Source organism: Streptomyces sp. NPDC102258, assembly GCF_055584685.1.
This window is the reverse complement of the sequence record NZ_JBVJLO010000003.1, coordinates 459378-499748: the sequence shown is the minus strand read 5'-3', so window position 1 is coordinate 499748 and position 40371 is coordinate 459378. Positions and strand designations below refer to the sequence as shown.

The 40371-nt window shown below is 72.4% G+C and carries 43 protein-coding genes and 1 tRNA gene (1 of these 44 cut by a window edge); 27 read left to right on the top strand and 17 right to left on the bottom strand.

From position 1 onward, the window contains the following. Positions 1–175 precede the first annotated feature (175 nt). On the bottom strand, positions 176–1345 hold the full coding sequence (locus tag ACZ6ZT_RS07985; RefSeq protein WP_469716568.1) for a steroid 3-ketoacyl-CoA thiolase: 1170 nt from the start codon (positions 1343–1345) through the stop codon (positions 176–178). Positions 1346–1608: 263 nt separating this feature from the next. Here ACZ6ZT_RS07985 and ACZ6ZT_RS07980 point away from each other — a divergent pair, with 263 nt between their 5' ends. Further along, on the top strand, positions 1609–2853 hold the full coding sequence (locus tag ACZ6ZT_RS07980) for a cytochrome P450 (protein WP_469716566.1): 1245 nt from the start codon (positions 1609–1611) through the stop codon (positions 2851–2853). 160 nt (positions 2854–3013) lie between these two features. Here ACZ6ZT_RS07980 and ACZ6ZT_RS07975 read toward each other — a convergent pair whose 3' ends face one another. Beyond that, positions 3014–5068 (bottom strand): bifunctional glycosyltransferase 87/phosphatase PAP2 family protein, encoded by a 2055-nt coding sequence (locus ACZ6ZT_RS07975; protein WP_469716564.1) that lies wholly within the window; start codon positions 5066–5068, stop codon positions 3014–3016. 120 nt (positions 5069–5188) lie between these two features. On the opposite strand from ACZ6ZT_RS07975, the gene ACZ6ZT_RS07970 reads away from it, so the two are divergent. Further along, complete coding sequence (locus tag ACZ6ZT_RS07970; RefSeq protein WP_469716562.1) at positions 5189–5527, top strand: antibiotic biosynthesis monooxygenase family protein; 339 nt, start codon at positions 5189–5191, stop codon at positions 5525–5527. 164 nt (positions 5528–5691) lie between these two features. Continuing rightward, complete coding sequence (locus ACZ6ZT_RS07965) at positions 5692–6207, top strand: GNAT family N-acetyltransferase (protein WP_469716611.1); 516 nt, start codon at positions 5692–5694, stop codon at positions 6205–6207. Between the two features lie 7 nt (positions 6208–6214). Here the strand turns inward: ACZ6ZT_RS07965 and ACZ6ZT_RS07960 are convergent, their stop codons facing one another. After that, positions 6215–8266: an MDR family MFS transporter gene (locus ACZ6ZT_RS07960; protein ID WP_469716560.1), complete on the bottom strand. Its 2052-nt coding sequence runs from the start codon at positions 8264–8266 to the stop codon at positions 6215–6217. A gap of 1299 nt (positions 8267–9565) precedes the next feature. Between ACZ6ZT_RS07960 and ACZ6ZT_RS07955 the strand changes: the two genes are divergently transcribed. Together ACZ6ZT_RS07955 and ACZ6ZT_RS07950 are read left to right on the top strand one after the other, a co-directional pair. Continuing rightward, positions 9566–10315, top strand: coding sequence for a peptidoglycan-binding domain-containing protein (locus tag ACZ6ZT_RS07955; RefSeq protein ID WP_469716558.1), 750 nt, complete (start codon positions 9566–9568; stop codon positions 10313–10315). 131 nt (positions 10316–10446) lie between these two features. Continuing rightward, positions 10447–11130, top strand: coding sequence for an HAD-IA family hydrolase (locus tag ACZ6ZT_RS07950; protein ID WP_469716556.1), 684 nt, complete (start codon positions 10447–10449; stop codon positions 11128–11130). 919 nt (positions 11131–12049) lie between these two features. Here ACZ6ZT_RS07950 and ACZ6ZT_RS07945 read toward each other — a convergent pair. After that, positions 12050–12571, bottom strand: coding sequence for a DinB family protein (locus ACZ6ZT_RS07945; RefSeq protein ID WP_469716609.1), 522 nt, complete (start codon positions 12569–12571; stop codon positions 12050–12052). 141 nt (positions 12572–12712) lie between these two features. Continuing rightward, a complete protein-coding gene (locus ACZ6ZT_RS07940; protein WP_469716554.1) occupies positions 12713–13294 on the bottom strand; it encodes a TMEM165/GDT1 family protein in 582 nt (193 codons plus the stop codon). 507 nt (positions 13295–13801) lie between these two features. Here ACZ6ZT_RS07940 and ACZ6ZT_RS07935 point away from each other — a divergent pair. From ACZ6ZT_RS07935 to ACZ6ZT_RS07920, 4 genes are all read left to right on the top strand, one after another. Further along, positions 13802–14494 (top strand): HNH endonuclease family protein, encoded by a 693-nt coding sequence (locus tag ACZ6ZT_RS07935; protein ID WP_469716607.1) that lies wholly within the window; start codon positions 13802–13804, stop codon positions 14492–14494. 123 nt (positions 14495–14617) lie between these two features. Beyond that, on the top strand, positions 14618–16282 hold the full coding sequence (locus tag ACZ6ZT_RS07930) for an alkaline phosphatase D family protein (RefSeq protein WP_469716552.1): 1665 nt from the start codon (positions 14618–14620) through the stop codon (positions 16280–16282). A gap of 121 nt (positions 16283–16403) precedes the next feature. Beyond that, complete coding sequence (locus ACZ6ZT_RS07925) at positions 16404–17015, top strand: DedA family protein (protein ID WP_469716551.1); 612 nt, start codon at positions 16404–16406, stop codon at positions 17013–17015. A gap of 183 nt (positions 17016–17198) precedes the next feature. Next, entirely contained in the window at positions 17199–17711 is a 513-nt protein-coding gene (locus ACZ6ZT_RS07920) for a hypothetical protein (protein ID WP_469716549.1), read from the top strand. Positions 17712–17724: 13 nt separating this feature from the next. Here ACZ6ZT_RS07920 and ACZ6ZT_RS07915 read toward each other — a convergent pair whose 3' ends face one another. Further along, on the bottom strand, positions 17725–17955 hold the full coding sequence (locus tag ACZ6ZT_RS07915; protein WP_469716547.1) for a DUF2277 domain-containing protein: 231 nt from the start codon (positions 17953–17955) through the stop codon (positions 17725–17727). 7 nt (positions 17956–17962) lie between these two features. Further along, the gene (locus ACZ6ZT_RS07910; RefSeq protein WP_469716545.1) at positions 17963–18592 is read right to left on the bottom strand and encodes a TRADD-N-associated membrane domain-containing protein; all 630 of its coding nucleotides are present in this window, start codon (positions 18590–18592) and stop codon (positions 17963–17965) included. Positions 18593–18702: 110 nt separating this feature from the next. Between ACZ6ZT_RS07910 and ACZ6ZT_RS07905 the strand changes: the two genes are divergently transcribed. After that, positions 18703–18777: a 50S ribosomal protein bL37 gene (locus tag ACZ6ZT_RS07905; RefSeq protein ID WP_106960698.1), complete on the top strand. Its 75-nt coding sequence runs from the start codon at positions 18703–18705 to the stop codon at positions 18775–18777. A gap of 1674 nt (positions 18778–20451) precedes the next feature. Here the strand turns inward: ACZ6ZT_RS07905 and ACZ6ZT_RS07900 are convergent. Further along, complete coding sequence (locus ACZ6ZT_RS07900; RefSeq protein ID WP_362123637.1) at positions 20452–21144, bottom strand: HAD family hydrolase; 693 nt, start codon at positions 21142–21144, stop codon at positions 20452–20454. After that, positions 21131–21997 (bottom strand): GntR family transcriptional regulator, encoded by an 867-nt coding sequence (locus ACZ6ZT_RS07895; RefSeq protein WP_469716543.1) that lies wholly within the window; start codon positions 21995–21997, stop codon positions 21131–21133. The genes ACZ6ZT_RS07900 and ACZ6ZT_RS07895 overlap by 14 nt, the downstream gene beginning before the upstream one ends. Before the next feature lie 152 nt (positions 21998–22149). On the opposite strand from ACZ6ZT_RS07895, the gene ACZ6ZT_RS07890 reads away from it, so the two are divergent. From ACZ6ZT_RS07890 to ACZ6ZT_RS07830, 13 genes are all read left to right on the top strand, one after another. Next, positions 22150–22479 (top strand): SCO3933 family regulatory protein, encoded by a 330-nt coding sequence (locus ACZ6ZT_RS07890; RefSeq protein ID WP_469716541.1) that lies wholly within the window; start codon positions 22150–22152, stop codon positions 22477–22479. A gap of 2 nt (positions 22480–22481) precedes the next feature. Then, positions 22482–23831: an FtsK/SpoIIIE domain-containing protein gene (locus ACZ6ZT_RS07885; protein WP_469716539.1), complete on the top strand. Its 1350-nt coding sequence runs from the start codon at positions 22482–22484 to the stop codon at positions 23829–23831. An 84-nt stretch (positions 23832–23915) separates the two neighbouring features. After that, complete coding sequence (locus ACZ6ZT_RS07880) at positions 23916–24101, top strand: hypothetical protein (RefSeq protein WP_469716537.1); 186 nt, start codon at positions 23916–23918, stop codon at positions 24099–24101. Between the two features lie 68 nt (positions 24102–24169). Next, positions 24170–24841, top strand: coding sequence for a DUF2637 domain-containing protein (locus ACZ6ZT_RS07875; protein WP_469716535.1), 672 nt, complete (start codon positions 24170–24172; stop codon positions 24839–24841). 20 nt (positions 24842–24861) lie between these two features. Then, a complete protein-coding gene (locus ACZ6ZT_RS07870; RefSeq protein ID WP_362123624.1) occupies positions 24862–25050 on the top strand; it encodes a mobile element transfer protein in 189 nt (62 codons plus the stop codon). 20 nt (positions 25051–25070) lie between these two features. Continuing rightward, positions 25071–25226, top strand: coding sequence for a hypothetical protein (locus ACZ6ZT_RS07865; protein ID WP_362123621.1), 156 nt, complete (start codon positions 25071–25073; stop codon positions 25224–25226). 11 nt (positions 25227–25237) lie between these two features. Further along, on the top strand, positions 25238–25579 hold the full coding sequence (locus tag ACZ6ZT_RS07860; protein ID WP_469716532.1) for a SpdD-like protein: 342 nt from the start codon (positions 25238–25240) through the stop codon (positions 25577–25579). A 5-nt stretch (positions 25580–25584) separates the two neighbouring features. Continuing rightward, positions 25585–26130: a GGDEF domain-containing protein gene (locus ACZ6ZT_RS07855; protein WP_469716530.1), complete on the top strand. Its 546-nt coding sequence runs from the start codon at positions 25585–25587 to the stop codon at positions 26128–26130. An 89-nt stretch (positions 26131–26219) separates the two neighbouring features. Then, positions 26220–26405 (top strand): hypothetical protein, encoded by a 186-nt coding sequence (locus tag ACZ6ZT_RS07850; RefSeq protein WP_362123613.1) that lies wholly within the window; start codon positions 26220–26222, stop codon positions 26403–26405. Positions 26406–26410: 5 nt separating this feature from the next. Continuing rightward, positions 26411–26596 carry a hypothetical protein gene (locus ACZ6ZT_RS07845; protein ID WP_469716529.1) on the top strand — a complete coding sequence of 62 codons (186 nt, stop codon included), beginning with the start codon at positions 26411–26413 and terminating at the stop codon, positions 26594–26596. A gap of 4 nt (positions 26597–26600) precedes the next feature. Continuing rightward, complete coding sequence (repSA, locus tag ACZ6ZT_RS07840; protein WP_469716527.1) at positions 26601–28004, top strand: replication initiator protein RepSA; 1404 nt, start codon at positions 26601–26603, stop codon at positions 28002–28004. Next, positions 28001–28189, top strand: coding sequence for a helix-turn-helix domain-containing protein (locus ACZ6ZT_RS07835; protein ID WP_469716525.1), 189 nt, complete (start codon positions 28001–28003; stop codon positions 28187–28189). The genes repSA and ACZ6ZT_RS07835 overlap by 4 nt, the downstream gene beginning before the upstream one ends. After that, positions 28189–29343: a tyrosine-type recombinase/integrase gene (locus tag ACZ6ZT_RS07830; RefSeq protein WP_469716524.1), complete on the top strand. Its 1155-nt coding sequence runs from the start codon at positions 28189–28191 to the stop codon at positions 29341–29343. The genes ACZ6ZT_RS07835 and ACZ6ZT_RS07830 overlap by 1 nt, the downstream gene beginning before the upstream one ends. A 68-nt stretch (positions 29344–29411) precedes the next feature. Here the strand turns inward: ACZ6ZT_RS07830 and ACZ6ZT_RS07825 are convergent. Further along, positions 29412–29486: transfer RNA gene (locus tag ACZ6ZT_RS07825), tRNA-Val, on the bottom strand. Between the two features lie 105 nt (positions 29487–29591). Between ACZ6ZT_RS07825 and ACZ6ZT_RS07820 the strand changes: the two genes are divergently transcribed. The 3 genes from ACZ6ZT_RS07820 to ACZ6ZT_RS07810 all read left to right on the top strand — a co-directional run bounded on the left by ACZ6ZT_RS07820 (position 29592) and on the right by ACZ6ZT_RS07810 (position 31960). Beyond that, on the top strand, positions 29592–30839 hold the full coding sequence (locus tag ACZ6ZT_RS07820; RefSeq protein WP_469716522.1) for a hypothetical protein: 1248 nt from the start codon (positions 29592–29594) through the stop codon (positions 30837–30839). A gap of 77 nt (positions 30840–30916) precedes the next feature. Then, a complete protein-coding gene (locus ACZ6ZT_RS07815) occupies positions 30917–31672 on the top strand; it encodes a DUF4383 domain-containing protein (protein WP_469716520.1) in 756 nt (251 codons plus the stop codon). 63 nt (positions 31673–31735) lie between these two features. Further along, positions 31736–31960: an FmdB family zinc ribbon protein gene (locus tag ACZ6ZT_RS07810; protein ID WP_469716518.1), complete on the top strand. Its 225-nt coding sequence runs from the start codon at positions 31736–31738 to the stop codon at positions 31958–31960. 25 nt (positions 31961–31985) lie between these two features. Here ACZ6ZT_RS07810 and ACZ6ZT_RS07805 read toward each other — a convergent pair whose 3' ends face one another. Genes ACZ6ZT_RS07805 through ACZ6ZT_RS07790 form a run of 4 tightly spaced genes read right to left on the bottom strand, consistent with a single transcriptional unit; the run spans position 31986 to position 37208 of the window. Beyond that, positions 31986–32645 (bottom strand): O-methyltransferase, encoded by a 660-nt coding sequence (locus ACZ6ZT_RS07805; RefSeq protein ID WP_469716517.1) that lies wholly within the window; start codon positions 32643–32645, stop codon positions 31986–31988. Beyond that, complete coding sequence (locus tag ACZ6ZT_RS07800; RefSeq protein WP_469716515.1) at positions 32642–33463, bottom strand: HAD family hydrolase; 822 nt, start codon at positions 33461–33463, stop codon at positions 32642–32644. Before ACZ6ZT_RS07800 ends, ACZ6ZT_RS07805 begins: the two co-directional genes overlap by 4 nt. Next, positions 33460–35970, bottom strand: coding sequence for a phosphoribosyltransferase (locus ACZ6ZT_RS07795; protein ID WP_469716604.1), 2511 nt, complete (start codon positions 35968–35970; stop codon positions 33460–33462). Before ACZ6ZT_RS07795 ends, ACZ6ZT_RS07800 begins: the two co-directional genes overlap by 4 nt. Positions 35971–36026: 56 nt before the next feature. Further along, positions 36027–37208 (bottom strand): HpcH/HpaI aldolase/citrate lyase family protein, encoded by a 1182-nt coding sequence (locus ACZ6ZT_RS07790; protein ID WP_469716513.1) that lies wholly within the window; start codon positions 37206–37208, stop codon positions 36027–36029. Positions 37209–37403: 195 nt separating this feature from the next. On the opposite strand from ACZ6ZT_RS07790, the gene ACZ6ZT_RS07785 reads away from it, so the two are divergent. Further along, complete coding sequence (locus ACZ6ZT_RS07785) at positions 37404–38219, top strand: TerD family protein (RefSeq protein WP_469716512.1); 816 nt, start codon at positions 37404–37406, stop codon at positions 38217–38219. 49 nt (positions 38220–38268) lie between these two features. Here the strand turns inward: ACZ6ZT_RS07785 and ACZ6ZT_RS07780 are convergent, their stop codons facing one another. The 3 genes from ACZ6ZT_RS07780 to ACZ6ZT_RS07770 all read right to left on the bottom strand — a co-directional run. Then, on the bottom strand, positions 38269–39012 hold the full coding sequence (locus ACZ6ZT_RS07780) for a TerD family protein (protein WP_469716510.1): 744 nt from the start codon (positions 39010–39012) through the stop codon (positions 38269–38271). 124 nt (positions 39013–39136) lie between these two features. Continuing rightward, positions 39137–40276, bottom strand: a complete 1140-nt coding sequence (locus ACZ6ZT_RS07775; protein WP_469716508.1) for a DUF475 domain-containing protein — start codon at positions 40274–40276, stop codon at positions 39137–39139. A gap of 25 nt (positions 40277–40301) precedes the next feature. Next, positions 40302–40371, bottom strand: partial view of a TerD family protein gene (locus ACZ6ZT_RS07770; protein WP_469716507.1) — the end only. The gene runs 506 nt beyond the window's last position; 70 of the gene's 576 nt are visible here — the last part of the coding sequence; the start codon falls outside the window, past its right edge; it ends in the stop codon at positions 40302–40304.

The following is a 40371-nucleotide window of genomic DNA, read 5'->3' as shown; positions in this document are numbered from 1 at the left end:
CCCCGTCGGCGCCTGGAACTTCTGGCAGTCCCACCACTGGTACTAAAACACCGGCGGACGAACGTGCGAAGGCCCCGGTGGCCGGCCTCCCCAGGCCGGCCACCGGGGCCTTCGCTTTCCCATCCCACTGGGTCCTTCCCGGCGCCACCACTCCCGGGAGCGGCGGCCCCGGACGCTAGAGGCGCTGGATGATCGTGCCGGTCGCCAGCGCGCCTCCCGCGCACATGGTGATCAGCGCGAACTCCTTGTCGCGCCGCTCCAGCTCGTGCAGCGCGGTGGTGATCAGCCGGGCGCCGGTGGCGCCGACGGGGTGGCCGAGCGCGATGCCGCCGCCGTTGACGTTCACCTTCTCCAGGTCCTGGTCGAAGACCTGGGCCCAGCTGAGGACGACGGAGGCGAAGGCCTCGTTGATCTCGACCAGGTCGATGTCGCGCAGCGACATCCCGGCCTTGCCCAGCACGGCCCGCGTCGCGTCGATCGGCCCGTCCAGGTGGTAGTGCGGATCGGCGCCGACCAGCGTCTGGGCGACGATCCGGGCGCGCGCCTTGAGCTTGAGGGCGCGGGCCATCTTGCGCGAGGCCCACATCACGGCGGCGGCGCCGTCGGATATCTGGGAGGAGTTCCCGGCGGTGTGCACGGCGGTCGGCATGACCGGCTTGAGCCGGGCCAGGCCCTCCATGCTGGTGTCGCGCAGCCCCTCGTCCCGGTCGACCAGCCGCCACATGCCCTGCCCGGCGGCCTGCTCGGCCTCGGTGGTGGGGACCTGGACGGCGAACGTCTCGCGCTTGAAGCGCTCCTCGGCCCAGGCGGCCGCGGCCCGCTCCTGCGAGAGCACCCCGAGGCGGTCGACGTCCTCGCGGGTCAGCCCCCGGTGCCGGGCGATCCGCTCGGCGGCCTCGAACTGGTTGGGGAGGTCGACGTTCCACTCGTCGGGGAAGGGCTTGCCGGGGCCGTGCTTGGACCCGGAGCCCAGCGGGACCCGGCTCATGGCCTCGACCCCGCAGGCGATGCCGATGTCCATGACCCCGCCGGAGATCATGTTGGCCACCATGTGGTTGGCCTGCTGGGAGCTGCCGCACTGGCAGTCCACCGTCGTCGCGGCGGTCTCGTACGGCAGTCCCATGGCGAGCCAGGCGTTGCGCGCCGGGTTCATGGACTGCTCTCCGGCGTGGGTGACGGTGCCGCCGACGATCTGCTCGACGCAGTCGGGCTGGATCGCGGTACGGGCGAGGAGTTCGCGGTAGGTCTCGCCGAGGAGGTAGGCGGGATGGAGGTTGGCCAGGGCGCCCCCGCGTTTCCCGATGGGGGTGCGTACGGCTTCGACGATGACGGGTTCCGCGGCCATGAGCTCGTCCTCTCCTGCACGTCCGGTACAGCGCCGGCGTGGCGGGCCGTCCCGGCGCCCCGCCCCGAACTAGTACGCGTTCTAGTTCTCCCCCGCAGTCTTATGACCTGGACCCCCCGCACGCAAGGGTCTTGCACGCGGCTTACACGGATTCCACACGCAACAGTTGATGCGGGATCCCTTGTCACTTCTAGAACTCGTTATTACCTTCAAGCCAGCTTCTGATGGGCCGTCAGACCCTCGCCAGACCATGGAGTAGCCCGATGCCCTGTCCCGCGCTGCCCGAAGGCTTCGACGCCACCGACCCCGACCTCCTCCACGACCGGGTCCCCTTGCCCGAGTTCGCGCAGCTCCGGCAGACCGCACCGGTGTGGTGGTGCCCGCAGCGGCGCGGCGTCACCGGCTTCGACGACGAGGGGTACTGGGCCGTCACCCGGCACGCGGACGTCAAATACGTCTCCACGCACCCGGAGTTGTTCTCCTCCACCACCAATACGGCGATCATCCGCTTCAACGAGCACATCCAGCGCGAGCAGATAGATGCCCAGCGTCTGATCATGCTGAACATGGACCCGCCGGAACACACCCGCGTACGCCAGATCGTGCAGCGGGGCTTCACCCCCCGGGCCATCCGCGGCCTGGAGGCGGCCCTGCGCGACCGGGCCCGGCGGATCACCGAGGAGGCCGTGGCCGCCTCGGCCGACGGCAGCTTCGACTTCGTCACGCAGGTGGCGTGCGAGCTCCCGCTCCAGGCCATCGCCGAACTGATCGGCGTTCCGCAGGAGGACCGGTCCCGTATCTTCGACTGGTCGAACAAGATGATCGCCTACGACGACCCCGAGTACGCCATCACCGAAGAGGTCGGCGCCAACGCCGCGATGGAACTCATCGGCTACGCCATGAACCTGGCCGCCGCGCGCAAGGAGTGCCCCGCCAAGGACATCGTCAGCCAGCTCGTGGCGGCCGAGGGGCAGGGCAACCTGGCCTCCGACGAGTTCGGCTTCTTCGTCCTGCTGCTGGCGGTCGCCGGCAACGAGACCACCCGCAACGCCATCAGCCACGGCATGCACGCCTTCCTCACCCACCCCGAGCAGTGGGAGCTGTACAAGGCGACCCGGCCGGCTACGGCCGCGGAGGAGATCGTCCGCTGGGCCACCCCCGTGGTCTCCTTCCAGCGGACCGCCACCCAGGACACCGAACTGGGCGGCCAGAAGATCAAGGTGGGCGACCGGGTCGGCATGTTCTACTCCTCCGCCAACCACGACCCCGAGGTCTTCGAGAACCCCGACGCCTTCGACATCACCCGCGACCCCAACCCCCACCTCGGCTTCGGCGGCGGCGGACCGCACTTCTGTCTCGGCAAGTCCCTGGCCGTCATGGAGATCGACCTGATCTTCAACGCCCTGGCCGACACCCTGCCGGACCTGCGGCTGGCCGCCGACGGGCCGCGGAGGCTGCGGGCGGCCTGGCTGAACGGCATCAAGGAACTCCGGGTCAGCGCCCGCTGACCCGTGACCCAGGGCGGCAGGGGCCGTCCACCTCCCACGCCCCCGGCCCCTGCCGTCCGCTGGTCACTCGGCCCTCGCGCCCGTAGGCCCGGTAAGCCCCGTACTCAGGGCCGCCCCGACCGGGCTGGGGCACGTACGGGCTCCGCCGTGCCCCCGCTGGTCACGCCCGCCCCGACCGGGCTGGGGCCCGTACCGGCTCCCCCGCGTCCCCGGCCGCCGCCGCGCGCGGACCGGGCAGGTCCAGCCGCAGGCGCCGCGGCCCGGACAGTACGTGGACCAGCCCGAGCCCGGCGCCGACGACCACGGCGCCGCCGACCGCGTCGAGCACCCAGTGGTTGGCGGTGGCCACGATCGCGCAGACGGTGATCAGCGGGTGCAGCGCGCCGAGCAGCTTCTGCCACCCCTTCGGCGCGAGCACCACGATCACGGTCCCGCACCACAGCGACCAGCCGAAGTGCAGCGAGGGCATCGCCGCGTACTGGTTGGAGATGGCCGTCATCGCCCCGTACGAGGGGTTCGCGAGGTCCTGCACCCCGTGCACGGTGTCCACGAAGCCGAGGTCCGGCATGAGCCGGGGCGGGGCCAGCGGGTAGAGCCAGAACCCGGCCAGCGCCATGACGGTCGCCAGCCCCAGCGAGGCGCGCGCCCAGCGGTAGTCCGCCGGCCGGCGCCAGTACAGGACGGCCAGGATGGCCAGCGGGACCACGAAGTGGAAGGAGGTGTAGTAGAAGTCGAAGAACGCCTTCAGCCAGGGCGTGTCCACCACGGCCCGGTTCACGGCGCGTTCGATGTCGATGCCGAGCGCCTGCTCGACGGCGTGGATCCGCGCCCCGTTGCCCTCCGCGAGGGAGCGGCTGGTGGGGGCGGCGGCGCGGATGTGCGAGTAGAGGGAGTAGCCGACCCGTATCAGCAGCAGCTCCAGCAGCAGGTTCGGGCGGGACAGCACCCGGCGCCAGGACGGCAGCAGCGGCACGCGCGACCAGCGCGCGGCGGCGGGACGTCCGTAGCGCGTCGGCACGGGCTCGCGCCAGTACGGGGACGAGCGCGGCAGGAACGGCACCGCGCAGGCCGCCGCCACGGCCGCGAGGAGCGGCACGTTGTCCCGTACGGGGGCCAGCGCGGCCAGGTTCGGCAGCAGCACGGCACTCGGCAGGGTCATCGCGAGCACCACGGCCACCGGCCACACCGGCCGGTCGGCGGCCCGCTTCCCCACCTTGCCGGCTACCGCGAGCAGCACCCACAGCAGCTGGTGGCGCCAGCCGGTCGGGGACACGGCGACGGCCACGCAGCCGGTGACGGCGACGGCGAGCAGCAGCTGGCCGTCGCGGGCGTAGCGGGCCGCGCGGCGCAGGCCGGTGAAGACGATCACGGCGGCGAGAGCGAGGTAGAGCAGCACCTCGCCGGGGCCGGTGAGGCCGATCCGCAGCAGGGCGCCGTGCACGGACTGGTTGGCGAGGCCGTCGGGGGCCCCGCCGAGGCCGGTGCCCGCCAGGTGCTCGACCCAGTACGTCCACGAGTCGCGCGGCAGCGCCGCCCAGGACAGCGCGGTGGCGCCGGCGAAGGTCACGGCGGCGGCCCGGGCGGTGGGCCGGCGGCCCGTCAGCCACAGCAGCGGCGCGAACAGCAGCAGCGCGGGCTGGAGGGCGGCGGCGAGCCCGACGAGGAACCCGGCGGGCCGCTCCCCGGGCTCCCCCGGGTCCCCGGGCACCCGGAAGAACGCGAGCAGCACCAGCAGGACGGGCAGGACGGCGGTCTGCCCGGGGGAGGCGGCCTCGCGGACGGGCAGCGACACCATCATCAGCGCGACCAGCACGGGGGCGGCCGACAGCGCGGTGCGCCGGGACAGGGGACCGGGCAGTCCGCGCGCGGCGACCAGCCCGATCGCGGTGACGAACCCCAGGGTCACGCAGGTCCAGGCCACCTCCAGGGAGGGCGCCGCGAGCGCGACCAGGGGCTTGAGGACGAGCCCCGCGAAGGGCGTGGCGGTGAACTGCCCGGCGTCGTAGAGCGAGCCGGGCAGGCTCCCGGGCCCGCCGGGGAGGTGGAAGTCGCCGAGCCACTCGCCCGGCGGTGTCCGGAGCACGGCGGCGGCCTGTCTGACGGCGAGCACGGCCGCCAGCGCCCACAGCACGAACCGTGCCGCTCCGAGTCTGCCGCCACCGCCTATGACACCGGCATGTCCGTTGCCACCGCCGTGCTCCGCCGCGTCAGCCACGCCTCGCCGTCCTCCCGCCCTGCCGACCGCAACCCCGGCTTCGCCTGGCTGCCGCGCACGGTGCACCGGATCATTACCTCGGACGACGATATCCCCCGCGGGATCTCTAGGATGGCGGGCATGAGCATCGTGAAGATCAACGCACTGACCGTGCCCGCCGAGCAGCGGGAGGTCCTGGAACAGCGCTTCGCCTCGCGCGCGGGCTCCGTGGAGGGGTCGGACGGGTTCGAGTGGTTCGAGCTGCTGCGTCCGGTCGAGGGCACCGACCAGTACCTGGTGTACACGCGGTGGCGCTCGGAGGAGGACTTCCAGGCGTGGATGGAGGGGCCGATGAAGGCGGCGCACCAGGGCGGCGGCGGTGGTGGTGCCGGCGGCGGTGAACGGCCGAAGCCGGCGGCGTCCGGGTCCCAGGTGTGGTCGTTCGAGGTCGTGCAGCAGGCGGCGCCGAAGCAGGCGTGAGCGGCGGGTGAGGGGGGTTCCTTCATCCGTACGATTTACACCTTTCCGCATCATCGGCCCGTGCCTGTGGATATTCCACGCGGGAAAGCCGGAGCGCGCTCCACACTGAGGCCATGACGGAAAACCTGACCACGGCGACCACTACTGCGACTGCAACGACGACTATGACGGCGGCCGGGACTGCTGCTCCCCTCTGGAAGGTGACGGTGGAGCCGTTCACCACGGACGACGCCACCGCCCTGCGCCGCGCGTACTACGCGGAGGTCGCGGGCCGGTACTGGAAACGACCGGTCGAGTCGGTCACCGAGGCCGAGATCGACCAGGGCATGCTGGACTTCCCGGCCGACGAGCTGGCACCCCCCTCCGGCCGCTTCGTGGTCGGCCGGCTCGACGGGCGGCCCCTGGCCTGCGGCGGCATACGTCTCCTCGACCCCGCGACCGCCGAACTCACCCGCGTGTACGTCGCCCCGCGCGCCCGCGGCACCGGTGGCGGGGCGGTGCTGCTCGCCGCGCTGGAGGAGGCGGGCCGCGCGCTGGGGGCGGTCCGGGTGCGCCTGGACACCCGCAGCGACCTGGTGGAGGCCCGCGCCCTGTACGCGCGTCACGGGTACCGCGAGATACCCGCGTACAACTCGGGCCCGTACGCGCAGCACTGGTTCGAAAAGCCCCTCACCGCGTAGTGGTCGGTCAGTGAGTGGAGTGGTCCCGGCGCGGGAGGGTGTCGTAGGGCTCCTCGGAGTCGGACCCGCAGAGCTCCCGGTTGAGCTGTTCGACGAGCTTGATCAGGTCGGTGGGCCGCTCGGGGCCCCACCAATCACCGAGCAGTTCGGCGAGGGACTCCTGCCGGGCGTCCGAGAGGCGGCCGGCCGCCTCCCGGCCCCGGTCGGTCAGGACCAGCGAGAGCCCTTGGCGCGCGGCGAGCCCGCGCTCCTCGACCTGGCGTCCGGCGTCGGTGACGACCCGCAGCGGGACACCGGTGCGCTCGGCGAGGAGCGCGGGGTCGGTGGACCCGTACTTCTTGATCCGCAGCAGCATCCAGCTGGCGGCGGGGAGCAGGTCGAAGCCCGCTTTCGCGGTGATCTTCTCGTAGACGTGGCGGCGGCCCTCGCGGGTGCCCAGCACCGACAGGGCGCGGGCGACCTCGTCGTGTGAGGTGCGCTCGACGGGGTTGGAGGCGAGGGTTTCCGTCACGTCGGGTGCGGTGACGGAGGCGCGGAGCTTGTCCTCCTTCAGGAACCAGGAGATCACGAAGGCGAGCAGGACCACGGGCACGGCGTAGAGGAAGACGTCGGTGATGGCCGTGGCGTAGGCGTCGAGCACGGTGGGCCGCAGCCGGGCCGGGAGCGCGGCGATGGCCCTGGGGTCCGCCTCCAGCCGCTCCGGGGTCGCGGCGGGCGGCAGCCGGACGCCGGCGAGGGCGGCGGAGAGCTTGTCGCCGAGCCGGTTGGTGAAGATCGTGCCGAAGATGGCGACGCCGAAGGAGGCGCCGATGGAGCGGAAGAAGGTGGCACCGGAGGTGGCGACGCCGAGGTCGGCGTAACTGACCGCGTTCTGCACGACCAGGACGAGCACCTGCATGACCAGACCGAGCCCGAAGCCGAAGACGAAGAAGTAGACGCTCATCTCCCAGTCGGAGCTGGTGCGTTCCAGCCGGTGCAGGAGGAGCAGGCCGACGGCGGTGATGGCGGTGCCGAGGATCGGGAAGACCTTCCAGCGCCCGGTGCGGCTGACGATCTGGCCGGAGCCGGTGGAGGCGATCAGCAGGCCGAAGACCATCGGGAGCATGTGGACGCCCGACATGGTCGGCGAGACACCCCGTACGACCTGGAGGAAGGTCGGCAGGTAGACCATCGCGCCGAACATCGCGAAGCCGATGATGAAGCTGATCACCGAGCAGAGGGTGAAGGTGCGGATGCGGAACAGCTTGAGCGGCAGGACCGGTTCGGCGGCCCGCCGCTCCACGAGGATGAAGGCGGCGAGGAGCAGCGCGCCGAGGACGGCGAGGCCGATGATCTGGCTCGACCCCCAGGCCCAGGTGGTGCCGCCGAGGGAGGCGACCAGGACGAGGCAGGTGGCGACGGAGGCGATGAGGAAGGTGCCCAGGTAGTCGATGGTGTGCTTCGAGGAACGGGCCGGTATGCGCAGGACCGCCGCGATGACGAGGAGGGCGACGAGACCGATGGGGATGTTGATGTAGAAGACCCACCGCCAGGTGAGGTGGTCCACGAACAGGCCGCCCAGCAGTGGGCCCAGCACGCTCGTGGCACCGAAGACGGCGCCGAAGAGGCCCTGGTACTTGCCGCGTTCGCGCGGCGGGACGATGTCGCCGACGATCGCCATCGAGAGCACCATCAGCCCGCCGCCGCCGAGGCCCTGGAGGGCGCGGAAGCCGATGAGCTGGGGCATGTTCTGGGCGATGCCGCAGAGCGCGGAGCCGATCAGGAACAGCACGATGGCGTACTGGTACAGCTTCTTGCGGCCGTACTGGTCGCCCAGCTTGCCCCACAGGGGGGTGGCCGCGGTGGAGGCGAGCATGTAGGCGGTGACCACCCAGGACAGGTGCTCCATGCCGCCGAGCTCGCTGACGATGGTGGGGAGGGCGGTGGAGACGATGGTCTGGTCGAGGGCGGCGATCAGCAGGCCCAGCAGCAGGGCTCCGATCGAGACGAGCACCTCGCGGGAGGCGTGCTCGGTACCGGGACCGGGTTCCACGGTGGAATCGGTGACATCCTGGGCCATCGGGACCTCCTCAGGCGGGATCGGCACCATCCATCCTGAGCGGTGTGTCCGGTTATGGCCTGTCGGGCGGTTGGGCGAACCCCGCGGGGTCTGCATAATCGCAGGCAGCGGCCCAGGGGAGGGGTAACAGTGAACACGGAGCGCTGTCCGGATTGCGACGCCACCACGCCGTCCTGCCCCCATATCCCACCCCCGTACGACCCCCTCCGCATCCGCCCGTACGCCCCCCTCCCCCAACCCCCGACCCCCACCGCCCCACCCCACCCCGACACACCCCCGCCCCACACGGCCTACCACCGCCCCCCACCCACGGCCCCGCAAACCCCCCTCGACCCCACCCCAGCGGCGACACCCCACCCCACGCACCCGCAGACCACCGCCGACCCACACCCGGACGGGGCGCACCATCCCACCCGGCCGGGGACCCCCGCCGGGCCCGACACGGGCGCGGCACGGTGGCCTCGCCAGCCGGAGGCCCCAGCCGGACCCGACGCACAAGCGGCGCCCCGGCCCGACCGACCGGGCACCGGCAGCCTCGACGCGCACGCCCCGCACCGCCCCGCCCAGCCGCAGAGCACGGCCGGGCCCAGTGCTGACACGGCCCTCCTGCGACCGCCGCCCGAAGCCGAAACCCCCCACCCGCAGACGCACGGCGCCACCGAGGCGCCACTTGGCCTCGCCGCACACGCCGAATACCGGCCTGCCCGCCCGGAAACCACGGCGGGACCTGACGCGGACGCGGCGTACTGGTCACCCCGCCCGGAGGCCGCACCCGCGCCTGGTGCGGATGCGGCGTACCGGCCCGCGCCGCGCGAGACCGCTGCCGAAGGGGTGCGCGGGCCTGCCAGTGACGGCAGCGCGGGCCCGGTGCCTCCCGGCCACGGGCCATATCCGTCTGCGGGCTACCGGACGGGAGTGCCCCACCCCGCCCCGTCGGCAGGCGAAGCGCCGACCGAGCTACTCCCCCCGATCCCGGCCGCCTCCGGCCACACCCCGCCCGCGACTCCCTACGCCGCCCCGCTCCCGTCGGCCTCCCTGCCTGGGGTTCCGTTCGGCTCCGCGCCCCCGCCGGCAGGCGAAGCGCCGACCGAGCTGTTTCCTCCGGTCCCGGCCGCCCCCGGCCACGGGCCGTACGCGGGTCCCCAGGCGGGAGTGCCCCGCTCCGCCCCGCCGCCGGGCGAAGCGCCGACCGAGATGCTTCCTCCGATCCCGGCCGCCCCCGCCCACACCCCGTCCGGGAGTCCCTACGCCGCCGCGTCGCCATCGGCCACCCCGCCCGGGACCCCGTACGCCTCCCAGGTGCCGTCAGCCATCCCGCCCGGGACCCAGTACGCCGCCGTGCCCGCGCCCGGTGCCCCCGGGTACGCGTCGCAGGCAGCGGCGTACGGGGTGGCCGTGCCGACCGCTCGTGCCGAGCAGACGGTGCAGTTGCGGGCCGTGTCCCCGTACCCGCCCCGCGCGGGCTCCGCGCCCCGGCCCCGGCGGCTGGTGCCGCTGATCGCGGGCGGCGGTGTCGTGGTGGCCGTCGTTGCCGTGGCTCTGGCGGTGGGGCTGTTCTCCGGCTCCGGCGACGGTGACGCCGTACTCCTGGACCCCAAACCGTCGGCGCCCGCCCTCACGGCGGCCCCGGTGGGCCCGTCGGACGGGGCCACCGGCCCGACTCCGGCCGGGACCCGGTCCGCGTCGGCCCTGCCCAGCCGGAGCGCGTCGCGTTCGGCCTCCCCTTCGGCGTCGGCCGGCGCCACCGCATCGGCGTCCCGTACCGCCTCCGCGCCCGGGCCCACCCCCTCCGCCGGCCTCACCCGGCCCGCCAGCCCCCCTCCACGGCCGCCCGCCCAGCCCGCCACCCTGCGCCCCGGCGACACCGGCCCCGAGGTCGAGAGGCTCCAGCGCCTGCTGGCGAGCCAGGGTCGCTACCGGGGGCGCGTCGACGGCAGGTACGGGCGCGCCGTCGAGCGGGCCGTCTCCGACTTCCAGGACGACCGCCGCATCCGCGACGACCCCCGCGGCGTCTACGGCCCGGCGACCCGCCGCGCCCTGGAGGGATAAGTCACTCCCCGCAGAGTGGCGCGCACCGTCCCCGGTTTTGTATCGTGTAGGAACAAAGTGGTTCCGTCCGCACTCCCTGACCGGTGGACGGAACCGCTTGTTCTCTTTCCCGCCCGTCTGGAGCCCCGCCGATGCCGGCCAGCACCACCACCGCCCCCGCCGTCCTCTCCGCCCGGGCCCTGCTCCTGGACATGGACGGAACGATCGTCAACTCCGACGCGGTGGTCGAACGCTGCTGGCGCGACTGGGCGGTCTCCCACGGGCTGGACCCGGTGGAGGCCCTCAAGGTGGTCCACGGCCGCCAGGGGTACGCCACCATGGCGATCCTGCTCCCCGAGCGCCCCATGGAACTCAACCACGCCGAGAACAAGGTGATGCTCGCCCGCGAGACCGCCGACACCGACGGCGTGGTGCCCGTGGGCGGCGCCGTGGAGTTCATGGCGGCGATAGCCGGCCTCCCGCACGCCCTCGTGACCTCGGCCGACGCCGCCCTCGCCACGGCCCGGATGACCGCCGCCGCGCTGCCGATGCCGCGCGTACGGGTCACCGCCGAGTCCGTCGGGGCCAGCAAGCCCGACCCCGAGGGCTTCCTGAAGGGCGCCGCCGAGCTCGGCGTGGACCCCGCCGACTGTGTGGTCTTCGAGGACTCCGGCGCCGGCATCGCGGCGGGCCTGGCGGCCGGCATGCGCGTGATCGGCATCGGCCCCCGCGCCGCCGCGTACGGTCCCACGGCCCACGTCCCCGACCTGACCTCGGTCCACGTCGAACCCGCCGAAAACGGCACGATCCGCCTGACCCTCACCCCGACCGCCTGACCGACGCCGCCACACCGCTCCACGGCCGCCTGACCGCCACCGCCCCGCCCGGCCCCTCTCACCCGTCGCCGCCGAGCCTGGCCCGTTGGCCCTCCGACCGTCACCGCCGGGCGCGGCTATCCGGCCACCTGATCGGCACCACCACGCGCCGCCCCGGGGCCGTCCGGCCAGCACCGCCGGCACGGCTCCCCAGCCGGTTCGACCGGCACCGCTGCACAGGGCCGTGGCCGCCTGACCGGCACCACCGACCGTCTGACCAGCGCCGCCGAGCGGCCGGTAGCCTCTGACCCGCACCGCCAGGCGCGACTATCCGGCCCGCCTGACCACCCCCGCCGCACTCGGCCCCGCAACCGCCCTACCGCCGCCGTGCGCGGCCCCCCGGCCGGTCCGACCAGCACCGCCACACGCGACTCTCCCGCCGTCTGAGCAGCGCCGCCGAGTGGCCCGGTGGCCCTCTGACCGGCACCGCCGGGCACGGCTTCCGGCCGCCTGACCACCGCCCCCGCGCTCGGCCCCGTGGCCGTCTGACCGCCGCTGGGCACCGTTCCCCGGCGGCCCGACCGGCACAGCCACGCGCGGCCCCGTGGCCGCCTCACCGGCGCCACAAGGCTCGACGCCGTAACTAGTCCGACCGGCACCGCCGTCGCGGCATCCCGGCGCCTGGCCACCGCCACCGTGCGCGGCTCCCCGGCCTGTCCGACCAGCACCGCCACACAAAGCCCCCGTGGCCGTCTGGCCAGCACCGCGACGCGCGGCCCCATGGCCCTCTGACCGGTACCACCGGGCGCCGTCCCCGGCCATTCCGACCGGCACCGCCACGCGCCGCCCGAAGCCGCCGGACGGGTGCCAGCCGGCGCCGGTTCCCCTCCGGCTCACGGCCGCCGCGCCCCGCTCCGTAAGGACCGCCGGTGGCGGTGCGCTACTGGCCGACGCGCCCGTCGATCCGCTCGCGCAGCAGATCGGCGTGCCCGTTGTGGCGGGCGTATTCCTCGATCATGTGCACCAGCACTTCGCGCAGCTCCACCGGCTCCCCGCCCCCGTCGCCGGTGACGCCGAGGCCGGGCGCCGCTTCCACCAGCCCCTCCGCGAAGGCGACCTCCGCCCGCCAGGTGGCCCACGCCTCCGTCACCACCGCCGGGTCGGCCACCGCGCCGGTGAACTCCCCGTCCGGCTCCCGCTCCGAGCGGTAGTGACGGCGTACGTCCTCACCCGCCATGACGCCCCGGAACCAGTGCTGCTCCACGCCCGCGAGATGCCGTACGAGGCCCAGCAGCGACAGGTTCGAGGGCTCCACCGCCCGGCGGGCCATCGCCTCGGCACCGAGCCCGGCGCACTTCAGCTCCAACGTGAGCCGCTGGTCGCGCAGATACCCCGCGAGGACCGCCCGCTCACCGCGGAACCCGCCGTCGGAACGGACGTCCTCCTCGGGGCGGACGAACATGTTGGACCAGGCGAAGCCACGGCCGGGCGGGGGTACGGCGGCGCCGTCTACGGATGCGGTCACGCCCGCGAGCGTGCCCGCGTACCGGGGCTCCCCGCAAGGGGATTCCCGGCCCCCGGCCCCGGCCCCCGCCCTCCGCCATCAGCCCGTGATCGCCTCGTACAGCGAGAACACGGCCAGCGCCGCCATCACGGCGGCCGCGACCTTCGTGATGAGCCGCAGCGGCACGTACTTCATGAGGGTGCGCCCGCCCAGGATGCCGATGCCCGCGACGGCCCACAGGGCCAGTACGGCGCCGAGGCCGACGGAGACGGGGTTGTCGTAACGCGCCGCGAGGTTGGCGGTCATGATCTGCGTCAGGTCACCGAACTCGGCCACCAGGATCAGCATGAAGCCGGCCCCCGAGACCTTCCAGAAGGACTGGTCGGCGGGCGCCTTGACCTCCTCGTCCTCGTCGGTCTTCTTCAGGAGCAGCATGGCCGCGCCCGCGAGGAAGAGGAGGCCGACGACGGCCTGCACCAGCCGGTGCGGCAACAGCGTGAGCACACTGCCCGCGGCGATGGCGAGACCCACGTGCACGGCGAAGGCCGCGGCGACGCCCACGAAGACGTAAGAGGCGCGGTAACGGGTGCCGAGCATCAAGCCGGCGAGGGCCGTCTTGTCGGGGAGTTCGGCGAGGAAGACGACGCCGAAGGCGATCGCCATGACGGTGAAGCTGAACACGGGGTGAAACCTCGATCGGTCGGGCAGGACGCCATCGGGACCGAGAGACCTGGGGTTTTTCAGGGGTCGCTTCGGCTCGGCGGCGCCCTGAGGTGCGTAACACACGGACAGGACACTGCGGCCGAAGGTCTCGCTGGCCGACCGCTGACGCGGTCTGCCTCCGGGCGCCGGCTGGGTGACCCAGCAGTATGTCGACGGTCCGGCGAAGAGCTACTCCCCTTCTGCTCCGTTCAGGGTACGCGACACCGGGCGCCAGCCCCAGCCCGTCCGGTATGTGAGCTTCACCCCAGTCCAGCCCCTCTCCCCCCCGCCCACGTGGCCGGAATCCAACTGCCTTGTGGCCGAAGGGCGTTGGGACCCTTGATGTGACGTGCCCATGTCGGCAACCTGTCACCTGGCGCCCGCCCCACGGACACCCGGCGCCGCCAGCATGGCCGCGCCCCGCCGGGGCCGAACGGCCACCACCCCCCACGCCCAGGAGCCCTCATGGCCCTCACGTCCTTCCGCATGCCCTCCATCTACGCGCGTCGCGCAGCGCGCCCGGCCGGCCCGGCCACCCCGGCCAGGCGCACTGCCCGAGCGGGCGCCCTCGCCTCCGCCGTGGCCCTCGCCGCCCTCACCTCGCTGGTCAGCGCCCCGGCCGCACTCGCCTCCCCGCCCACCCCCATCAGCGCGGCGGCGGCCCGGAGCTACCTGGCCACGGTGACCCCGGCGGCGGAAGGTTCCCTCAGCGGCTACAGCCGCGCACAGTTCCCGCACTGGAGCACGGTCTCCGGCACCTGCAACACCCGCGAGACGGTGCTCAAGCGCGACGGGGCGAACGTCGTCACCGACTCGGCCTGCGCGGCCGTCAGCGGAAGCTGGTACTCGGAGTACGACGGCGCCACCTGGACCGCCGCGTCCGACGTGGACATCGACCACATGGTCCCGCTGGCCGAAGCGTGGCGTTCCGGCGCCGACTCCTGGACCACGGAACAGCGTCGGCAGTTCGCCAACGACCTCACCCGCCCGCAGCTCATAGCCGTCACGGACAACGTCAACCAGGCCAAGGGCGACCTCGACCCGGGCAAGTGGCTGCCCCCGCGGACCGCGTACCGCTGTACCTACGCGCGCATGTGGGTGCAGGTCAAGCAGTACTGGGGCCTGCGCATGGACACCGGCGAAAAGACGGCCCTGCTGAACGTCCTGAACGGCTGCTGACCGTCCCTAACGGCCGCCGGCCCTCCCCGGGATCCACCCCCGCTTCTCCCCCGCCAGGGGGAGGCGGGGCGCGCCCTTCGCCCCGTACCGTGATCGAAAGGGGTATGGAGGAGGGGGAGTTCCATGGCCGGACTGCGTCTTGGACCACTGCTGCGCTACGTCGACTGGGACACGGGCGGGACCGCCACGATATGGGTCGAGGCGGACCGTCCGTGCACGGCCGAGGTGCGGTGCGCCGACGGAGCCGGCGGCAGCGACCACACCTTCCAGGTGGCCGGCCACCACTACGCACTGGTGCCGGTGACCGGCCTGACCCCGGGCACGACCACGGCGTACGAGGTACTGCTCGACGGGGTCCTCGTCTGGCCGGGCGCCGACGGCGGCTTCCCGCCGAGCACGATCACCGCCCCGGCGGTCGGCGGCCGCCCCGGGCTGCCCGCGCCCGGGCTGCGCGTCACCTTCGGCTCGTGCCGGCAGGCCGCCCCGCCCGCCGGCCGCCGCGGGCCGCACGGCGCCGACGCCCTGGACACCCTCGCGGCGCGGCTCGCCGCGCAGCCGCAGGCCCAGCGCCCGGACGTCCTGCTGCTGCTGGGCGACCAGGTGTACGCCGACCAGCTGTCGCGGGAGACCAGGCGCTGGCTCGCGGCCCGCCGGGATCTGCGCGAGGCACCCGGCGCGCAGGTCGCGGACTACGAGGAGTACACCCGCCTCTATTACGAGTCCTGGCTCGACCCCGAGATCCGCTGGCTGCTCTCGACCGTCCCGAGCCTGCACATGTTCGACGACCACGACGTCATCGACGACTGGAACACGAGCGCGGCCTGGCTCGCGGAGATACGGGCGACCCCGTGGTGGGCGGAGCGCGTCCTCAGCGGGCTGATGTCGTACTGGGTCCACCAGCACCTGGGCAACCTCTCGCCCGCCGAGCTCGCCGCGGACCCGCTGTACGCGGCGGTACGCGCCACCCCGGACGGGACGGACGCCCTGCGCGCTTTCGCGGCCCGGGCGGACGCCGACCCCGCCTCGGTGCGCTGGAGTTACCGGCGGGATTTCGGCCGCTCCCGCCTGCTGATGGTGGACACCCGGGCGGCCCGGGTGCTCGCCGAGGACGGCCGGGCCATGCTCGACCCGGCGGAAGAAGGCTGGCTGCGCGAGAACGCCCTGACGGGGCACGGGGATTACGACCACCTGCTGATCGGGTCCTCCCTGCCCTGGCTGATGCCGCCGCTGATCCACGACGCGGAGGTGTGGAACGCCGCGCTGTGCCGGGGCGAGCGCGGGCCGCGCTGGGCCCGGATCGGTGAGGACCTGCGGCGGCGCAGCGATCTGGAGCACTGGGCGGCGTTCCCCGCGTCGTTCGCGGCACTGAGCGACCTCATCGAGCAGGTGGGGACGGGCCCGAAGGCTCCGGCGACCATTTGCGTCCTGTCCGGGGACGTCCATCACGCGTACGTGGCCGAGCCCCGCATACCGAGCACGGCCCGCGTGTTCCAGCTGACCTGCTCACCCATTCACAACTCCATCCACACCGCGGTGAAATGGGGGTTCCGGCTCGGCTGGTCCCGGCTGGGCCGGTGGCTGGGGCGCGGCTTCTCGCGGCACGGGCGGACGGGCCGGCCTCCGCTGAGCTGGCGGCGTACGGACGGCCCCTGGTTCGGCAACCAGCTGATGACGCTGGCCCTGACGGGCCGGAGCGCCCGGCTGCGCCTGGACCAGGCCCGGCGGGGCCGGCCGGGTGCGGCCCGCCTGGTGACCGTGCTGGACCGGGAGCTCAACGACGCGCCGTAGCCCCCGGCCCGGCGGGCCCCGGGACGTCGCGGCACCCGCGCCGGGCGTACGCTGTATGGCTGTCAAGCCGCCCCTGCCGCTCCCCGCGACGACGCGGCGCTTCGGACTGGGGAGTCCCGCTGTGGTTGAGACGCTGGGGTCGTTGACCTCGGGCCCATGGATCTACGCCGTGGTGGCGGTGTCCATCCTGCTCGACGTGTTCCTGCCGGTGCTGCCGAGCGGCGTCCTCGTCGTCAGCGCGGCGGCGGCCGCGGCCGCCGCCGGGCCGCCTCCGCGGGTGCCCGACCTGACGGTGCTGCTCATGACCGCCACGACGGCCTCGGTACTGGGCGACATGGCCGCGTACCGGCTGGCCCGCAGCGGCGGGGCCCGCCTGGACCGGGCCATCGCCCGCTCGCGCCGCCTGACCCGCGCGCACGAACGGCTGGGCACGGCCCTGGCCCGCGGCGGCGGCGCCCTCGTGGTGATCGCCCGCTTCGCCCCGGCGGGCCGCTCGGTGGTCTCCCTCGGCGCGGGCAGGACGCGGCGCACGGTGCGGGAGTTCCTGCCCTGGTCGGTACTGGCGGGCTTGACCTGGGCGAGCTACAGCGTGGCACTGGGCTACTTCGGCACCCAGTGGCTGGGCACGACCTGGCTCGGCACGGCGATCTCCCTGATCGCCCTGTGCGCGGCAGGCTCCCTGGCCGCCTTCCTCATCCGCCGCCCACCCCCCTCCCCGACCCCGGCGACCTAAGCGATCCCGGCGCCGTCGGCGGCGGGTAGTCCGGACGGCGTAATCGGTCACCCGTTCACCCTGCACCGATCGCCGCCTTCCGGTGGGGCTTCTAGCGTCCGAAGAGCGGTGCGCAACGGAATCCGCGTCTCGCCCGTGCTCGCCCTGGCCGCGCCTTTCCGAGAAGCCCGAGGAGTTCTCTCCATGTCCCCCACGCGCATCCGGTACCGCCTGGCAGGAGCCGCCGTCGCGGCCCTCGCCGCAGCGGCCGTCACACCCGCCACGTTCGCCTCCGCCGCCCCTTCCGCCACCGGCTCGCCCTCCGCCACCGTCTCCCCCGGCACGGTCTCCCCCGGCGGCCGGGTCAGCCTGAACGTCGAGGGCTGCGGCACGAGCACCGGCCGGGCCACCTCCCGCGCCTTCGGCGACGTCTCACTGACCGGGGGCAACCCGCAGGCGGCCAGCCTCTCCGGCACCGCCACCGTCTACAGCGACGCCGCCACCGGCTCCCACCCCGTCACCTTCGAGTGCGGCGGCACCGGCGGCCGGCGCGTCACCGTCACCCTCCAGGTCGCCTCCGGCGCGGCCCGGGGCGGCGTCGGCGGCAGCATGGGCGAGATGAGCCCGGGCCAGATCGCCCTCGGCGGCACCCTCGCGGCCGGCGCCCTCGGCACCGGCATCTGGGTCCTGCGCCGCCGCTCGGCCCAGCCCGGCTGACGGAGCGGTCCGGCTAGGCGGAGACGGGGGCCGGCCTCCCGCGCACCTGCATCCCGTCCAGCAGCAGCCTGGTGGCTTCGGCGACGGCGTCCACGGCGGCGTCGAACACCTCCTGGTTGTGCGCGGCGGGGGCGCGGAAGCCGGACACCTTCCGTACGTACTGGAGCGCGGCGGCGCGGATCTCCTCCTCGGTGGCCTTCTCGGGGATGGCGGGCGGGCGCAGGGTCTTAATGGAGCGGCACATACCTCCACTATGGCGCGGCGGGCGGCAGCTCGGCCCCGGAGAGTTTCAGGATCAGCCCGGCCTGGAGCCGGCTCCGCAGCACCGGGTCGGCGACCTCCTCCAGCAGCCCCCTCGCCTGCCGCGCACTCTCCGCGGCCCGCCGGTCCTCGCGCAGGGCGGCGGTCTGGGCGGCCATGTGCCGCAGCGCGAGGTCGGCCCGCCGGTGGAAGAGCTGCCCGACCAGGGTGACGACCAGCCCGACGGAGCTGGTCACGACCCCGAGGTACGCGTCCCCCGTGGTCTCCGCCTTCCACACCGCGAGCCCCACCCCGAAGAGCAGCACCGCCGCGCCGATCCCCGCGAACCGCTGGCTGGTCACGAAGCTGCTGCGGGCCTGGGCCAGCCCGTAGGCGTAGTACTCGACGAGGATCGGGGTGAAATCGTCATGCCGGTCCCCCAACTCCCCGGCCGCCCCCCTCCCGGCGTCCACGAGCCGCGGATCGGCCCGCTCGGCGGCCTCGACACTCACCAGCAGACGGGCCCGCTCGGCGTCCCGCTGCGCGTCGAACCCCTCCCCCCGACGCCACTCCCCCCACACGGCCCCCACGACCACCACCGCGAGCCCGATCCCCCAGACCCACACCTCACCCCAAGCCACACCCCACCACCCCCGGCGATGAGATCCCCCGCCCACCGCGCGGGAAACCCACCCGGAACCTAGACTGACGAACGCCCGAAAGATCCGCACCGGAACCCGAGGGAGCCACCATGGCCAAGCGAGGAAACAAGCGCCGCGCCCGCAAGAAGAAGAAGTCCAACCACGGCAAGCGCCCCAACGCCTAACACGCCGACCAGTTCCCGGCCCGCCTCGTCGCATGGGGGTTGTTCGGGTGCCGGGACTCCCCGTCGAGTCCCCCTGAGCCCCCGTGAGTCCACGCGAACCCCCGCGAACGACAATGGCCCTGCCCGGACGATTCCCAGTCCGGGCAGGGCCATTGGCCGTTTTTCCATGGTGGGCGCGGACGGTTTCGAACCGCCGACATCTGCTTTGTAAGCTCGCCCAGCGGCTACCTCCCACGGACCGATCCCAGGATGCGGCGCCTGTCCTCGGCCCCACGTGAGTGCCAGGATCCACCCACGTTGATGTCAGCTACGGATGTCAGCGGTCGATTACCACCAAGACCACTTCTTCTTCCGAAGCGCCTGCTTCTTCGCCTTGGCTTCCGCCTCCTTGCGGTCTGCCGCCCTACGGGCTGTCCACTCGCCCTGATGCCGATAGCACTGGCCGCTGCCTACGATGGCCAGCCTCCTGCACCGACCACCACGCTCCTTCGGAGCCCCACACCTCGGCTGGGTCACTCCCCCACGCCTCCTTCCCAAGCAGCCACACGAACGCTGGCAGCGTCTCGCTGGCCATACAGGCCGGGAAGGCGCACACGGGAGCACAGCGGGGCACATAGCTCCGGAAGCCCCATGTGCCACCGCTGCACTTCGAGTAACTAGCGAAGGGCCGTGATGATCGCCCCCAGCCCAGTCAGTAGGGTGCCGACGGCGACCATCACCACTGCCAGGCTGCTGGCTCTATCCCTGGGCACGTCATTACGCTGGGGTTCAGGGACGGCATGTTGGTCCATGTCTCCTTTCCCGGACGCCACCCATTGGGGTGAGTCCGTGGCCCCGTCCGCATCTTTGCGGGACCGGACGGGGCCTCTTTTGGCCAGGACCGTAGCAGCGGCACGTCATCTGAGACTGATCGATCGGCGTCTTTCGGGTAGCTGATCCCCCGCCCCCACGGAAGCGGCCTTTCCCCCTCCCCGTGCAGGCAACTGGGGCTCCGTAAACCGTTCACAGAGCCCTGACCTGCACCTTCACGTCTTTCGTTCCACGGGAGAAACGAATTGCTTCACCGGTGAAACATAAGCGGGTTGAATCACTCGTCGAATGAAAATAGATTGCATCCCATAAGCCGCATATCGGCGCTGATGGTTGGCTGAAATTAACCACTGCTGGCTGCTATACCGGAGCTTCCGTGCACCGCGACCGGGCTAGCACCAGCCACCACTCACCCCAACTCCCATCCCGTCTGCCGTCGACCCGCACGCATGTGGAGCGGGCGCGGTGCCGGGCGTCAAGGTGGAGCGCCCAGCTGGACGAACGACCTTGACGCCCGGTGCCGTGTCCGCTGGGCTTGTCCTGGGTCGACGGCAGACGGGATGGGAGTTCCCCACCACCAGCCACCCACGGCCGGCACCCGCCAGCGGCGCCCCGCCATCCTGGAGCCGGAGCGCCCCCGCCGGAGGCATGTCGGTGACGGATGGAATTCGCGGCCAAGGGGTTCTGCTCATGCCTTGGGCCTATCCCGCCGTAGGGGCGGGCGTCGGCGCAGCGGGGGCGGAGCGGGCCGAAGGCAGGAGCGTCGCCCCTGAGCGGAGCCGGGAAGCCCGCCCGGCGGAGCGGAGCGCAGCCGGGTGCTTGATGAGGTAGAGAAACCTGTAACAGGTCCGCGCTGACCTTCGGCTAAGCCGCGTTGAGCGCGTCGGCGATGGCCTTCATGTCGTCCGTGATGGCGTCGGCTCGTGCTTCGGCGAACAGGTCGGCCTTATGGGGCTTGTTGGCGTAGGCGATGACCGTTGCGCCGGCTGCGTGAGCGGCTTGGACGTCGGTGAGCGAGTCGCCGATCAGGGTGCAAAGCGTGATGTCCATGTGCATCTGCTCCGCCGCCCCGATCAGCGGGAACGGGTTCGGCTTCATCAGGTGGGGCTGCCCCACCGGTCGGCCGATGACCTTCGCGACGTACTCGCCCAACCCGTGCGCCTCCAAGAAGCTCCGGACGCAGTCTGCGGAGTTGTTACTCACCACCGCCACAGCCCGCCCCGAGGAGCGCACGGCCTGGAGGGCTTCCACCGCCCCCCGCGTCGGCGGGCCGGCCACCGCGACGGCTTCAACCTCCGCCGCGGTCAACGCCTGCTCCACTTTCTGACCAATCTCGGCATCGACCTCATGGGCGATCCGCATGACCTCGATCGGGTCGTCGGTCTTGGCGGCCTTGGCTCCCGCTGTCTCGTCCTCGGCCGAGAGCAGTGCGGTGAGCTGCTTGGCGACCTCGGGGGCGGGCAGGCCGGCGAACACGTCGCACACGGGGCCGTCGAAGTCGAAGAAGACCACGCGGGCGCTCTCCAGGACGCTGCGGATCCGGTCATCGTGCGTCAAGGTCGAAGTCCCTTCCGATGGTCTCCCACACGCTGTCGAACCACATGCGGGCCTGCTGGACCTGCTGCGCCCCGCTGGAAGACTCGCCGTCGTTGATGGAGTGGTGGAAGAGCGTGGTGTCCTTGCCCACGAGGTCGTAGATCTCGATCGTCTCGCCCTGGGCCACGACCTTGTTCGGGCGGATCGGGTAGTACCCGAAGAACGCGTCCTCGTCGTTGATCACGTACAGCTTGAAGAACTGCGTGCCGCTGTGGACGCGCACGCTGATCCTGGTCTCGGCGACGAGGCCGAGGTGTCCCAGCTCGGCGATGGCGTCCCTGATGCTGCGGGTGTAGCTGACCATGATCTCGTGCATGCGGTCGCGAAGCCGCTTGTCGTCCGCCCCGTCCTCGCGGCGCACGGGTGCGGCCTGCGGCACGGACATGTCCGGGACGAGTATCCGCATGGTGATGCTCGAAGGCGTGAGGCGGCCGACTCGGATCTTGTCGAGCGGCTCCTGAAGCGCGCCGTGCAGGGTCTCGCTGGAGAACCCGGCGAAGTCGATGGTCACGCGATCCTTGGCGAAGGCCTGCTCGACGTACGGCCTCAGGCCCGCCGGCCGCTCGGTCCGGTTGCGGACGTAGACGCCGCTCCCCTTGCGGGAGATGACCAGGCCTTCGTCCTCCAGGTCGCGTAGTGCCCGCTGGATCGTCGCCCGCGCGAACCCGTAAAGCTCCGTCAGTTCCTTGTGCGACGGAAGCTTCTCGCCAGGGGCCAGTCGCCTCGTCCTGATGGCGGCACTGAGGCTGCTGGCCACCTGCTCGTAGGGCGCGCGGTCGTCGTCTGGGTCGAGGGGCTCGGGGACAAAGGTCATGGGTCGATGGTAGGCGACCTCCTTCAAGCAAGACAGCCATGCCAGTCATGTTGTTGACATGGCTAGCCATCTCTTCTACCTTCGAGATGTGACCAACCGGGATAGCCAAGTTGGTCATCTAGCTTCCTGCTGGCATCTCTGAAGGAGAAACCATGCCGTCGTTCAAGGTGGACACGTCGACCGCCGTGGTGTTCGTGGCCACGGCCCCCACGCCGAAGCTCGTGAGCAAGCAGACCGGGGAGCGCGCGATGGACCGGGAGACCGGTGCCGGGCTGTCCACGGTGGGGCTGCTGATCTCGGACGAGGGGGAGGGGAACCTCTACCAGGTGACCGTCCCGGAGACCGGTCTCCCCGAGGGGCTGATGCCGGGCATGCCGGTGTCGGTGGTCGGGCTGAAGGCGCGGGACTGGGAGAACACGTTCAACGGCCAGACCCGGCACGGCATCTCGTTCCGCGCCGTCGCCCTCACGATCGGGGTTTGACCGTGGCTGACCTGACGGCCTTATGGGAAGTCGGTCTCCCTCTGGCTGGTGCCAGTGGCGGACTCGGCTACGCGAAGGTCCGTGCACCGCGTTTGTTCTGGTCCGTGGCCGGTCTGCCCGTGGCTCGTGTGCGGTTCGCGGTGACCTACCGGGCCACGATGGACGTGTGCGGGCTGACGGTCCAGCCGTCCCGCTTGCGGGCGTTCCTCGTGCGCAACGTCGCCCGTCGCAGCGGCGTACAGCCGGTCCCGCCGAAGATCCGCCGGGTGCGGGGCTCCGCGACCGGAATGCGCGTCACCTTGCGATTGCCGGCCGGGCTGGAACCCTCCGACGTGATCGCCGCCTCCGAGCGGCTGCGCCACGCCTGGGGCGTCCACTCCGTCCACGTGGTGGCGACGAAGCCGGGGTTCGTGGAGCTGCGGATGACCGGTTACGACGTCCTTCGGCGGGTGAAGATGCCGCGCCGGCGCCCGTCGGGGCCGATGGTGGTCCCGGTCGCGCTCCGGGAGGACGGCACCGCGTTCGTACGCGACTACCTCAAGGTCCCGCACGCGCTGACGCTCGGCGCCAACCAGTCGGGCAAGTCGATGTACCTGCGCAACCTGATCAAGGAGCTGGCGCGGCTGCGGGTCGCCTTGGTCGGCATCGACTGCAAGCGGGGGGTCGAGCAGCGCCGGTACGCGCCCCGTCTGTCGGCGCTGGCTGTGACGCCGGAGGAGGCATCGGGCCTCCTGGATGCGCTCGTGGGTGAGATGGAAGACCGGTTCGACCTGCTGAGTGCCTACGGGGCGGAAGATCTGTGGGCGCTGCCCGCTGAGATTCGGCCGGTGCCGATCGTCCTGCTCGTGGATGAAGTGGCTGAGCTGTTCCTCGTCGCGGTGAAGAAGGACGAGGAACGCCGGGACCGGATGGTCATGCAGCTGATCCGCCTCGGGCAGATGGCTCGCTCCGCCGGCATCTACCTGGAGATCTGCGGTCAGCGCTTCGGCTCCGAACTCGGCAAGGGCGCCACCACGCTCCGCGCCCAGCTCACCGGCCGCGTGGTCCACCGCGTCAACGACAAGCAGACCGCCGACATGGGCCTGGGCGACATCGCCCCGGACGCGGTCGTGGCCGTGACGACGATCCCGCCCGACAAGCCCGGTGTCGCGGTGGCCGGTGACTCCTCCGGCGGCTGGTCCCGTATTCGCACCCCGGAGCTGACCACCGAGGAAGCTGCCGAGATCTGCGCTCAGTTCGCGCACCTGACCCCGGCTCTTCCGGCTCTCGCCCCGTACCGGCCGGTGATCCCCACCGTGGCGCCGGTGGCCGGGTCCGTTCCGCTGGTGAAGCCGGTCCCCGCGACTGACTGACATTCCCTCTCCCTCCCTCGGTCGGCGCGACCGTCTCGCGCCAGGTCCCTACCCGGCCCATGCCCGAAACCTAAGGGAACCGTCATGACCACCGAGAAGAAGCCCCAAGCCCGGCGCCCGGCCAAGCCCGCTCCGGCCGTCCAAAAGTGCGACACCTGCGCCGGATCGGGAGAGACCGTGACGACCGTCCGGGTCGGCCGCAAGCGCCGGGAGATCGGCGCCACGCAGACCGGACTGTGCCCGGCCCGCCTCGGCACCGGCACCGCGTGACCCGATCCCGAATCCGCTGGTGCCGGAGCACAGCACTCGGCATCGGCCTCCTCGAAAGGAGGTGACCCGTGTCCCGCACTCTCCGCCTCGACGCCGTGCTCGTCCAGGCCGTCATCGCCGGTGCCCTGTCCTTCGCCCACCTGCACGACCTGGCCTCGGCCGCCGGGCAGGACGGCTGGAAGGCCTGGGCCTACCCGGTCAGCGTCGACCTGCTACTGGTCGCCGCCTGGCGCCGGATGCGCACGGACGCGGGCAATCGCGACGCGTGGCTGTGGTTCGCCATCGCCCTCGTGGCGTCGCTCGGCGCCAACATCGCCACCGCCGGACTGCTCGACCTGAACAACGTCCCGCCCTGGCTGCGCATCCTCGTCGCGGGCTGGCCCGCGCTCGCCTTCCTCGGCGGCACGCTCCTCGCCCACGCCCCGGCTCCAACTCCGGTCCCTGAGCCGGAGCCCACGGACGGGCTCCACGTCGAGCCCACCCCGGACGTGACCGTGGACCGGGCGCCGGAACCGGCTGCCGAACTCCCGCCGGCCGATCCCACTCCGCAGGACGCTCCACCTCAGCCCGCCGCCACGGCCGCCGTGACGCCGGTCCCGCCCGCCCTGCTCGACCACGCCCAGAAGATCGCGAACGCCCACCAGGCCCAGACCGGAAACCCGATCGACACCGCGACCCTGCGGAGCCGCCTCGGCGTCTCGCCCGCGCTCGCGGACGCCATCGCCGTCCAACTCACCTGATCAGGAAAGGAGACGGACCCGTGCGTCCGAACCGCTTCCACAACGTCATCCGCATCGGCCCGGTGCGCGTCGGCACCCACTACGACGGCCGGGGCCGCACCCTGCACACCGCCGTGTGCACCGCCCCCGGCTGCGACTTCTCGGCCGACTACCTCACCCGCGCCGCCGCCGAACTCGCCGCCCGCACCCACCGCTGTAACCCGCGCTGACCAGCAAGGAGACCCACGTCATGGACGTACCGCTCTGGCTCGCCCTGATCGTCATCGGCTGCCTCGGCTACAAGCTCGTCCGCCCGCCGCTGTGGCTCGTGGCCGTGATCCTCCTCGGCGGCTACCTCCTCTCCGACAGCCTCCTGGCCTCGGTCATCGACCCGATCACCAAGTAGGGGGACCCGCCATGTTCCGACCGCGCATCCCGGTCAACCCGCTCCCGACCGGCACCCTCACCCCGCTCACCCGGCCCGTCGCCGTCCCCGGCGAGGAGTCCCACGGTCAGGCTTCGCCGACCGCCCGCGACCACCGCGCCCCGGCCTCGGCGGCGCCCGCCCCGGCCCGCGCCACGGTTCGGTTCACCCCCGGCAGCGTGGTCGCCCTGGCCGCCGGCGGTGGCGCCGTCGTCCTCGTCGTTGGTGCGGTCCTCGTCTCGATGCTCCTCGCCGTCGCCATCACCGGTGTTTCGGTCGCCCTGATCGCGGTGGTCCTGCGTCTGCTCGTCAAGGATCTCCAGAAGGGGCGGTGACCGGCGTGGACACGCACGTCATCGCAGCGGGCTTACCGGCCCTCGGCTGGGCCCTCCACGGCGGGATGCTCCTGCGCCGCCTGTCCAGTGCCCGCCGTGACCCCCTGACCGGCCTGCACACCCGCGCCGGATGGACCGTCCGCGCCGAGCACTTGATGTCCAGTCGTCCCGGCGCCCTGGTGCTCCTGATCGACCTGGACGACTTCAAGGCCGTCAACGACACCTACGGCCACGCCGCCGGGGACGCGGTGCTCACCACGACCGCCGACCGCCTGTCCGCCTGGTGCGGGCGCCACGGCATCCCCGCCCGACTCGGCGGAGACGAGTTCGCCGCCATCGTCACCGACCCCGCCCGGACACCCGGCCTCCCCGCCCTCCGGATCTCGCTGGACCAGCCGGTCACGCACAACGGCCGCCCTCTGGCGGTCTCGGCCTCGGTGGGCCACTGCCACCGCGGGGACTTGCCGGTCCCGGGCCTGGCGGACGCGCTCTCCGCCGCAGACTCCGCGATGTACGCGGCCAAGGGCCACGGCAGGCGCAACACACGCTAAGCGGCCCCCGGGGCGGCCTCGGTCGCCAAACTTCCGCCGCCCCGGGCGCCTGAACCCTCCAGATCCAACGGACCCGAAAGGGAGCTTTCATGATGCCCCAGTCCGCCCCGACCACGCCCGTCTGCCGCGACTGCGACGGCTTCGCCACCGCCTCGATCACCACCGGCCTCCGCACCGCCGCCGGTGCCCGCGACATCGTCCGCGTCGACTGCCCGGCCTGCCACGGCCTCGGCCACGCCGCCCCCGCCTCCGCCGTCATCCGGATCGGGAGGTAGCCGTCATGGCCGACCTCACGCCCACCAGCGCCACACCCGGCCTGCACGTCAGCAAGCCCTCCCCGTCGGAACCCGCCACCGCCTCGGCCGTCTGCCACTGCGGCGCCTCGGCCTCCGCCAAGGGCGACACCCAAGTCGGTGCCCTCGTCGCAGGTTGGAACGCCCACCACGGCACCGCCCACGGGGAGTGAGCACGTGACCGACACCGCCACTGCGGCGGGCCTGGACCCGGCCACCCTGAGCGATCTGCTCCGGGTGGCCGGGGCTCCCGGTTTCGACCGCCTGCACGAGCAGATCCGCCGCACCGGAGGGTGCGCCGCCCCCATCCGGCTCAGCGGCGGAACCAAGACCCTCGACTCCGCCACCCGCACCGTGCTCCACAGCTACAACACCGACGCCGAACCCGGCGGCGTCCTCCGCGTCGCCTGCGGCAACCGCCGCGCCTCCCGCTGCCCTGCGTGCGCGTGGACCTACGCCGGAGACACCTACCACCTGATTCGCGCCGGACTCGTCGGCGACCCGGCCAAGGGCACCCCCGAGACGATCCGCGACCACCCCCGCGTCTTCGCCACCCTGACGGCCCCGTCCTTCGGTCCCGTCCATAACCGGCCCGGCACCCGGCCCTGCCGCTGCGGGGTCCGGCACCCCGAGGACGCCGAGGAACTGGGCACGCCGCTCGACCCGGTCACCTACGACTACGCGGGCGCGGTCCTCTGGAACAACCACGCCTCCGAACTGTGGCGCTACTTCACGATCTACCTCCGCCGCGAGATCGCCCATCACGCCGGCTTGACGCAGAAGGCTGCGCGCGAACAGTCCCGCGTCTCCTTCGGCAAGGTCGCCGAGTACCAGAAGCGCGGAGCCGTCCACTTCCACGCCGTCATCCGCTTCGACGGACCGGCCGGCCCTGACACCCCGCCCCCGGCCTGGGCCACCCTCGAACTGCTCACCGACGCGATCCGGGCCGCCGCCGCCCGCGTCAGCATCGTCGTGCCACCCAACCCGGAGCGCGGGTTCGAGCACGACTGGGTGTTGCGGTGGGGCGACCAGCTCGACGTCCAGCCCATCGGCGCCTTCGGGAACGGCGAAGACCTGACCGAACAGGCCGTCGCCTCCTACGTCGCCAAGTACGCCACCAAGGCCGCCGAGACGACTGGCACCGTCGACCACCCGGTGGGGAACAAGGAAGCCCTTGTCCTCCTGGCCGTCCCCGACCACCCCCGGCGCCTCATGGAGGCCTGCATGGACCTCGATGCGGCGTACCCGGACCGGCGCCTGCGGGCCTGGGCCCACATGCTCGGCTTCCGGGGGCACTTCTCCACCAAGTCCCGCCGCTACTCCACCACCCTCGGCGCCTTACGCCAGGTCCGCGCCGACTACCGCGCCGCCCAGCAGTGCGCCGCGCTCGGCCTGCCCGACCCCGACGACCACCCGGAGACCACTCTCCTGGTCATCGCGCACTGGTCCTACGCCGGCCACGGCTCCACCCCCGGCGAATCCTGGCTCGCCGCGAACATCCGCCGAGACATCCAGCAAAACCGTGAGACAGCCCGCGAAGCTCTGCTCGACCAACTCGCCATGGAAGGAGCGGAATCATGACCACCGCCACCACCGAACTGTTGACCGTGCCTGAGGTGATGGAGCGACTCAGGCTCGGGCGTTCGACCGTCTACGACCTCATCCGGTCCAGGCGCCTCGCGTCGATCACCATCGGCCGTGCCCGCCGCATCCCCGCCGATGCCGTCCGGAAGTTCATCGACCACGAGATCGAGGAGGCTGCCTGATGGCCGCCCAGCGCAAGCGCAACCCGAACGGCGCGGGGACCATCACCCAGCGCAAGGACGGGCGGTTCCAGGCTGCCGTCTACGTCCTACAGCCCGACGGCACGCGGGCTCGGAAGTTCGCCTACGGCAAGACCTGGGCCGAGTGCGACGTGAAGCGCCGGGCACTGCTCGACAAGGTGGACCAGGGCGTGCCCGTGCCCACGCGGTCCGCCAAGCTCTCCGAGTGGCTGCCGTACTGGCTCGACAACGTCGTGAAGCCCCACCGCAAGCGCACCACCTTCGCCAAGTACGAGGTGCACGTGCGCCTTTACCTGGTGCCACTGCTGGGCTCGAAGCGCCTGGAGTCCCTGGGGGTCGCGGACGTCCGACGAGTTCTGGCCCAGCTCCAGAAGAAGACCAGCGCCGCGACCGCCAAGGAGTCCCACCGCGTGCTGCGGACCGCGCTCGCCGCAGCTGTCAGGGAAGAGCTGGTGACGCGGAACGTCGCAACGCTGGTCGAGCCGCCCCGGGTCGAAGCCCGAGACCTCTCCCCCTGGAGCCTTCAGGAGACGCTGGACTTCCTTGCCGCCGGCCGCAAAGACCCGCTGTTCGCCGCCTTCGTGCTGGCGATCGCGCTCGGCTTGCGACGCGGCGAGATAGTCGGTCTGCGGTGGGAGAACGTGGATCTCGACAAGCGCGAGATCCGAGTCCGAACCCAGCGGCAGCGCGTCGGGGGCGAAGCCTACGAGGACGACCCCAAGGGCAAGCGACGCCGGCAGACCCTCCCCCTGCCCGGGATCTGTGTCGCTCCCCTGCGGTGGCAGCGAATGAAGCAAGCTGAAGCGCGGGCCAAGGCCGGAGACAACTGGCATGAGACCGGGTACGTGTTCACCACCCGGACCGGACGGCCCATCGAGCCACGGAACGTCTACCGCTCCTTCACCCGCGTGGCCAAAGACGCCGGGCTCCGGGTGATCCGATTGCACGACGCCCGGCACGGAACGGCGACCCTGCTGACGGCCGCCGGCGTGCCGCCCCGGGTCGTGATGGAGATCCTCGGTCACTCGCAGATCGCCGTCACGATGAACGTGTACGCCCACGTCGTCCAGGACACCCAGCGCGAGGCCATTGGCCACATGGACCGCCTGCTGAGGCAGCGTCCCGGCCGTCCCTGACCGCTCCCGTTGATGTCAGATGTAGATGCAGAAGACCCCCCGCCATGATCGGCGGGGGGTCTTCTTGCTGGTGGGCGCGGACGGTTTCGAACCGCCGACATCTGCTTTGTAAGAGCAGCGCTCTACCCCTGAGCTACGCACCCGTGGATGAGTGGACAGCCTACATGGAGGGCGCACCCCCCACGCAAACCCGTGTGCGTGGGGGAGAATGGAGCGGGGCATGGCGGAGGCGGTACGGGAGAGGGATTGTGACGACGGCATCCCGGCGGTGGTTCGGCGGGCGGGACGAGAGTCGGCGGGCGGACGCGCAGGCGGCGAAGGATGCCGCGGCGGCCGCGTTCTACGAGCTGGACACCGCGCAGCGGGATCTGCGGATCTCCATCGAGACCATCGCCGCGGCGGACGGGTCTCCCGCCGGGCGGCAGGCCACCGAGGGGTTCGCCGCGCTCGGGCAGCGCATCGACCAGGTGAGCCGGGTCTACATCGAGGCGGTCGACGCGCACGACCTGGACCGGGTCGACCTGGAGGGCTCGGCCGCCGCGCAGGCGCGGGAGCAGCTGACCCGGGCGCGGGAGGAGCTGGTACGGGTCAAGGGAGAGCTGGAGCGGTTCGCGCAGGGGCTGCAGCCGTTGCTGGACAAGGCGGAGACGCAGCTGGCGCGGGTCGCGCCGGCGCGGGAGCGGGCGAAGGCGGCGCTGCTGGCGGCGAGTGAGGCGCTGGACGCCGTACGGGCCAGGGGGATGCGGGCGGACGATCTGGCGGCGCGCCTGGCCGTGCTGGGTCCGGAGCTGACGAAGCTGAACCAGGGGGCGGCGCGGCACGGGGTCCAGGCGACGGTGCAGCGCGCGGACCGGATCCTGCGGGACGCCGAGACGGTGCGGGCCGAGGCGGCGCGGCTGCCGGAGCGGGCGGCGGAGATCGACCGGCGGCTGGTGAGCCTGCGGACCCGGGCGCAGGCGCTGCGCAACCGGGCGGACCGGGTGGATCCGGTGCTCAGCGAGCTGAGGCGCCGGTTCAGTGCGGCGTGCTGGCAGGACCTCCAGCATGTCCCCGAGCAGGCGATGCGGGATGTCGCGCGGGCCGAGGACCGGATCGGGGAGGCCGGCCGGGCGCGGGAGGAACAGCGCTGGGCCGATGTAGGAACGTTGCTGGAAGAGGTACGGGCCTCGCTCGACGCGACCGACGAGGCGGTGTCGGCCGCGCAGGACCGGCTCACGCGGCTGGAGGCGGTGGCGCGGGATCCGAAGGCGGAGGTGGAGCGGACGCGCTTCGCGATCCGGGACGCGCAGCGGCTGGCGATGGCGGGCCGGAGCGTGCCCGATCCGCGGCACGCGCGCCCGCTGGACGAGTCGGTGGCGCGGGTGGAGCGGGCCCTGGCCGGGCTGGAGGGGCGGCATCCGGACTACTGGGCGTTCCTGCTGGAGATGGAGGACGTACGGATGGCCGTGGCGGCCGTGGTCAACGCGATCCGCAGCGAGCGCGGGCACCACGCCTGACGTCCTGGCGTGCGGTTGTCCCGGGGCGCGGGGCGGCGGATGCTGGAGGGCGGGGGGACGGAGCAGAGGAGGGCACCATGGGTCCCGCCCACGCGACCCGAACGTCCCACGCGACCAGCAAGTCCCATAAGGTCACCGCACCGCCACCCCCGGCGCCCCGCCCCTCGTACGCCCCCCACGCGGCCTACGGGTGCCACGAGGCGCACGAGCACTACGCGCCCTACGTGGCCCACGAGCCGTACGGGACGACGGCCGCGCCGCCCGAGGGTTCCCACCTGATCCGGCGCCTGCTGCATCCCGTCAACGCCCGCCTCGACGAGCACCTGCCCGCCGACCACAAGCTCAGCACGGTCTACCAGGTCGGCGCCGGCCTGATGGGCCTGCTGCTGGTCGCCTTCGGGATCCTCGGGCTGATCCACCGCATCGGGTTCTTCGACACCGGCGGCGACACGGTGCTCGCGCTCAACACCAACGGCGCCCTCAGCGTGCTGTCGATCTGCATCGGCGCCCTGCTCTTCGCCGGCATGGTGATCGGCGGGACCTTCGCCTCCACCCTCAACATCGTGCTCGGTGTGCTCTTCATCATCAGCGGCTTCGTGAACCTGGCCCTGCTCGACACCGGCCTGAACTTCCTCGCCTTCCACATGCCGAACGTGCTGTTCAGCTTCGTCGTCGGCGTGATGCTCATGTGGTTCGGGATGTACGGGCGGGTCGGCAGCGCCCTGCCCCACGACAATCCGTACTGGCGCGCCCGCCACCCCGAGCAGGCGGCCCGCGAACAGCGCGTCCGCCGGGAGGCCGGCGCGCCCCGGGGCCGCCGGCAGTACACCTAGATCCGGCCGCCGCCCCCGGCCCGCCCGCTTCCCGGGGGGCGGTGGGCTGCGTAGCCTGTGCGCATGCCTCGTTACGAATACCGCTGCCGGACCTGCGACGACACCTTCGAGCTCAGCCGCCCGATGGCCGAGTCGTCCGCCCCCGCCGACTGCCCGGCCGGCCACGCCGACACCGTCAAGCTCCTCTCCGCCGTTGCCGTGGGCGGCAGCAGCGGCCCCGCACCCGCCATGAGCGCGGGCGCGGGCGCGGGCGGCGGGGGCTGCTGCGGCGGCGGCGCCTGCGGCTGAACTGAGAGGCGGGGCGGGCCGGGCGTCAGCGCTTGCGCGACAGGGTGATCCCGTCCGAGATCGCCAGCAGGACCGATTCCATGCGGGTGTCCGCCGCGACGTGCTCGTTGAACGCGCGGACGCTCGCCCCCCGGCTCTCCGGCGACCCGTCCAGCACCGAGCCGTGGAAGAGCGTGTTGTCCGTGACGATCAGCCCGCCCGGCCGCAGCCTCGGCACGAGTTCCTCCCAGTAGAGAATCTGGTTCTCCTTGTCCGCGTCCACGTACGCGAGGTCGATGTGCGGCTCCGCCGGCATCGCGCGCAGCGTGTCCAGGGCCGGGGCGATGCGCAGGTCGATGCGGTCGGCGACGCCCGCCGCCTCCCACGCCTCGCGCCCGTAGCGCGTCCACTCCTGGGACACGTCGCAGGCGATGAGGCGGCCGTCGGCGGGCAGGGCCTGGGCCATGGACAGGGCGGAGAAGCCGGTGAAGGTGCCGACCTCCACGATGTGGCGGGCGCCGGTCAGCCGGACCAGGAAGGCCAGCAGCGGCCCCTGTTCCTCGGCCGACTGCATTCCGGCCTTGTCCGGGAACTTTTCCCAGGTGGTCGCGATCAGCCGCCGCTGGACCTCGTCCAGCGGGGGGTTGTGCGCGAGGACGTAGGCGTAGAGCTCATCGGTGATCTTGGTGCTGTTGCCCTTGGTCATGCGCTCAGTGTGGCAACCGCCCCGCCCAGTTCGCGGATGATCCGCTCACCGGCGAGTACGCCGACCTCGCCGAGGGCCGTCACCGTCGGCGCCGTCCAGCCCGCGTCGGCCAGCTCGCCGTGACCCGGCCGCCAGCCCCGGTCCGCCGCCAGCAGCAGGTCGGCGTCGAGCAGGGAGTCGCCGGCCGCCAGGGTGTGCGTGGCGCCGGTGCGCCGGGCCACCTCCCGCATGGCCGCGCTCTTGGTCAGCGGACGCGGGACGGCGTAGATCTTGCGGCCCTGGAGGGAGACCGTCCAGCCGCGCGGCGCCGCCCACTCCTCCAGCTCCTTCAGCCACTCGTCGGGGACCAGCGCGCGTTCGACGACGAGGTACGCGAACAGGTCCTCGGCCAGCCGCGCCTTGCGCAGCCACGCCGGGTCCGCCACGGACAGCAGGTGCGCGTGCACCTCCTCCAGGGGGGCGCACTCCCGCGCGAGCCGGGTGGCGACCGCGCGCCGCCAGTCCCGGTCGGGGACCCCGTCCACCAGCAGCTGGCCGCCGTTGGCGCAGATCGCGTACGGGGCGGGGCGGCCGGGGAAGCGGATCCGCTGGTACTGCTTGCGGGTACGGGTGGTGGTGGGGACGAAGACCGCCGACGGGTCGGCGCTCAGCAGGGCCAGCAGCCCGGCCGCCGTCTCCGTCATGTACGACAGCGGCCTGCTCTCGTGCACCTCGACGCACAGCAGCCGCGGGGCCTGTGGGTCGGGCATGGTCAGGGCGAGGGCGGCCGCCGAGTAGATGAGGGTGCGGTCGAGGTCACTGGCTACGAGGACGGTCACTTGGCGGCCACGGCCTTTCCGTCGGCGCCCGTGGCGCCGCGCGTGTATCGGGGGTGGATGAGTCCCACGCACGTGTAGGGCAGCCCGTCGACCTCCTCGACCGGCACCCCCCGCTGCTCCGCGAGCAGGCGTACGTGGTCCAGGTCGGAGCCGGCCCCGCGCTGGGCCAGGATCTTCCACGGGACGCGGCGCAACAGCACCCGGGTGGTCTCGCCGACGCCGGGCTTGACCAGGTTCACGTCGTGGATCCCGTACTCCTCGCTGATCCGCTCGACCGCCGCCCAGCCCACCCAGGTGGGGGCCCGGTCGGCCGCGAGCAGTTCCTTGACCTCTTCGTCCACGGCGTCGGCGACGGCGTCGAAGTGCGCGGCGACGGCGTCGACGAAGCCGGTGGAGACGTCGGCCCCGGCGAGTTCACGGTAGAACTTCGCGCCGTGGAAGTCGTCGGGTCCGACCAGGTCCGACCTGAGCACCGTACGCGAGACCAGCCCGGAGACCGTGGAGTTCAGGCAGGCGGAGGGGATCAGGAAGTCCTCACGGGTGCCGTACGTACGCACGCACGAGCCCGGGTCGGCGAGGACGACGATCTCCGGATCGAAGCCCTCGAAGGTGGAGAGGGCTTCGCGCAGCTCGCGCGTGATGGCGCCCTTGCCGGTCCAGCCGTCGACGAAGACGACGTCGGCCGGGTCGTGGTGGGCGGCCAGCCAGCGCAGCGCGTTGGCGTCGATGCCGCGGCCGCGCACGATGGAGACGGCGTAGTGCGGCAGGTCCAGGCCGTGCCGGGCGCGGGCCCAGCGGCGCATCAGTACCCCGACGGGCGTCCCGGCGCGGGCCAGGGAGACCAGGACGGGGGCCGGGGAGCGCTCGGCGAGCACCGTCTCGGTGACGGTGCCGACCGCGCGCGCGATCCGGGCGGCGGAGGCGGCCAGGGCGCTGCGGTAGAGCTCCTGGTAGGCCGCGGAGGGCTGGTACTCGACCGGCAGGGACTCGGCGTAGTGGGCGCCGCCCGCCTGGATGGCCTCCTCGCGCTCCTCGGTGGGGGCCTCCAGCTCGACGCCGGAGAGGTCCTGGAGCAGCCAGCCGACGTCCTCGGGGGCGTACGAGGAGAAGGCCGGTCCGCGCAGCGGCTCGGCCAGGGCGGGCTCGGACATGGTCGGCTCCTGCCGGTGGGGGGTGTGCGGGGCTGCGTACGCGGGGACGTACGAGGGGATGACGGCCAGCAGGACCCGGCCGGTGTGCGGGGCGAGCGCGGCGAGCAGTCCCGTACGCAGTGCGGGGGCGTCCCCGGCGGAGTCCACGACGGCGACGACGGCGTCGAAGCCGGCGCCCGCGACGTTGTAGGCGTACCGGTCACCGGGCCCGTCGGCCGGGGCGTCGTGGGCGGGGAAGACCAGGCGGGTGCGGATGGCGTAGCCGGGGTCGTCGACGGCGAGCACGGGCGAGCGGGTCGTGGTGGAGAAGCGCACCTCGGCGGCGGCGCCGGACTCCTCCAGGGCCAGCGCGAGGCGCAGCGGCGCGTACATCAGCTCCTCGTTGCCGAGTACGAGGACCCGCCCGGGCGCCCCGCCCAGCGCGGCCCCGACCTGCCGGGCGAGGAGCGGAAGCTTCGCCTCCAGCAGCTCGCGGTGCGCCCGGGTGAACCCGTGCCGGCCCCCGTCGGGCACGCCGGCGGGCCAGTCGAGCGGAACCCGGGTGACCGGGGCCGCCGCGGCGGGGGCCGGGGCCGCAGCCGGGGCGGGCGGCTTCGCCTCGTACTCCTCCACCAGCGCCTGCCCCCTGGCCAGGACCCCCTCCGGGAGGGAGACCGTGCCGGAGGCGAGGGCGATCAGGTCGACGCGGGCGCCGAGCCCGGCGGCGAAGGCGGTCAGCCGGTCGCGGTCGGCGGGGGCGCGCATGTCGACGAGGGCGACGACCACGTAGTGGCCGCGCGGGTGGCGGGCGTGCAGGTCGCGGATGGTGTTCAGGACCGTGTTGCCGGTGGAGAACTCGTCGTCCACCAGGACCAGCGGCCCGCTGCCCGCCAGCAGCCGGGGGTCCTCCGGCAGCAGCAGGTGCGAGGTGGCGTGCGAATGGGCCTCCTCGAAGCCGCCCGCGGGCTCCACCCCCGGCACGGGCCGGCGCGTGGAGTGCAGGTAGGGGGCGGTGCCCAGGCCGTCGGCGACGCAGTGGCCGAGGCCGGTCGCGGTCTCGGCGTACCCGAGGACCACCGCGGTGGCGGCCGCCTCCTCGCCGAGCAGGGCCCGCACCCGCTCCCCCAGGCCGTACCCGGCGGCGTGGACCACGGCCGGGGACCGCGGGACGTGCTTGCCCAGCACCTGGGAGACCAGCAGGTGGGCCCGCCTGGGGTTGCGCCGCAGGGCCAGCCCGAGCAGGGAGCGCAGCCGTGGCGCCGCCGGGTCACCGCCCTCCTGCAGGCCGACACCCAGCCGGTCCGCGACCCAGTCTCCCGACCACACCTCGTCGATCGTCTTCCCCTTCACCCTCGGCTTGTCCGCCGTCTCTTCCATCGTCTGCTTCCGGTTCTCCACCGGCATCGTCTGCTTCCGGTTCTCCACCGGCCGCCTCAGACCTGGACCTGGAGCCCGGCCGTGAGCAGGTCGACGAAGCCGACCTCTTCCCTCGCCACGCCGAAGACCTCGGCGCGCAGCATGGTGCGCTCGGCCCAGGCCCGGTGGGGCTTCACCTCGTTCATCTTGTTCGTGTAGGCGGAACGCATGACCCCGCCGCCGCCGCATTCGGGGCGCAGGATGTCCTGGGCGTCGCTGTACTCCTCGTGGGAGACCACCGACAGGGCGTGCACCGGGGTGACGTGCGCCGGGTGGATGCAGGTCTTGCCCAGCAGCCCGTTGGCCCGGTCGAGCTCGATCTCGCGGAGCAGTCCGTCCAGGTCGTGCTCGATCAGGGCGGTGCGCAGCTCCTCCACGCCCTCCGCCAGGAAGGGGCTGCGGCGCAGCTGGGGCTTGAAGAGGCGCTGCTGGCTGCGGAAGTACTCCCACACCGGGCCGGTCACGGTGAAGCCGGTGCCGTCGGCGCGGCTGAGGACGTTGACCACGTCGGCGATGACTCCGGCCACGATCTGGACGTCGTAAGCGGTCATGTCGGGGGTGCGGCGCAGGCCGTACACGGAGCAGAAGTCGGTGACGCCGAGCCGCAGGGCAAGCACCCGCTCGCGGTAGCGGTCCACGGTGCGCGCGATGCCGGCGAGGGCCTCGACGCGGGTCTCCAGGTGGAGGAGGTCGGGGGTCTCCAGGACGGGCATGGCATACAGCCGGGCCAGTCCGGAGGCGGCCTCGGCGTCGGCCACGGCGTCCAGGAAGGCCGTTCCGCGGCGTTCGGTGAACTTCGGGAGTACGAATCCGGCCAGGTGCCGGACCGGCCCGCCGAGCCGGCGCACCAGGTCGGGTATCTGCTCGGGGGTGCGCACGCGGATGAAGAGGAGCGGCAGCCCGTCGGTGCCCGCCGGGTCGGCGTCGAGGGCGGCGAACTGCCGGACGAGGTTGTCCTCGCCGCCCAGGACGTCGGAGTCGCTGATGGAATCCTCCAGGCAGAGGACCATGGAGACGACTCCGCGGGCCGCCTGCTTGCGGATGTCGGCGGCCAGGTGGGGCCGGGTGGCCGGGCTGTAGAGGGTCGCCCCGAGCGCGGCGGCGAGCGTCCGGGCGGGGGAGGCGAGGGAGAACTCCGCCGGTTCCTGGTGGAAGAGGTCCTTGCGGACGGTGGGCGATATGTGCCCGAAGTGACGCATGTGCTTCCCCCGTACTGCCTCGGCGGCCCAACTGGCGTGGCCGGTAATAGTACGTACGAACAGGAGTCAAGAGTTCCTCAAACACATGAAGTTCCGGTAACCCTGTTGCACCATGCCCCCGCCCCCGCGTTTCGTACAAGGCCCTCCGGGGGGCCGCATTGTCCCGGTCCCGTCCGGGAGGGCAGGATGACGGGCATGACGCACGCGATGCAGAAGGGCTCGAACATCCCGGTGGCCGCCGTGGCGGTCCGGGCGGTGCTGCGCTGGACCACCGGTACCGAGGTGCCGGACGTGGACGCCTCCGCGCTGCTCGTGGGCGCGGACGGGCGCGTGCGCTCGGACGAGGACTTCGTGTTCTACAACCAGCCCCGGCACCCCTCGGGCGCGGTCTGGCGGCTGGGCAAGAAGCAGCTGGGCGACGGGATCACCGACGCGGTCCAGGCGGACCTGCGCGCGGTCACCCCGGCGGTGGACCGGATCCTGGTGGTGGCCTCCGCCGAGGACGTGCCCTTCCGGCGGGTCCGGGACCTGCGGATCCTGCTCTACGACGCCACTCCGGGTGGCGGCCCCGAGCCGCTGGCCTACTTCGACGTGCGCCCCGAGACCGGCGCCGAGACGGCCCTGATCTGCGGGGAGCTGTACCGCAGGGGCGAGGGGTGGAAGTTCCGCGCGCTGGGCGAGGGCTACTCCGACGGGCTGGTGGGGCTGGCCACCGACCACGGGATCTCCGTCGACGAGAACGCCCCCGAGGCCGCTCCCGGAAACGGCTCCGAGCCCGCCGCCTCCTCCGGCCCGGGGGGCGGCCCCACCGACGAGCGGACCGCCGCCGTGCGCCCGCCCGTACCGGCGCCGTCGCCCGCCCCGCCCACCCAGGCCCCGCCGGCCGTCGAGCCGGCGTACGGGTACCCGCAGCCGGTGTCCCCGGCCCCGGTGCCCGCCACGGTGCCGGCCCCGGGCGGGGACCCGTCGTTCCGGCTCCCGGTGCAGGGCCCGCAGTTCATCCGCCGCTGAGCCGCAGCCGCCGGGCCGCAGCCGCCCGGCCCGCCTCGGGAGGCTCCGGTCAGGCCTTGGTGCTCTTGTAGCCCCGGCCCCACTGGAGCCCCCACCCGTACAGCCGGTCCAGCTCGGCCTGGAACCCGTAGACGAACTTCACCTCGCGGCGCACGATCAGCTCGCCCTTGACGTTCGCCAGCGAGACCACGGCGCAGGAGCGGGCCTGCGGGTGCCGTTCGTCCAGCGGGATCTCGATCCTCGGCCCGGCGGTCGGGTAGAGGGTGACCATGGCGTGGGTCCGGTCGAAGGCCGGCGTCTGGTCGTAGATGTAGACGAAGACGAGCATCCGCTTGATCTCGTCGGCGTGGTCCAGGTTGATGTACAGCGTCTCCCCGGAGCCCGAGCCGAAGCGGTCGTCCCCGCTGAGCTTGACGTACGGCGGGTCGTTGAGGTCGCCCAGCAGGTTGCCCAGGGGCTGTACGGCGCCCCGGGTGCCGTCGGTCAGCTCGTAGAGGCAGCCCATGTCCAGGTCGACGTTGACCATGCCCTGGGTGTGCGCCTGCACCATGTCGGGTTTGAAGAGTTTGAACGGGTGCCGCAGCAGCTGCCCGCTCCCCCCGGCCGCGCGGCCGCCGATGTCGGAGGTGCGCATGCGCCAGGAGAGGTTCACGCGCAGATTGCCGTGCACCGCCTGCTGCCGGGTGAGGGACAGCGTCGGCTGCCGCCTGGTCAGCTCGATCGCGTTCGAGGACGCCTGTCCCGAGTCGAACCCCATGGCGCGCGCGCCCCGGATCCCGTCGAAGAACCCCATGTCCCAACCCCCCAGGTCGGTCGCTTGACGTGCGGAGGGGCGGCCACGCGGTCCGGTGGGTCCGCGCGGCCGCCCCGTCAGAACCGAAACGGTTCTGTGAAAGCGTTCCGCAATCAGGGCCGGGTCACACCCCCGCCCCGACCTCCGCCTGTTCTCCGCCACCGCCGCCCGCCGCCGCGAGGCGGTTGTTGCGGCGGACCGAGGACCAGAAGGACCAGGCGATCAGCACGACGCCGACGAGGCCGGTGATGATCTCGTTGATCTCGTACTGGATGGTGACGAGCAGGATCACGGCGAGCGCGCCGATGGCGTAGTGCGCGCCGTGCTCCAGGTAGACGTAGTCGTCGAGGGTGCCCTGGCGGACCAGGTAGACCGTGAGCGACCGGACGTACATGGCACCGATGCCGAGGCCGAGGGCCATGAGCACGATGTCGTTGGTGATGGCGAAGGCGCCGATGACCCCGTCGAAGGAGAAGGAGGCGTCGAGGACTTCCAGGTAGAGGAACATGAAGAAGGCGGCCTTGCCGGCCATGACGACCGCCGAGACGGGCTTGCCGGTCTTCTTGGCCTCTTCCTCCGCCTCGTGCTCGGCTTCCTCCTCTTCCTCCAGCTTGTTCTCGAAGTAGCCGGAGAGGCCGCCGACGATCATGTAGGTGATCAGGCCGAGGATGCCGGAGACCAGGACGGTCTGCGCCTTGTCCACGTGGACGCCGCCGTGCTGGTGCGCGTGGGCGGCGAAGGTCATCGAGGTGATGACGAGGACGATCAGGGCGATGCACGCGGACAGCATGTCGATCTTGCCGAGCTTGGCGAGGGGACGCTCCAGCCAGGCGAGCCACTTGATGTCGCGGTCCTCGAAGATGAAGTCGAGGAAGATCATCAGCAGGAACATGCCGCCGAAGGCCGCGATGGACGGGTGGGCGTCCGTGACCAGCTGCTGGTACATGTCCTTGTCGTTCATGGCGAGATCGACGGCCTCGATCGGCCCGATCTTCGCACTGATCGCCACGATGACGACGGGAAAGACCAGGCGCATGCCGAAGACCGCGATGAGCACGCCGACGGTGAGGAAGATCTTCTGCCAGAAGGCGCTCATCTTCTTCAGGATTCCGGCGTTGACCACCGCATTGTCGAAGGAGAGCGAGATCTCCAGGACCGACAGGATCGCCACGACCCCAAAAGCGGGCCATCCCCCGTACAACACCGCAGCGGCTAGACCGAGCGCAGTGATTGCGAACGACCAGCCGAAGGTTTTGAGAAGCACTGGCACCCCATCGTCTTGTACGGCTTTACGAAACGTTGACCCCGAAGTCTAGAGCGATGCCCCGCAGCCCCGACGCGTACCCCTGTCCCACCGCA

Excerpts from the sequence above, each read along its gene's own strand:
- ACZ6ZT_RS07795 (WP_469716604.1), bottom strand. The coding sequence starts at position 35,970 with ATGGAAGAGACGGCGGACAAGCCGAGGGTGAAGGGGAAGACGATCGAC.
- ACZ6ZT_RS07985 (WP_469716568.1), bottom strand. The coding sequence starts at position 1,345 with ATGGCCGCGGAACCCGTCATCGTCGAAGCCGTACGCACCCCCATCGGG.
- ACZ6ZT_RS07950 (WP_469716556.1), top strand. The coding sequence starts at position 10,447 with ATGCCGGCCAGCACCACCACCGCCCCCGCCGTCCTCTCCGCCCGGGCC.
- ACZ6ZT_RS07815 (WP_469716520.1), top strand. The coding sequence starts at position 30,917 with ATGGGTCCCGCCCACGCGACCCGAACGTCCCACGCGACCAGCAAGTCC.
- ACZ6ZT_RS07960 (WP_469716560.1), bottom strand. The coding sequence starts at position 8,266 with ATGGCCCAGGATGTCACCGATTCCACCGTGGAACCCGGTCCCGGTACC.
- ACZ6ZT_RS07860 (WP_469716532.1), top strand. The coding sequence starts at position 25,238 with ATGTTCCGACCGCGCATCCCGGTCAACCCGCTCCCGACCGGCACCCTC.
- ACZ6ZT_RS07805 (WP_469716517.1), bottom strand. The coding sequence starts at position 32,645 with ATGACCAAGGGCAACAGCACCAAGATCACCGATGAGCTCTACGCCTAC.
- ACZ6ZT_RS07980 (WP_469716566.1), top strand. The coding sequence starts at position 1,609 with ATGCCCTGTCCCGCGCTGCCCGAAGGCTTCGACGCCACCGACCCCGAC.
- ACZ6ZT_RS07780 (WP_469716510.1), bottom strand. The coding sequence starts at position 39,012 with ATGGGGTTCTTCGACGGGATCCGGGGCGCGCGCGCCATGGGGTTCGAC.
- ACZ6ZT_RS07880 (WP_469716537.1), top strand. The coding sequence starts at position 23,916 with ATGACCACCGAGAAGAAGCCCCAAGCCCGGCGCCCGGCCAAGCCCGCT.
- ACZ6ZT_RS07850 (WP_362123613.1), top strand. The coding sequence starts at position 26,220 with ATGATGCCCCAGTCCGCCCCGACCACGCCCGTCTGCCGCGACTGCGAC.
- ACZ6ZT_RS07935 (WP_469716607.1), top strand. The coding sequence starts at position 13,802 with ATGCCCTCCATCTACGCGCGTCGCGCAGCGCGCCCGGCCGGCCCGGCC.
- ACZ6ZT_RS07915 (WP_469716547.1), bottom strand. The coding sequence starts at position 17,955 with ATGTGCCGCTCCATTAAGACCCTGCGCCCGCCCGCCATCCCCGAGAAG.
- ACZ6ZT_RS07830 (WP_469716524.1), top strand. The coding sequence starts at position 28,189 with ATGGCCGCCCAGCGCAAGCGCAACCCGAACGGCGCGGGGACCATCACC.
- ACZ6ZT_RS07865 (WP_362123621.1), top strand. The coding sequence starts at position 25,071 with ATGGACGTACCGCTCTGGCTCGCCCTGATCGTCATCGGCTGCCTCGGC.
- ACZ6ZT_RS07895 (WP_469716543.1), bottom strand. The coding sequence starts at position 21,997 with ATGACCTTTGTCCCCGAGCCCCTCGACCCAGACGACGACCGCGCGCCC.
- ACZ6ZT_RS07845 (WP_469716529.1), top strand. The coding sequence starts at position 26,411 with ATGGCCGACCTCACGCCCACCAGCGCCACACCCGGCCTGCACGTCAGC.
- ACZ6ZT_RS07970 (WP_469716562.1), top strand. The coding sequence starts at position 5,189 with ATGAGCATCGTGAAGATCAACGCACTGACCGTGCCCGCCGAGCAGCGG.
- ACZ6ZT_RS07920 (WP_469716549.1), top strand. The coding sequence starts at position 17,199 with ATGTCCCCCACGCGCATCCGGTACCGCCTGGCAGGAGCCGCCGTCGCG.
- ACZ6ZT_RS07930 (WP_469716552.1), top strand. The coding sequence starts at position 14,618 with ATGGCCGGACTGCGTCTTGGACCACTGCTGCGCTACGTCGACTGGGAC.
- ACZ6ZT_RS07965 (WP_469716611.1), top strand. The coding sequence starts at position 5,692 with ATGACGGCGGCCGGGACTGCTGCTCCCCTCTGGAAGGTGACGGTGGAG.
- ACZ6ZT_RS07945 (WP_469716609.1), bottom strand. The coding sequence starts at position 12,571 with ATGTTCGTCCGCCCCGAGGAGGACGTCCGTTCCGACGGCGGGTTCCGC.
- ACZ6ZT_RS07810 (WP_469716518.1), top strand. The coding sequence starts at position 31,736 with ATGCCTCGTTACGAATACCGCTGCCGGACCTGCGACGACACCTTCGAG.
- ACZ6ZT_RS07785 (WP_469716512.1), top strand. The coding sequence starts at position 37,404 with ATGACGCACGCGATGCAGAAGGGCTCGAACATCCCGGTGGCCGCCGTG.
- ACZ6ZT_RS07790 (WP_469716513.1), bottom strand. The coding sequence starts at position 37,208 with ATGCGTCACTTCGGGCACATATCGCCCACCGTCCGCAAGGACCTCTTC.
- ACZ6ZT_RS07890 (WP_469716541.1), top strand. The coding sequence starts at position 22,150 with ATGCCGTCGTTCAAGGTGGACACGTCGACCGCCGTGGTGTTCGTGGCC.
- ACZ6ZT_RS07835 (WP_469716525.1), top strand. The coding sequence starts at position 28,001 with ATGACCACCGCCACCACCGAACTGTTGACCGTGCCTGAGGTGATGGAG.